This window comes from Nitrincola nitratireducens (genome assembly GCF_000585235.1).
Taxonomy (GTDB): domain Bacteria; phylum Pseudomonadota; class Gammaproteobacteria; order Pseudomonadales; family Balneatricaceae; genus Nitrincola; species Nitrincola alkalisediminis.
Genome location: NZ_AONB01000013.1, coordinates 1 through 57,671 on the forward strand (window position 1 = coordinate 1; position 57,671 = coordinate 57,671).

Consider the following 57,671-nt stretch of genomic DNA (forward strand, 5'->3'; position numbering starts at 1 on the left):
TTTTGTGTATGTAGGCCTTTCATCCTTTGTTATTTTAAGACACTTATCGCGAACATAACATGCACTCTCAATATCCGCGTAAACCCTTTGTAGCCCGAGGTTCAAACGTTATTCGTTGTGATGACTGCAAGTTGCCGGCTGTTGCCTGTATGTGCTCAGATACGCTTACAAGCCAGGCTAGCTGTGATTTCTGGCTATTGATGCATCATGATGAATTTTACAAGCCAACCAACACTGGGCGTTTGATTCAGAGAACCTTTTCATCGACACAATGCTCTCGTTGGTCTCGCTTAGAGCCGACTGAAGATCTGATCTCAGCGCTTGCAGATCCTGAGGTCTCTCCTTGTATCGTCTTTCCTGAGGCTCCGGATTACGCAGACAGAATGATAAAGGATCTATCTGAGCTTCCAAACCGCCCACTCTTTATTATTCCAGATGGAACGTGGAGACAAGCACGACGTATCTTCAGACACAGTCGCTACTTAGATACACTGCCAGTCATTGAGCCGACGATAGCGTTTGATAGTCGCTATTCGTTGCGTTCTTCAGGGGAAGAGAATCATGTTTGCACTGCAGAAGTTGCAGCTGCCTTACTGTTTCAGATAGGGGATGCTGAGGCAGGAAATACGTTGTTGCAGAACTTTGAGACGTTTAATCAACGTTACTATGCATCTAAGGGACGAAATTTGAACGTGAAGGAGGATGCCAGCAAGCGATAAGCGAGCCGGCATATTTTCTTTTAGTGTGTTTCCGGTGCAGCTTCTTGCTGAGCGGCTTTCTGTTGCAATTGCTGTGCATACAGAGCATCGAAGTTTACAGGTGCGAGCATCAATGGCGGGAAACTAGCACGCGTCATCATGCTGTCAACCGCTTCTCTGGCATAAGGAAACAGAATATTTGGACAGAAAGCACCAAGAGTGTGCCCCAACTCTGCTTCGCCCAGCCCGCTGATTAAGAAAATGCCAGCTTGTTGTAATTCAACTAACAGTGCCGTTTTGCCATCATTAGAAATGGTTACAGTCAGTGTTAACACGACTTCGTAATGCGTTTCATCAAGTGCATTGGTTCTAGTGTTCAAATCCAATTTGACATCGGGTTGCCACGTTTTTGTGAAAACCTGTGGGCCAGCAGGTGTTTCAAGAGAGACATCCTTGAGAAACACACGTTGGAGGGCAAATTGAGGTTTTGCTGCATTTTCTGACATTCGAAAAATCCTGTTCAGTAATGGGTCGGTTTTATTTTAGAAGTGGGTCGAGTTTATTATCTAGATCTAACTCATACAAGTCGTCACATCCGCCCACATGCAAATCATCAATGAATATTTGCGGTACGGTTTGACGGCCACTGCGTGCAATCATTTCGCGTTTGAGCTCAGGTGATGACCCGACATCAATTTCGGTAAACTCAACATTTTTTTGCTTCAAAAGATACTTGGCTCTGACACAAAATGGACAAATACGGGTTGTATAGATCGTTACGTTAGCCATGGATTATTTCTTCACGATAGGTAAGTGTTGAGCTTTCCATTCTGTGATACCGCCACTCATCCTTGAAATATTTGTAAATCCGGCACTCTTTAGCTTTTTACCGGCACTGCCAGCGGCTTGGCCTAGATTGCAGACGACAATAATCGGGCTTTCTTTAGCGGAGTCCAGTTCTGAAAGACGTCGTTCCATGTCAGCAAAGGGGATGTTTTTAGAACCCGCAATGTGGCCTGTATCCCACTCTTTCTTTGGACGAATATCAACAACAATAGCGGACTCTTTATTGATCATCCGTGTTGCTTCAGCTGGAGTCACTGATCGACCCGATTTGTTTTTTTCAGTCCAAAGTAAAACAGCCAGTGTAATTAGCCAAGCTAGGACAAGAAAATAGTGGTTTGATATAAATTCAAAGAGTTGTTCCATCATGGGTTCCGTTCAGCGCATTTATAAATTCTTAAGTGAGCAAGTATACAATGTAGGAGGCGCTCGGATAAGACTTATACTCGTTCAGCGTTAGCTATAATTGTATTTTGTCAGTAAAATGGCGGATATTATTAACCCTCCAATACAGATGACAGACAATGAGTGAAACAAGAGCAACCAAAGCACTGATCATTCTCGATGGGTTCGGGATTGAATCAACTCCTTCTTCAGCAATTGAAGCCGCAAATACACCCACTTGGGATGCGCTGTTAGCATCAAATCCAAACTCTCGTATATCAACATCGGGACTTGCCGTTGGATTGCCTGAAGGGCAAATGGGCAACTCAGAGGTTGGTCATATGAATATTGGAGCCGGTCGTGTTGTATATCAAAACTTCACTCGTATCTCGAAAGCAATTGCTGATGGCGAGTTTGAGCAGAATGAAGTGTTGGTGAGCGCAATTGAACGTGCGCTAGAAAAGGATTCAGCCGTACATATTACAGGTCTCCTGTCGCCAGGCGGTGTCCATAGCCATGAAGAACATATGTTTGCTCTGATTGAATTGGCTGTAAAAAAAGGCGTGAAAAACGTATTTCTACACGCAATACTTGATGGTCGTGATATGCCCCCGCGTTCAGCAGAGCCTTCGATTGCTGCCGCTGAGGCAACCTTTGCCCGTTTGGGAACGGGTGCTGTTGCGACGGTTGTTGGACGTTATTATGCGATGGATCGTGATAACCGTTGGGATCGTGTTCAACAAGCCTACGATGCAATGACAGTAGGGACGGCACCGTATTTTGCGCAATCCCCACAACAAGCCCTGGCTGAAGCCTATGCTCGCGATGAAAATGATGAGTTTGTACAGGCGACAGTGATCACCGATATGGCCGGCCATCCTAAAGGCCTTATTCAAGATGGTGATGTCGTGATTTGCGCTAATTTCCGTCCAGATAGATCGCGAGAGATTACACGAGCATTTGTTGAAAAAGACTTTGATGGTTTTGTGCGTTCGTCTGCGCCAGCACTGAGTGATTACGTGATGCTGACGGAATATGCGGCTAGCATTGACGCGAGTTGTGCATTCCCTCCGACAGCGCTCTCAAACGATTTAGGTGAATTCTTATCTAAGCGTGGTAAAACGCAGCTGCGTATTTCTGAAACTGAAAAGTATGCGCATGTCACCTTTTTCTTTAACGGTGGTCAAGAGGCAGTTTATCCGGGAGAGGACCGAATTTTAATCCCTTCACCGCAGGTGGCGACATATGATTTACAGCCAGAAATGAGCGCATTTGAGGTCACAGATCGTTTAGTTGAAGCGATACTTGCCCGTAAGTACGACTTAATTGTTTGTAACTTTGCCAATGGTGATATGGTCGGACATACCGGCAAGTTTGATGCTGCGGTAAAAGCCGTTGAAGCGATCGATCTATGCATCAAACGCGTTATTGACGCAATGCGACAAGTCGATGGTGAAACATTGATTACTGCAGATCATGGTAATGTCGAAATGATGCAGGACCCTGAAAGTGGTCAAGCGCATACATCTCATACACTCTGGCCTGTTGCGTTAATATACGATGGCCCGAGAGCTCAACAGGTGTCGTTGAGTGATGGTGCGCTTTGTGATTTAGCCCCTACGTTATTGAACCTAATGGATATTGAGCCACCTGCCGAAATGACAGGTCGTTCTTTAGTAACCTTTCACTGATTGATATTTGGGTTGTGAAAAACAAACTCTATCTATGGACTTGCTTAGGGCTGCTGTTGTGCAGCCCTTTGTCAATGGCACAAGACCCACAAGCTACGGCAGCACAGATTGAGCGTTTAAAGCGCGAAATACATCAGCTCCAGTCCAGTATTTCACAAAGAAGCACTCGCCAAAGAAGTGAGCAGCAAGCGCTTGCAAATGCTGAACGCGAAATAGGTCGGGTAGCGGCTGATATACGTAAAACAGATCAAGAACTGGCTGAGTTAAACCAAAATATGGCAGGGCTTCAGTCACAGCGTCAAAGCTTAGAGCGTCAGCTGACAGAGCGAAGGGAGCTTATACAAACACTGTTGCGAGAGCAGTATCGACAGGGGCGTCAGCCAAAGTTTCAGTTGTTATTGCAACAGCAGAATCCCGATCAGTTAGAGAGAATGCTTAAGTATTTTGATCGGGTGAATCGGGAGTTAAGTGAGCAACTGCGAGTGTATCAGGACCAGCTCAACCGTTTAACGGATACTCGACAAAGTATTGGAGCAACCGAGGCAAGTATTCTGGAGCGAAGAGAGCGCTTACAAGCAGAGCAGTCACGTCTTTCAGCGGCTAGAGCTGAACGTGAGAAGCAGATTAAAGAGCTGGCAGAGCAGCAGCAGCGAGAGCAACGACAGCTGGCACAAAAACAACAGGATCAAGAGCAGTTACAGCAAGTACTTGCACAGATTCAGCGTTCACTTGAGTTATCAAATTTAACACGTGACAACCAAACGTTTGCGTCGTTAAGAGGCAAGTTGCCTTGGCCGATTCAAGGCGCTGTTTCTCGACGTTTTGGTGCCCAGCACAGTGGGGTGGCATTTGAGGGGCTTTTGGTGCGTGCTTCACAGGGGGCTGATGTTAAAGCCGTTCATCATGGTCGAGTGGTGTTTTCGGATTGGCTCAGAGGCTATGGCTTAGTCTTGATTTTGGATCATGGTTCGGGCTATATGAGTTTATATGGTCATAATCAGACTCTGCTGAAAGAACCTGGCGATTGGGTGAGTGCAGGTCAAGTTGTTGCGACGGCTGGAAACAGCGGAGGGCATGAAGAGGTCGGCCTGTACTTTGCTATACGTCATAACGGACGTCCCGTTGACCCTTCTGTTTGGTTAACTAAGCCTTAAATTTTAATGTTCCGAATTTTGTTAGGATTGGATGATTATGAACCGTTACCCTAATATCAAGAAGCCGATTATATCGATCTTACTGTCTGCGTGTTTAGTTATGCCTGCTTGGGCGTTGGCTGAAACAGAAGATGGTTTACCCATTGATGAAATTCGATTGTTTGCCGAAGTGTTTGATCGGATCAAGTCGGCGTATGTAGAGCCTGTGTCGGATCAAAAGCTTCTTGAAGATGCAATACGAGGGATGTTGACGGGACTTGATCCTCATTCAGCGTATATGGACCCTAAAGCCTTTCAAAGTATGCAAGTTCAAACCAGTGGCCAGTTTGGTGGTTTAGGGATTGAGGTTGGGTTGCAGGATGGCTTTATTCGCGTGGTTGCGCCCATCGATGATACCCCAGCACAACGAGCCGGTATTCGAGCAGGTGATTTAATTACGAAAATCGACGATGAAGCGATTCAAGGGATCAGTCTGAATGATGCCGTTGATAAAATGCGTGGAAAAGTGGGTACGGCTGTTGTTCTGACGTTGGTGAGAGACGGGGTGGAAAAACCCTTTGAGGTCAGACTGGTTAGAGAGAACATCAGTGTGACCAGTGTTCGTCATCGCTTGCTTGAAACGCATTATGGGTATATTCGGATCAGTCAGTTCCAGAGTAATACAGCAAATCAATTGCGAAACTCCGTGGAAGCATTGCAAGCCTTGAGTGAGCTGAAAGGGTTGGTGTTGGATTTGCGTAATAACCCAGGTGGCGTTCTACAGGCCGCCATACAAGTCAGTGATGCGTTCTTATCGGATGGCCTTATTGTCTACACCGAAGGGCGATTGCCAAACTCAGAAATGCGCTTTAATGCAAGTGAATCGACACTCTTGCCGGATGTGCCAGTCGTGGTGTTAATTAACTCAGGTTCGGCGTCGGCGTCTGAAATTGTGGCTGGTGCGCTTCAAGATCATGGTCGAGCCGTGATCATGGGAACCGATAGTTTTGGTAAAGGCTCTGTTCAAACCATTCTACCCGTAGGGTCGGATCGTGCCGTGAAGTTGACGACAGCTCGTTACTTCACACCCGAGGGACGATCCATTCAAGCCGAGGGGATTCGCCCGGATATTCAAGTTGAGGAAGCCCGAATCACCGCTATTGAAACCGCCCCTGTGTTGCGTGAGCGTGATTTAAGCGGTCATTTAGAAGGGAGCTCAACTGGCCAGCGCGAATCATCTGTGACAAGAGACTCGGAAGAGCGTGATTTCCAGCTATATGAGGCGCTTAATTTATTAAAAGGCTTGAGCATTATGAAGGCGACTAGGGCTGATACGTGCGTAATTTGTCAAAACGTTTGACCTCGCTCTTTTTGTGTTTTTGGTGTTCATGGGGGAGTTCAGCGCCGAGTCCTGTTGAGGTGCCCCCTAGAATCGTGATAGTGATCGATGATATTGGTCAAAGCTTAGAGTACGGTCGAGCCGCTATTGAGCTGCCTGGCCCGCTTACCTTTGCGTTTTTGCCATACACACCGCATGCAACGGTCTTATCCCAACTTGCCGAAGCAACAGGGAAGGACGTTATTCTACACGCACCAATGGCGAATATAGCGGGCATTCCGATTGGTAAGGGTGGGTTATATCCACATCAGAGTGAGTCAGAGCTAAAAAATGAACTTAAAAAAAGCTTGGACTCTCTGCCATTGGTATTGGGATTGAATAACCACATGGGCAGCCTTCTCACCCAAAATGAGCAGTCAATGCGTTGGGTGATGGAGGTTGCGGCTGAGCGTGACCTGTTTTTCTTAGACAGTCGGACAACACCGAACAGTGTTGCATTCAGAATGGCGCAGAAACAAGGTATACCGTCTTTAACGCGTGATATTTTTCTGGACCATGAAATCACCTATGAGTTTGTTGATCAACAGTTCTCGAAGGCGATAGAGCTGGCGCAGGAGAAGGGACATGCGATCATCATTGGACACCCCTATCCGGTAACGATTGACTATTTGGCGACGGCCTTACCACGTTTAGATGAGCTAGGTATTCAATTGGTTGCCGCATCGGCTTTTTTACAGCAGCAGAGTGATATAAAGGCTTTGCAAGAGTGGTCATCCGATGTATCTCTGCAAACCGAGGCAGAGCCTGCGCAGGCTCTATCCAGTACCGTCACTCATTAAAGTGTTACCGGTGCGGTTGCTTGACGCTTGAATAGGCTTTCGGCAAGCTTAGGCCATTGTTCGGGCCAATGCTCTGTGGGTCTGCGCTTAAACTCACTGCGAACAAACTGCCGAATTCGACCTTCAGCAACACTCATTAAAAGATTGGCGCAGGCTGTTGGTGGAATAAGTGTTCGAATACCATCAGTCAGTTCCGCTTCTCGCATAAGCTGTTTAAGCTGTGTTTCCATCCGCTCGAAGAGTTGATTCACCTGAACGCGCAAACGTTCGGTTTCCCCCGAAAGGGCATCTCCGCCTAAAATTCTGGCCATTCCTGGGTTTTTCTCAACAAATGCGAGTAGAAGTGTGAGAATTTGCTCACACTGGCGCACGCGTGTTGCACTTGATTGGGTAATGAGTCTAATCCTTGAAAAAAGGGTTTCCTCAATAAAGCCAATTAAGCCCTCAAACATGCGAGCTTTGCTTGGGAAGTGGCGATACAGCGCTGCTTCTGAAACGCCAACCTCCCGAGCTAAGGCCGCAGTGGTAATTCGCTGACCTGGGTTAACTTCTAACATTTGGGCAAGTGCTTGAAGTATTTGCTCTCGCCGTGAGTGTTTATTCTGTTCTCTGTCAGCCATTTTCCTGCCTTAAGGCCTACGTTAGTGACCAAAAATTAAAGAGTCTTGTTGGTAATGAGCGTACCAACACCTTCATTGGTGAAGATTTCAAGCATGCAGGCATGCTCAACACGCCCATCTATAATATGGGCGGAGTTAACGCCACATTTTACAGCGCTAAGGGCACAATCAATTTTCGGTAACATGCCGCCATAAATGGTGCCATCTTCAATTAAGGCGTCGACTTGTGCGGTGGATAATCCCGTGAGCACTTTGCCTTCTTTATCCAATAAGCCCGCAATATTGGTTAATAGAATCAATTTTTCTGCCCGCAAAACCTCTGCAACCTTGCCTGCTACCAAGTCTGCATTGATATTGTACGCATGCCCATCTTCACCGACACCAATCGGCGCAATGACTGGGATAAAGTCAGAGTTCACGAGCATGTCGAGTACCTTTACGTTGACTTTTTCCACCTCACCTACATGGCCAATATCAATAATTTCGGGGGCTTCCATCTCGGGTGTCTTATGCTTAACGACTAGCTTTCGTGCTCTCAAGAGCTCACCGTCTTTACCGGTCAGACCGATGGCTTTTCCACCTGCACTGTTGATGAGGCCAACAATTTCTTTATTAACCATGCCACCGAGTACCATTTCGACGACGTCCATGGTTTTTGTATCGGTTACGCGCATACCATTGATGAAGTGCGACTCAATCTTAAGTTGATCGAGAAGATTACCAATTTGTGGACCGCCGCCATGCACAACAATTGGGTTGATGCCGATCAGCTTCATCATGACGATATCGCGAGCAAAGCTGGCTTTGAGTTTTTCATCGGTCATTGCGTTGCCACCGTATTTGATGACCAACGTCTTCCCGACAAAGCGTTGAATGTAAGGCATTGCTTCGCTCAGTATTTGAGAGGTGGCAATGGCTTGCTGGCGAGTTAAAGGCATAGTCTTAGTCCTTAATACGAAAAATTATTCTTGAGGAATCGTCAGGCATTTATCAATTTGATGCAATCGAATTTGGAAGTCATCGCGAATTTTTTTTAACGCTTCAAATGAAGAGGCCTCAAAGCGCAGGACAAGGGTTGGCGTGGTGTTTGAGGCTCTGACGAGCCCCCACCCTTCGTCAAAATCGACGCGTAGTCCATCAATTCGAGAAACCTGTCCTCTTTCAAAAGGCATCATCGCGAGCTGTTCAATAAGATCGAACTTAGACGCGTCCGATACGGCGATTGTCAGCTCTGGTGTACTAATGTCTTCCGGAAAATGCATGAAACACTCCTCACAGGTGAGAGGCTGTGCGGCCAGTAGCTCAATGAAGCGAGCGGCACTGTATAAACCATCATCGAAACCATACCACCGCTCTTTGAAGAAAAAATGACCGCTCATTTCACCTGCAAGCAAGGCTCCTGTTTCTTTTAGTTTTCGTTTCATGAGCGAGTGCCCGGTTTTCCAAAGCGTTGCTGTTCCGCCTTGTGCCTGAATGAGTGCAGGCAGACGTCGTGAGCATTTAACATCGTACAGAATTTCGGCGTTAGGATGACGCTGTAAAAGATCAGTGGCAAAAAAACGCATAATTCGATCTGGATAGAGAATTTGTCCCGCATTCGAGACAATAAACATTCGGTCGGCATCGCCATCAAAGGCAATGCCAAGGTCTGCTTGATGCACCTTAACCCAATGAATCAGATCGATAAGGTTTTTGGCTTTGCTGGGGTCCGGATGGTGATTGGGGAAATGACCGTCAACCTCACAATACAAGGGGATGACGCAGCAGCCTAATTGCTCGAACAGGGTGGGTGCAATCCGCCCTGCAATACCATTGCCGGAGTCAATGACGACTTTTAAAGGGCGCTGTAGCTTGATATCCGAGACAATCCTCGACAGATAGTCTGGACAAGCATCGGCTACCTGGAAGTTACCTTGTCCTTCTGGATAGGATTGTCGTTCGATCAATTGGCGGAGTTGCTGAATGTCATCTTCACTTAAGCTGCGGCCGTCCAATACCATTTTGAAGCCATTGTACTGAGCTGGATTATGACTGCCAGTAATCATTACACCGCATTGATCCGGTGAGTGCTCGGTTGCAAAATAGAGAACAGGCGTGGGCACAAATCCTACATCAATGACATCGCAGCCGGATGCGAGCAGTCCGTCAATAAAAATGTCTTTTAGGTGAGGGCCGGATAGGCGTCCATCTGCCGCGACAATAACTTGTTGTTTATTGAGGCCTTTGACTTGCTGTGCAAAGGCCCGCCCTAGGTGCCAGACAACCTCATCTGATAAGTCGTCAGGCACAACCCCTCGAATATCATAGGCTCGAAAAATATGCGAGTTTAACGTGGGTTTAGGATAGTTTGCCTGTTCCATGCTGAACCTTTAGTGACGGCCAGAAGAGCCAAAACCACCGTCGCCTCGGTCTGAGTCCGAAAACTCACTCACCACCTCAAACTCCGCTTGCACCACCGGAACTAAGACCAGTTGCGCAATACGCTCGCCAGGCGCGATAACAAACGTTGTTTGACCTCTGTTCCAGCAGGATACAAAGAGCTGCCCTTGATAATCTGAATCGATAAGGCCAACTAGATTGCCTAATACGATGCCATGCTTATGTCCGAGTCCAGAGCGAGGCAAGACCATGGCGCAGAGGTTTGGATCTTCAATATGGATGGCAAGACCTGTTGGAATCAATTCGGTTTGCCCAGGCTCGAGTGTGAGGGCTTGATTCAAGCAGGCTCTTAAATCTAAACCTGCGGAGCCCGCCGTCGCATAACTGGGTAAAGGAAAGTCGGTGCCGATTCTGGGGTCGAGCAATTTTACTTGAAGCTTTTTCATTGGAGTCATCATCGTGTTGTAGGTAAGTGTGGGGCAATCTGTTCGATTAATTGACGTGCTAATTGGCGTTTTGATGTTTGAGGTAGGGATATTTCATCGGTAGATGTGATTAACGTGACTTGGTTCTCATCACTATTAAAACCGATGCCAGCAATGGACACGTCGTTCGCAATAATCATATCTAACTGTTTACGAAGACGTTTTTCACGTGCGTAACTTAAGACATCATTGGTTTCAGCAGCAAACCCTATGGTAAACGGTTTGTTGGGCAGGGCGGCAATGGTGGCAATAATATCTGGATTTTTGACGAGTCTAATGTCCATTGACGCTTCTTTGCCCTTTTTGAGTTTGTTCGTCGATACGCTCTCTGGGCGATAGTCTGCAACGGCGGCCGCTCCGATAAACACATCACAGTTTTCAACGGAATGTAGGGCAGCGTCTAACATATCTTGCGCGGATTCCACCATAATGCGTTTTACATGTGCAGGTGCGCTTAGATTAACTGGGCCACTGATTAAGGTAACCTCTGCACCTGCATCCGCTGCCGCTTCGGCTAAGGCGTATCCCATTTTGCCTGAGCTGTGGTTGGAGATGAATCGAACGGGGTCGATCGCTTCTCGTGTCGGGCCAGCGGTAATAACAACACGTTGACCATTAAGAACATCGTAATCAAATTGGTTGGCGATTGCCTGTAACAGAGCCTCAGGCTCTAACATTCGTCCCATCCTGTGTCTCCGCAGGCTTGTTCGCCAGATGCAGGTCCAAAGAACTGGATGCCTCTTGCTTGGAGGGCTTGAACGTTCAGTTGAGTTTGATGATCGCGCCACATGGCTTGATTCATGGCGGGGGCTAAGCATAAAGGTGCATCTGAGGCTAAGCACAGGGTGGTGAGAAGATCATTTCCCATGCCTGCGGCAACACGTGCCATAAAATCGGCTGTTGCAGGGGCGACCAAAATTAAATCAGCCCAACGCGCCAGCTCGATGTGGCCCATGCCCGCTTCTGCTTCAGGGTCAAGTAGTTGTAGGTGAACAGGGTTCCCGGATAAGGCCTGCAAGGTCAAAGGCGTAATGAACTCTGCGGCTGCAGGTGTCATGACAACCCTGACATCAGCTCCTGCTTTTTTAAGCATCCGAGTGAGCTCTGCGCTTTTGTATGCCGCAATTCCCCCTGTGATTCCGAGTAATATCTGTCGATTGGTGAGTCTTAGCATGGCTTAGCGATCCGAGTTCCCATGTGTTCCAGAAGTTTGATAAGATAACATTTCACTTTGCATTTGCGTAGACTCGTTCAAGCGGGAAGCTTGATAAATCCAAACCAGGGAAGTTAATCATGTCTATACGTCATTGGCCTGTTGCAGAAAGGCCTAGAGAGAAACTTTTATCGCAAGGCGTTAGCAGCCTATCTGACGCTGAGTTATTGGCCATTTTTTTACGAACGGGAATTGCGGGTAAATCAGCGGTTGATCTTGCCCGAGAGCTGCTTCATCGTTTCGGTGGCCTGCGTGCCTTGATGGAAAGCCGTGAGTCTGACTTCTGTCAGGCACAAGGTTTAGGGCCCGCAAAGTATGTCCAGCTGCAGGCGGTTATGGAAATGTCGAGACGACATTTAGAGTCTACTTTAATGAGAGACTCGGCGCTTGAAAGCCCACAGGTGGTTCGGCGTTACCTTTCGGCCAAGCTAAGGCATGAGCCTCGCGAAATCTTTGCATGCCTACTGCTTGATAATCGCCACAGAGTCATTCGCTATGAGGCTCTGTTTTTTGGAACGATTAACGCTGCATCCGTGTATCCGAGAGAAGTGGTAAAACTCGCATTAGCGTACAATGCGGCAGCCGTGATTCTCAGTCATAATCATCCGTCGGGGGTTGCGGAACCTTCTCAAGCGGATCGGCATATCACCGATCGCCTTGTCGAAGCCTTAGCAGTCGTTGATATTCGCGTTTTAGATCATATGGTTATCGGTGATAGTGAGGTGGTGTCGTTTGCCGAGCGAGGGTGGATTTAATTCTGTTGGTGAAAAAATCATCAATTAACTGGTAAATAAAGGATAAAGCGGTATAATATGCGCCCTTCTATCCCATAATGGTACGGTATTTTGTCCGGGTCAGTGGACGCTCCGCCTGAGAGAGTCATTTTGTCGCTCTCAATAAACATCGGATAGGGTCAATTAACGTATGTATCAGGATTAATACAATGTCTCGAGTTTGTATGGTTACGGGTAAAAGCCCGATGACCGGAAACAATGTTTCACACTCTAACCGTAAAACGCGTCGTCGTTTTTTGCCTAACTTGCATTGGCACCGTTTTTGGGTTGAGAGCGAAAACCGCTTTGTACGTCTACGTGTATCGTCTAAAGGTATGCGTATCATTGATAAAAAGGGTATCGATTCAGTGTTGGCTGAATTGCGTACTCGTGGCGAAAAGGTTTAAGGAGCTAGACGATGGCAGCAAAAGGTGCTCGTGAGAAGATCCGCCTGGTTTCCTCAGCCGGAACAGGACACTTCTACACTACTGACAAAAACAAGCGTAACACGCCAGACAAGTTCGAATTTAAAAAATACGATCCTGTTGTGCGTAAGCATGTAATCTATAAAGAAGCTAAAATTAAGTAATTCTTAATCCGCTTCGAAAAGCCCGGGCTTGGTTATACTGAGTTCGGGCTTTATTTTTTGTTTGATGCCTTGATAGGCTAAGGCCCCTTGGCCCACTTCTGTTACACTCTTGTTCGTATCTGTGTTGATCGGTATTGTGATTCCACACCGTATTTTTATATAGTCCTAAAACCTCGCTTAGTTAAGACAGTCATCATGCCTGAATTACCAGAAGTAGAAACCACCCGACGTGGAATAGAACCACACATTCTTCACCATTCGGTTGAGAAGGTCGTGATTCGTCAGCCTAAGCTGCGTTGGCCTGTGCCGGATAACTTGGCAAATTTGATTGAGCACCAATTAATTGAGGGTGTTTTTAGGCGCGGCAAGTACCTCCTCATTGATGTTGGCCAAGGGGTGATACTAATTCATCTGGGTATGTCGGGCAGTTTACGGATTGTTGAGCAAGGTACTCCCGTCGCTAAACATGATCATGCGGATTTTTGCTTGAGTTCAGGGCGCTTGATGCGTTTTACTGATCCTCGGCGCTTTGGTGCGATACTTTGGCAAGCAAAAAATGAGATGCATCCTTTGCTGGCGCGTTTAGGGCCAGAGCCCTTAACCGAAGCATTTAATGCTCAGTCTTTATTTTTGAAGTGTCAGGGACGAACTCAGGCCATCAAAACCTTCTTGATGGATTCACAGGTTGTTGTAGGTGTGGGGAATATCTATGCCAATGAAGCTCTGTTTGCCGCCAACATTGACCCGCAAAAAGCAGCAGGTTTACTCTCAATACAGGAAATCGAGCGTTTGACCCAAGAGGTTAAGCGGATACTGACGTATGCAGTGGAACGTGGCGGGACAACTCTGCGCGATTTTGTGGGAGGGGATGGTAAGCCTGGGTATTTCCAACAAGAGTTGTATGTCTATGGTCGTAAGGGATTGCCTTGTAAAGTCTGTAAGAATATCTTGGTAGAGGTCCGTATGGGGCAGCGCAGCACGGTGTTTTGTAAGGTTTGCCAGCACTAATCATGAATCTGAAGAGGTCTAAAACGTGAATATAGCATTTAACTGGTTGTCGATGACATCGGATACCGTTAATGAGGACCCTGTTCAGCGAGCAAAACTCCGACAAAAACTGGGTCTGGAGCCCTACTTGGCACGCCGAGAAGTACTTCGCTTTGTCAATGATGAAATACACGCAGAGCTGTATGTGTATGATGAAGCGGCACCAGTGATTTTGTTTCTACCAGGAATAGGCACCTATTCTGAGCTCTACGCTGAGTGTTTGTCTAACCTGTCCGATACTGGGTTTAACGTCATTGGCATTGATTTGCGAGGCCATGGTTATTCAAAAGGTGCACGCGGTGACTATCGAGTTGATCAGGTTGTTCGGGATCTGGTGCAGATCGTGGATGCTTTGTCAGAGCGCTTTCAAGGCCCGATTGGTGTTTATGGCTACTCAATTGGTGGGTTGCTTGCAGTCGCTTTAGCTGAGCAAGATACGCGTATTCAGTCTGTCTTGTGTGGCACCTTACTCGTGACTGAAATTGCGCCTGACGTATTGCATCAGTTTGGCTGGGCGTGGACATGGGGTACTTCTTTGTTTTTTCCCGCAGCGCGCTTGCCCTTAAAATCGTTTATTGATTACGATCAGTTGTTATCTGGGCATCCAGCCGGTCGAGAAATCAATAATGATCCTAGAATAGTGTTTGACTATCCCATCGGAACCTTGGCAAGCTTGTTTACGCATGCAAGTGGAGTGGCTAAAAAAGTCTATCCATTTAAGTCCGCTATTATTCATGGTGAGCATGATGAGGTGCTGCCTTATGAATACTCAGAGCAAGTGGTAAAAACTCTGCGTCACCCATTTGAACTCATCAAGGTGCCAGGAGAGGGACATATGATTCCTTGGGACAATCCCAAGCAGTTATCACAGGTTGTATCTGACTGGTTCAAACGTAGCTTTTGATGGAATCAGCAGTGATTACCATCAGGCATCGTTCTGTAATAGGCGGTGTTAATCAAAGCTGGGACAAGGCGTAGCGGCTGTGTGCTGGACATAAAAGTGCATGGCAACCTAAAAGCAAAAGGGGCATGCTATCCTTAACATGCCCCTCTTTTAAATTGGCTTTCCTAATCCTTGCGAACCCAAACATCGCTGCTCTGCTTTCTGCATCCGTGGTCGCTGTGCTTGCCATCCTTTAATTCATTCCATGAACAGGAGATCCACAAGAGCTATTATGCCTACTGAAAAATTTTAGGATATAGGAGTTTTTCCTAAAATGTCTTAAAACTTCAAAAAAGTGAAAAACTATCCTTATCAAACAGGTGCCAGTCATTCTTGAACAGGCTAAGCTAGTTATCTTATAGAGTCTGTTTTTAGGAAAAGATGTGGATGGCATCTTTTTGTCATCATACTGTCATACAGCCTAGTTTCAATAGTCAATATGAGGAGCCCAACGTGGGATTTAACAACAGTCAGCGCTACTACCCAGAAACGCGTATGCGTCGGATGCGAGCCGATGATTTTTCCAGACGTTTAATGCGAGAAAATCTGTTGACACCGAATGATCTGATTTATCCCGCTTTTGTGATTGAAGGTAGCGGAGAGCGGGAGAGTATTCATTCGATGCCAGGCGTAGAGCGCTTGAGCATTGATCTAATTGTAAAGAAAGCGCAAGAGTTGGTGAGCTTAGGGATTCCGGCGATTGCACTGTTTCCTGTGACTCCCTTGACGGCTAAGTCAGAGCTAGCGGAGGAGTCATTCAATCCAGATGGTTTGGCTCAACGTGCAGTGAAAGCCATTAAAGATGCGTGCCCTGATTTAGGTGTGATCACGGATGTGGCGCTTGATCCGTTTACGACACATGGCCAAGATGGAATCATCGATGATACGGGCTATGTTTTAAATGACAGAACCATCGAAACACTGGTCGCTCAAGCTGTGTCCCATGCACAGGCTGGAGCTGATGTGGTTGCACCCAGTGATATGATGGATGGTCGCATTGGTTATATTCGTGCGGCGCTTGAGGAGCATGGGCTTGTCAATACTCGCATCATGGCGTATTCAGCGAAGTATGCGAGTGCGTACTATGGCCCATTCAGAGATGCGGTAGGTTCTGCGGGAAATTTGGGCAAGGGGAATAAGTACAGTTATCAGATGGACCCGGCTAACAGTGATGAAGCATTGCATGAAGTCGCACTGGACCTAGCGGAGGGAGCTGACATGGTGATGGTTAAGCCGGGAATGCCTTACCTTGATATCGTAAGACGAGTGAAAGACGAACTGAAAGCACCGACCTTTGTGTATCAGGTCAGTGGCGAATATGCGATGCATATGGCGGCTTTTCAACAAGGATGGCTAGATGAACGTAGTGTGATGCTGGAATCCCTGCTAGCGTTCAAGCGTGCTGGGGCCGATGGTATTTTAAGTTATTTTGCTGTGCGTGCTGCACAAGAGTTAAATTAAGGAAATTGCAAATGAGTGAAGAGGTCGTTATAGAACAACTAGAAGCTGAAGCGCTCGCGGCGGCAGCCTTGCTTGAAAGTCGTGAAATTTTGCCGACGATAGACCCTATCGAGAAGGTGCCCGTCGATCTAAAAGCCTCGGAGTTGTATATCAACAGGGAACTCAGTCATTTGCAGTTTAACGTGCGCGTTTTGGAACAGGCACTTGACGAGCGTTATCCCTTGCTGGAACGGCTGATGTTTCTGCTGATTTTTTCAAGTAACCTCGACGAATTCTTCGAAATTCGAGTGGCTGAGCAGCTTCGCCAACTCAAGTACGGTCGTGAAGATGTCGGTCCTGATGCAATGCACCCTCAAAAAGTGCTGGAGAAAATTCGCGAAATTTGCGAAGTGAATGTGGATCGCCAGTACAAAATTCTCAATGAAATTATGTTTCCCGCACTTGATGCACAGGGCATTCGCTTTGTACGCAGAGGCGCTTGGACCACGGATCAAAAGCGTTGGGTGAAAGCCTTTTTTGAAGAAAAAATCGTTCCTGTGATCAGTCCAATCGGGTTAGATCCATCACACCCTTTTCCAAGGCTGGTGAACAAAAGCTTGAACTTTATCGTTCAATTGGAAGGAAAAGATGCCTTTGGTCGTGAAACCGGTCTTGCCATTATTCCAGCGCCAAGGTCTTTACCGCGACTGATTCGTTTACCGGATGAGCTGTGTGAAGGCGGTGATAACCTCATCTTCCTATCATCAATTATCCATGAGTTTGCGGATGAGCTCTTCCCTGGCATGCGTGTGAAAGGCTGTTACCAATTCAGAATCACTCGAAATGCAGATTTAAGTTTCGATGTCGAAGAGGTGGAGGATTTGGCACGCACCTTAAGAGGGGAGCTTCATTCACGAAAATACGGTGATGCCGTGAGACTTGAAGTTGATCAACGCACCCCAGAGGAGTTGATCAGTTTCTTAATTGCAGAGTTTCATTTGAACGATAGCCAAGTGTATCGTGTGAATGGTCCCGTTAACTTAAACCGTTTGATGGCGGTGAGAGACCTGGTGGACCATCCTAATTTACGTTGGAAACCCTTTACGCCGGGATTACCAGGTAAATTGAAAACCAGTAAAGATATTTTCGGTATCTTGCGTAAAAATGATCAGTTGCTAATGCACCCCTTTCAGTCCTTCACACCGGTAATCGATTTGCTGAGGCAAGCGGCTAAAGATCCCGATGTGATCGCGATCAAACAAACCTTGTATCGGACAGGGGTTAAGTCTGACATCGTTAACTCGCTGGTTGAAGCGGCGCGAAATGGCAAGGAGGTTACGGTCGTCATTGAGTTGCGCGCACGCTTTGATGAAGAAAGTAACTTGCAGCTGGCCAGTCGTTTACAAGAAGCTGGCTGCTTGGTTGTGTACGGTGTGGTTGGATATAAAACACACGCCAAAATGATGCTGATTATTCGCCGTGAGGGCAATAACTTAGTGCGCTACTGTCACTTAGGGACAGGGAACTATCACTCAGGTACGGCTCGCCTTTACACCGATTATAGCTATTTGACCTGTGACAAGGACGTAGGGGAAGATGTGCATAAAGTCTTCCAGCAGTTGACAGGTATGGGCAAGATCCAAAAGCTGAAGAAATTATTTAATGCGCCCTTCACACTGCATGCGAGAATGATCGAGCTGATGCAGAATGAAATACGCAATGTCCAAGCTGGAAAAGTTGGCCGGATTGTTATAAAAGTGAATGGCTTAACTGAGCCGCGCTTGATCCGAGGGTTGTATGAAGCGTCTCAAGCGGGTGTGCAAATTGATCTGATCATTCGTGGAATGTGTCGACTGCGCCCTGAGTTGCCTGAAATCTCAGAGAACATTCGTGTGCATTCGATCATCGGTCGTTTCTTAGAGCATACCCGTGTTTACTATTTTGAAAACGCAGGTGACCCGCTGGTGTATTGCAGCAGTGCCGACTGGATGGAGCGCAACATGCTTAATCGTGTCGAAACAGGCTTCCAAATTATGGGTAAGCACGCTGAGCGTATCAAGAAAGAGCTAGACTATTACCTGAAAGATAACTGCCAAAGCTGGGAGTTGCATTCAGATGGAAGCTACTCGTTATTGCAACCAGCCGAAGGAGAAGAGCGCTTTAGTGCTCAGCAAGCGCTTTTAGAAGAGCTCGCAACACTCTAGATTCAGCCTTCCAAAGCGCATTCATGAACAGCGACGTATAATAGTCGCTGTTTTTGTCTGGATGCAGATCAATAGCTGGTTTATATTACTAGGCTAGAGATAACACGATATAAGGAATGGGCATGACACTGACAGAGCTTCGTTACATTGTTACATTGGCTCAAGAACAACATTTTGGTCATGCTGCTGAGCGTTGCTTTGTTTCACAGCCGACGTTATCCATAGCAGTTAAAAAACTTGAAGACGAGTTAGGCGTAGCCCTGTTTGAGCGCAGCAAAAGTGCGGTGCGCGTGACGCCAGTGGGTGAAAAGGTGATACGTCAGGCACAAGTGGTTTTAGAGCAGGCAGAAGCGATTCGTGACTTAGCCAAAGAAGGTAAAGACCAGTTAGCCAGCCCCTTGCGTGTTGGCGCTATTTTTACGATAGGCCCGTACTTATTTCCTCATTTGATACCGCAGATGCAAGAGCTTGCGCCGCAAATGCCTTTGTATATCGAAGAGAACATGACCGAGACGTTACGCGGTAAAATACGCAATGGCGACTTAGATGCCATTATTATTGCTCTGCCTTTTAACGAAGCCGATGTTCTCACACGACCGCTGTATGAAGAACCTTTTATGATGGTGTTGCCAAAAGAGCATCCCCTCAGCTCAAAAAAAGAAGTTGACCCCTCAATTATAGGTGAGCTGAGAATGCTGCTTTTGGGCGAAGGTCACTGCTTTCGAGATCAAGTGCTAGAGGCATGCCCCACACTGAACCAATCCTTTCATAATCAACATACGGTGACTGAGGGTAGCTCCTTAGAGACGATTCGCATGATGGTGGCGTCGGGGTTAGGCTGCAGTGTGTTGCCTCAATCGGCGATTGAGGGGCACCCCTCTAGCCATTTGGTGGCGGTGAGGCCTTTCTCTAAACCCAGCCCTATGCGAACGGTGGCTGTCGCTTGGCGAGCCAGTTTTCCGCGCCCGCAAGCGATAGAAGCACTTATGCAAGCGATCAGCCGTTGCCCACTTAAACCCATTCAATTAAAAGACTGATGCAGCAAGAATCCCCCATTCGAGATTTGAAGGGCGTTGGTGCGGCGTTAGAGCTTAAGTTACAGCGTTTAGGCATTACAACGATTCAAGGCTTAGTGCTCCACTTACCGATACGCTATCAAGATCGAACGCGTGTCCGTGCCTTAGCCGAGGTTGGCCCGGGTGATGAGTGTGTCATTCAAGGCGACATTCAAAGCACGGACATTGTGCAAGGTCGAAGACGCGCGCTCGTCTGCCGACTTAGAGATGAAACGGGGGGGATCACTCTGCGTTTTTTCCATTTTGCGGCTGCTCAAATTAAAATCCTGTCCCCCGGGAAGCGCCTTCGTTGTTTTGGTGAGGTTCGCCCGGGGCCCTCAGGGCTGGAAATGATTCACCCTGAGTACCGATTAATCACTCAGGACGAGAGAGAGGTTACGGAAGATACACTCACGCCAGTCTATCCGTTAACAGAAGGGTTGCCTCAAGGGCGTTTGAGAACCTTGATTCACCAAGCCCTTGAGCAGCTCAAGATCCGTGGCTTAAACGACTTGTTACCGCTTGAGGTCAAACAGCATTGGCGTTTGCCGGACCTTCTTGAGGCATTACTTTATTTGCATCAGCCTCCACCCTCAGCCAATCTTGCCTTACTTGAAACTGGACGTCATCCAGCGCAGCGGCGTTTGGCGTTAGAAGAGCTCTTGGCGCATCATTTGTCGTTGCTGAAAGTTCGACAGCAGGTGCAACAGCAACGTGCGCAGCCTCTACCCAGTATGGGTGAGTTGGAAGCGCGTTTTCTGCAAAATCTACCGTTTGCTTTGACGTCGGCACAGACTAGGGTGAGTGACGAGGTCTCTGTAGACTTGTCACGGTCTACGCCGATGCTGCGCCTAGTGCAGGGAGATGTGGGATCGGGAAAAACCATGATTGCGGCTTTAGCTGCGTTGAAAGCGATAGGACAGGGTTACCAAGCCGCAGTGATGGCGCCAACAGAAATCTTAGCTGAACAGCACTTTTCGAACTTTAAAGTCTGGTTTGAGCCGTTGGGGATTACCGTGGCATGGTTGGCTGGCAAGGTGAAAGGCAAGCAGCGCTTAGAGCAGCTGCAACGGATCGCATCAGGAGACGCCGCCTTGGTTGTAGGCACTCATGCGTTGTTTCAAGAAGGTGTCACCTTTGCAAATTTAGTGTTGATCGTGATTGATGAGCAGCATCGCTTTGGGGTTCATCAACGGCTCAGCTTACGTGAAAAAGGGCGTGATGGGCGTATAGCCCCGCATCAGCTCATCATGACCGCAACGCCAATTCCACGTACCTTAACCATGACGGCCTATGCCGATTTGGATTGCTCAATTATTGATGAGTTACCGCCAGGGCGGACACCCGTTAACACCCTTGTCATTTCTGATACGAGGCGAGATGAAGTGGTTGAGCGGGTGCGTGCCGCCTGCTCTCAGGGCCGTCAGGCCTATTGGGTCTGTACATTAATTGAAGAGTCCGATGTGTTGGAGTCGCAAGCGGCAGAAATGGCTGCACAGTATTTAACCGAATCCTTGCCGGAGTTGCGTATCGGTTTGATTCATGGACGCATGAAGGCGACTGAAAAAGCCAAGATTATGTCGGCTTTTAAAGCAGCAGAGCTGGATTTATTGGTGGCGACGACGGTGATTGAGGTGGGAGTCGATGTCCCGAATGCCAGTTTAATGATTATTGAAAACCCTGAGCGTTTGGGGTTGGCACAGTTGCACCAACTGAGAGGCAGGGTGGGGCGAGGCAGCGTCGAGAGTTACTGTGTGCTAATGTACCACGCGCCTTTATCCCAACAGGGTCGAGAGCGTTTACGGGTCATGAAAGAAACCACCGATGGGTTCAAAATTGCCGAAAAGGATTTGGAATTGCGTGGCCCTGGCGAAGTCTTAGGTACTCGTCAAACGGGGTTAATGCAACTTCGGATCGCAGACTTACAACGTGATGCCGATCTTCTTCCGGATGTAAAACAGATCGCGCAAGCCGTATTGACGCATGAAGGACTCAGCGATGCCATTATTCAACGCTGGATGGGCAGCAGTGAAGCCTACGCTCAGGTATAATGCGAACCTCAATGATCTAAAGAGTAGAAAACACATGCAGCCTACCGATATTCAGTTGGACATCATCACTCGGCAATTGGGGCGTCAGCCTAGAGGAATAGCAGCGATTGCGCATCAAACCGAGGCAGGGGTTCCGGTTGTCTTACAAATGCGCTCTTTGGTTCAGGGCAAACCCTTTCCTACGCTGTTTTGGCTGTGCAGCAAGATTTGGACAAAGAGTTGGCGCGCATTGAAAGTACGGGTTGGATAAAGCAAATGGAGCAGGAGTTGCAAGAAAATCCTCTATTGCTAGACACATACCGCCAGCAGCAACAAGCGTATGTTAATTTGCGATGGGAGTTGATGGATCCGGATGACCGTCGTTTGATTGAAGCCCAAGGCTTTGGCGACTTATTTAACACGCTTGGAATTGGTGGGATTGCCCAGTGGGATAAAGTTCGCTGCTTGCACATGCAGTATGCACATCATTTAGTGGCAGAGAATTTGATTGGGCAAAGACTGGATCAGGAATTTGCGTTAAATGAGCGCAGGCTGAACTTCTGAACACTTGAAGCCACCGCGTTAAGCGGTAGCTTCATAGCAAAGCAATTTATTCTTTACCAGTGAGTAACTTGTACTTGATCATCAGCATGTCTTCTGTTTCAACATGCTCAGGATCCTTAGGAATACAGTCGACCGGGCAAACCTCGACACACTGGGGTGTATCGTAATGTCCAACACACTCTGTGCATTTGTTCGGGTCGATTTCATAAATCTCTTCACCCGGATAAATGGCCTCATTCGGACATTCGGGCTCGCATACATCACAGTTGATGCATTCGTCGGTGATCATCAATGCCATGACGGCTACCTCATTGACTTCGTTATACGTTAGGTTGACTCAAATACTGAATAAGTGACGCTGATACCTTAGGGTGCACAAACTGGCTGACATCTCCCCCCAGTGACGCGATCTCCCGAATCAAGGTTGAGGAGATATAGGTCAGATGTTCTGCTGGCGTGAGAAACAGGCTTTCGATATCCGGGCTTAACTTACGATTCATATTCGCGAGTTGAAACTCATATTCAAAATCCGAGACCGCTCGCAATCCCCTCAGGATAATATTTGCTTGTTGTTGACTCAGAAGGTCAGCCAATAAGCAATTAAATCCCACGACTTTCACATTCGGCACATGCCGTAATGACTCCTCTGCCAACTCGACTCTCAAGCTAAGTGGCAATAGAGGGCGTTTCTTAGGGCTTTCAGCAACAGCAACCACTACTATATCAAAAAGCTTAGATGCCCGCTCGACCAAATCGGTGTGTCCGTTGGTGATTGGATCAAATGTACCAGGGTAAACGGCCGTATTCATAATATCCCCAAGCGTATCAGCAGTGTACTTGCGCGGATCTTAGCCCAATCAGGAGGCGTGTACAAATACAAAAAGAGTATGGTTTGAGTCTATAAAGTAATAAAAAAATAATTCTTAACCCTTATAGTTATATAAATTTTACGTGTATTAGCATTTTTATGAAAGTCTTTCCTCCGTGGCTGGGCGATCATTATTGCTTGACGCTCGTTTGATCGTATAGAGTAGTCCTTCAGGATGAAGAATGATCAAACCATACGAAATCTAAGGAGCGATATGCCTCGTCGAACAAAAGAAGAATCAGAACAAACGCGATCAGCTTTATTGACTAAGGCGCTAGAGCTATACGCGGATCGGGGGATTGAACATGTGTCATTAAAGGAAATAGCCGCTCAGGCGGGCGTGACGCATGGCGCTATTTATTGGCATTTCAAAAACAGAGATGATCTTTTATTCCAGATCTATCATCAAATCGAGCTGCCCTTTGAGATTCAATATATTGAACAAAGGCAAGCGGCTAAACAAAACCCCTTGCAGGCATTACAGGATTATTTAATGGGGGTTATCCATCTAGTGACCACCTCGATTTCTTTGCAGCAAGGCTATCGTTTATTTTTCAGACTACCCGCATCCCCGGCTTTGGCGTCAATGGCAGAAAGGATTATGGAAGACCGAGAGATGGTAACGAGTCATTTACGCTACTTTTTAAAGCAAGCCAAAAAGCATAAATTACTTGAAAAAAAGTTATCCGTTATTTTGAGTGCCCAGAGTTTAAGTTTGGTCTTGTTTGGGCTGCTGGATCAGAGTCTCACTGAATCCGATCCAAAACAGTATAAAGCCCAAGCACAAAACCTGATTCATATCGTCATGCAGGGTATATCAGCCGAAAAAGACTAAGTGCCTGACAAACGCTTACTCTGCGTCTTCGTTTGAATAGATGTAAAGACGATAGGCGACCTGACCGGCGACTTTTTCTCGATGAAGTTGCCAAGACAGGGTGGCGATGTCTGGCACCCACTCACTCTCTGCTTCAACATAGACTAGGGCACCTGTATTGAGCAGGTTTTTACTTTCGAGTAACTGTAACATTGGCTTGATTAAGCCTTTGCGAAAAGGCGGATCAAGAAATACCAAGTCGTAACGAGCTTCTTGATCCTTCAAGCGGGACTCTAGCCACTGCAGGGCATCTTGGTGTAAGACCGCTGCGTTTTGAGCTTTGAGCAACTGCAAATTCTGTTTGATTTGCTGCACAACAATTGATGATTGGTCGACAAAGGTGACCGATGCGGCCCCTCTGGAAAGTGCTTCGAAGCCTAGGGCACCGCTACCGCAACAAAGGTCAAGGCAATTCGCGCCCGCAATTGAGGGTTGTAACCAGTTGAATAAGGTTTCACGAACGCGGTCTGGTGTTGGGCGTAAACCTTCGACTGGAATAAACGGGACTTTACGGCCTCGCCAAACACCAGCAATGATACGTAAGTTGGAAGTGTCGCTTGGGATCGTATCACGAGAGCGAGCAGCACGGTTTCGGCGAGTCATAGTGTATCCTAGGGCAAAATATCAGTAGGGATGCAAGCTTAAATTCAGTAAATGATCGTTGCTTAGGTTGTCTAGCATCCAGTTATGTAAGGTGTTGAGATCGGTCTGTTGTATCGTGCTCAACGCTAATTGATAGGCATCAGGAGGCCAATTAAAGCGAGTCATCAAGTCTAACCAAGCCAGCATGCCCAGCTCTGCAGATGTTTGTTGTTCAAGCGTTGCGGTTAAGTTGGCCTTAGCTGTATCAAGCATGCTGGTGACTAACGGCATGAGCGTGTTGATATCAACCTGGGCAAAGTTGTTGAGCGCATTGGCGCTCTGTGCAGATTGATACATGATCAAATAGCCCATCGATTCCGAGGGTTGCCAGAGTAAACGAAACTCCCCAGCTTGCGAATGAATCCACTCTTGCAGATACAACGCAGCCAAGCGACTTGCAACCCAATCCTCCACTCGGTGAGAAGGTGCCAGAGGCCAAGCTTTTAAATGAAAAAACTCGGATTGATAACCCTCTAACCTAAGATCAGCCGCCGCTGGGCGTTCGAGGGTGTTGGCTTGTTTTGGCACAACAGCATCGGATACTCGATTGCCGTGAAGGTTGCCACTCAAATGATAGCGTCCCTCTGCATGTGCGAAGGTGTCTTGATAGAGTTCAGAGACACTCCTCCAAGAAGACGGTTGGGCGGACAGCCACACCGCCGCAGCGGATAATAATCTGGACTCGGCGCCCTGTAGCGTTAGACGTGCTTGCGCTAGGGCTCTCGTTTGTAAGTGCTGCCAGTCTGTTTCTGGAGGTTGGGTTAATAATAACCAGAACTCTGATAAAGACTGTGTTTCAGGGAGGCTTTCAAATTCTAATTGGATGACGAGGTGTGTCTGGAAACGCTCTAAGTACACTTCTGCCTTTTGTTTTTGTAACCAGACTTGGAGATCCTGCTGAAGGATGCGTTGACCCAGTGCATCAATCAGCGCATTTTGCTGAGCAAGAGCGGTCTCGCTGAGCGCCAAAGAGGTTGGAAGCGGAAGACGAACTCGCACTCTATCTGTTGTTAAAGGCAGTACATAATGAGGTGGGTTGGCGTGAAAAACGACTCGATCCAGTGGCTTGGGCTTTTCTCTCCCCGTTGCACTTAATAAGACAATTGCGATGGCAACAAACCACATGAGCCAGTATAAGTAGCGTCGATTAAAAATAGGCTTATATTCAGATGAACTCATAGTGTTTTGTCGGTTTGTCGAGTGAATGGTTGTGGTAAGATATCGCAATTAGAGACTTTTTATCCACTATGGCCAGCATAAGGCCTCAATCGCGGACTCAAGAACGTTATGGAATCATTCTACACTTGGATGCTGAATAATGGCATAAACCTTCATTGTTACCCTATATTCTGGGCGGTTTGGTTTTAGCAATTGCTGTGTATGTGTATCTTAAAAAAGATCGCTCTGAACGTATAGAAGAGCCGGCAGAAGAGCCGACAGAAGTGCTCACTGAAGAAAAGCCGACCGAAAAGCCCGCAGAAGCACCTACGCCAGCGCCTGAGAGTGCCCCAAGTGATATCAACGCGACTGTAGCAATTGAAGAGCCTAAACTGGCTGAAGAGCCCCCTGCTTCAGTAATCACTGAAACAATATCCTCTGTTGATGAGGTACCCGCTAAGCCGCAAGAGGCCATTCTACCTGAGCCTGCACCCTCCGTTGTGATCGATACACCGACTGAAACTCACACAGAGGTTAAAGCGGACGCTGAGCCTGAAGCTCAAAGGCTTCATGAGTCCGACGTTGAACCCGATGTTGAGTTAACCGTTGAGCCAGAAGTCGAGTCTATTCCTAACGATCCCGTGGTGGCTGAGCCAGAGCCCGAATTAGAGTCTGAGGATGAGCACCTTAAACCTGATGTTGAAGTAGAGATTAATCAAGTTGAGTCTGAACAAAAGACGGTTCTTGACACCGATGTAACGCTAGAGGTGCATGATGTTGTAGAGCCAGAGCCAGAGCCAGAGCCAGAGCCAGAGCCAGAGCCAGAGCCAGAAGAAGCGCCGGAGCAACGGAAAAAACGTTTATTTGATCGTATTCGCAGTGGCTTAAGCCGCACAAAAGAGAATCTGACCTCACAAATCAGTGAGCTCTTTGGCAGCAGCAAGGAAATTGATGACGATTTATTAGAAGAGCTCGAAACGCTTCTACTCACGGCCGATGTCGGGATGGATGCGACCACGGCGCTGATGGCACGTTTAACCGAAAAGGTCGCACGTAAGCAGCTTAAGGATCCTGACGCCTTGAAAGTGGCGTTAAAAGCTGAACTCATTGAGCTCTTGAGCCATGTTGAGCAAGGTTTAGTTTTGCCCGCTGCAGATAAACCCCAAGTGATTTTAGTTGTGGGCGTCAATGGAGTCGGTAAAACAACAACCATCGGCAAGCTTGCCAAGCGTTTTCAAGCGGAAGGGAAATCGGTTATGTTGGCGGCAGGCGATACCTTCCGTGCGGCGGCGGTCGAGCAGTTACAGGTTTGGGGTGAGCGCAATGCAGTCCCCGTTGTGGCGCAACATACGGGTGCTGATTCAGCCTCAGTAATTTTTGATGCACTACAGTCTGCTACGGCGAAAGGTATTGATGTGTTGATCGCCGACACGGCCGGTCGATTGCAAAATAAAGAAAACCTGATGAATGAGTTGGCCAAAGTGGTCCGAGTCATGAAGAAAATTGACCCTGAAGCACCGCATGAAGTAATGCTGGTGTTGGATGCTGGAACCGGACAGAATGCGATCAGCCAAGCCAAGCAGTTCCAAGAGGCAGTGGGTGTAACAGGCATTACACTGACCAAACTGGATGGCACGGCTAAGGGTGGAATTATCTTTGCAGTTGCAAAACAATTTGGTTTGCCGATTCGCTTTATTGGTGTAGGTGAGCAAATTGATGACCTTCGGCCCTTTGCCGCAGATGAATTTGTTGCTGCATTGTTTGACTGAGGCAGGGTATGGCGGCCATTCAATTTCTTAATGTCGGTAAGCGCTATTCGGAAGGGCATGACGCACTGATTGGTGTCGATTTTACGCTGGCATCGGGTGAAATGGCTTTTTTAACGGGCCACTCCGGTGCGGGTAAAAGCACCTTGCTTAAGCTGATCATGCTGATGGAGCGGGCAAGTCGAGGTCATGTCTTGGTGGGGGATGAGGACTTAGGAGAGCTGCCTAGGCGTCTAGTGTCTTGGCATCGACGCAGAATCGGTGTGGTATTGCAAAACCATCAGCTCTTATTCGACCGCTCTGTCTTTGCCAATGTTGTGATGCCTCTGGAAATCGCCGGTTACGCTCCCGAAGACGCGGCCCGGCGTGTTCGGGCCGCGTTGGATAAAGTCGGGTTGCTCAATCGAGAAAAACACAATCCGATCACCCTATCGAGCGGTGAACAACAGCGTGTGGGTATTGCACGAGCCATCGTGCATAAACGCAAGTGCTCTTGGCCGATGAACCAACAGGAAACCTAGACCCCGAATTGTCTGAAGGTGTGATGCGTTTATTTGAGCAGTTCAATCGGATAGGGACAACGGTTTTAATTGCAAGCCACGACCTGTCCCTGATTCATCGTATGCGTAAGCGAACCTTGGTGCTTAAAAATGGGAGGCTCATCTCCGGTGTCTAAACATGATATGAATCAAGGTCGCACAGCACCTCGTCGAGGAGCTCAACGCCATCACATCAGTTTTAAGGCTAAAAGCATGGTTGGTTGCGCCACAATCGCGTTGTCGCGTTGGATGCCTTGCGCCGCATGTTTCTGACGCCTGTTGCCACACTGATGACCTTGGCTGTATTGGCCGTGTCCTTGGCGTTGCCTGGCTTTCTCATGACGGCTGTTAATAATATCCAGCAGTTTAGTCAAGGCTTTGACGCCAACCCTCGCATCGCGCTCTATCTCAAAACCTCGGTGTCTGATGCTCGAGCAGAACAGTTTAGTTTAGAGCTGATGCTCAATCCGGCGTTGTCCGGTGTGGAGCTGATTGATCGAGAAAAAGGCTTACAGGAGTTCTCATCCTACTCGGAGTTTGCCAATCTGTTGTCTCTGTTTGACAGCAATCCTTTACCCGCTGTCGTCTTGGCCTTGCCGCTGGATCACAGTCCGCACATGCTGCAGGCTTTACAAAGTGAATTGCTGGCCTTGCCCGAGGTTGAAGAAGCACAATTGGATTTAGAGTGGATCCAACGTCTCAATGCCTATGTTGTCCTAGCCCAGCGTTTTAGCTGGGTATTAAGTGCTTTATTAGGCTTGGCTGTATTGCTGGTTGTGGGGAATACGCTGCGCATGCTGTTAGAAAACCGACGAGATGAAATTTTGGTTGCCAAGTTGGTGGGTGCAACAGATGCATGGGTAAGGCGTCCATTTTTATACTCTGGATTCTGGTATGGTCTAATGGGTTCCATCTTGGCAATTTTTATGGTCAGTTTTGCCATCCATTTGATTGACCAGCCCGTAACTGAGCTGATGAGTTTGTATGCCAGTCGTTTTGAGCTCGAAGGACTCGGATTCAAAGGCGGACTCACTCTGATGGCGGTGGGCTCTACCCTAGGTCTTTTAGGTGGTTTTTTATCCACCGGCCATCATTTGCGTGAAATAGAACCAGATGATCGTTAGGCACTTGCAATTTTACTCGACAGCCGCTATTTTTTAGCTCGCTAAGTCAGGCTCAGAATGGAACTTTTAGTGCCAGATCCTGTCTTAGTGGGAGTTAATCATTGAGTGATAAAAGAGGTTACTTATACATGGGCACAAGCTTACGAGTTGTTGAACATCTATCTCCAGGTGGCAACGTTAATGCTTATGTTCAAACCGTTAGTACTATTCCTATTCTGAATGCAGATGAGGAAAGGGAACTCGCTGAGCGTTTACATTATCAGAATGATCTGGAAGCCGCTCGCCAGTTGGTATTATCTCACTTAAGATTTGTTGTGCATATTGCCAAATCCTATTCTGGTTATGGATTGCCACTAAGCGATTTGATTCAAGAAGGAAACGTCGGTTTGATGAAGGCGGTAAAACGCTTTGATCCAACGGTGGGCGTTCGTCTGGTTTCCTTTGCTGTGCACTGGATCAAAGCTGAAATGCATGAGTTCATTTTACGCAACTGGCGCATTGTTAAAGTCGCGACGACCAAAGCTCAACGTAAACTTTTCTTCAACTTACGTTCGCAGAAAAAAGGTCTAGGCTGGATGACAAATGATGAAGTCAATGCCGTTGCCGCCGATCTTGGCGTGGATTCTGCTGTCGTGAGACAAATGGAAGGCCGGATGGCATCCTCAGATACCGCCTTTGATGCACCCGTCGGTGAGGATGATGAATCGGTGAATAGCTGGTCACCGGCACAATACCTCGAAGATGAGTCGGCTGATCCTGCACTTCAATTAGAAGAAACAAACTGGGAAGAGTCTTCGCAGCAACAGCTCATGTCTGCGATGGAATCCTTGGATCAGAGAAGTCGGGACATCTTGGCACAGCGTTGGTTGGTCGATGACAAGGCGACATTGCATGACTTGGCAGCGAAGTACAATGTATCGGCTGAACGTATTCGCCAGCTCGAAAAAAATGCAATGAAAAAGCTGCGTGATGCGATGGTGCTTGTAGCCTAAAACCTTACGCAAAACCGTCTAGGTTATCATTCAGAGCCGCTTTACAGCGGCTCGTTGGTATTTAAATGTCAACATCAAAAATTTTCAGTTTGGCTGCCGCCGTGTCGGGCTTTTTAGCGGTTGCTTTAGGCGCCTTTGGTGCGCATGCCCTTAAGGCACAATTAGAGCCATCGATGATGTCCGTTTATCAAACATCGGTTCAGTATCATTTCTGGCACACCTTAGCCTTATTGGGTGTCGGTTTATATCATCAAGCGCGTCCAACTCGTTTGAGTGCTTGGAGTGGTGCTTTAATCCTGCTGGGTATGCTGTTGTTTAGCGGCAGTCTTTACTTGATGGCCATCCTCGATGTCCGTGCATTGGGTATGATCACTCCCATAGGGGGCGTTACATTGTTGGCGGGTTGGTTGACCTTGGCTCTCGCAGTTTGGCGCTCGTGATTCTGGTCGTCCTTCGTCTCAGTCAGTATAATACCCAGCATTAACCTGTCTGTTTAACTCGCATTAAACAGCTTAACCGACGATAGGCCTATGACTGATCAGCGCACAGACACACCTGAATCTCCAGAAAACACACCCGTATCCAAACCCTTGCGCAGCATTCGCAGCTTTGTTGTTCGCGCTGGACGCATGACCGAAGGTCAAGAGCGAGGGTTAAAAGATAACTGGCCAGCCTATGGATTAGAGTTGGCCGATGGAATGCTGAACTTTGAGCAGGTATATGGCCGAGAGGCGCCTGTTGTCTTGGAAATAGGCTTTGGCATGGGGGATTCTCTCCTCGAAATGGCGCGTCAAATGCCAGAGAAAAACTTTTTGGGAATCGAAGTTCATCCACCCGGGGTCGGGCGTTTGCTTGGTAGGCTGAATGAAGAGAAAATAACCAACGTACGTGTTTACTGTGATGATGCCATCGAAGTGTTAGCGCAGTGCATTCCAGATCAAAGTCTCTCTGCACTCCAGTTGTTCTTCCCAGATCCATGGCCTAAAAAGCGCCATCATAAGCGACGGATTGTTCAATCTGAGTTTGTACAAAGTCTGCGTTCTAAATTGGTGTTAGGTGGCCATTTCCACATGGCAACCGATTGGCAGCCTTATGCGGAACATATGATGGAGGTGATGAGTCAGGCAGAAGGATATGAAAATGCCGCAGGTGAGGGAGGTTATTCACCTAAGCCCGACTGGCGCCCTGTAACCAAGTTCCAGCGCCGAGGTGAGCGTTTAGGCCATGGTGTTTGGGATCTTATCTTTAACCGTATCGCTTAAGCCAAATGATTAAAGCCATCAAACCCTCTGTCGATCGATTTGATGGCGTTTAACATCTATAAGGCTTAGCAGTTAGGTCCTGCATTACGTCCCATTTTGCGCCCTTCACCTTTAGCTTTGAAGTGTCCGCTACGTCCTTCGCCTCGCATGCCCTGCATTTGTTCTAACTGTTCAGGCGTCAATATTTGACTGAGTTGCTCTTGATGTTGTTGTCTGAGCGTTTCACGCGTACGTTGGTGCTCGCTGTGCATGGCTTTCATTTGCTCAGCTTGCTCGTCTGATAAGCTGAGTCGTGTTTTGAGTCGCTCAAGGCGCTCGTCTTGGCGAGCCTCGCGTTGAATGCTTTGTAAGTCTTTAAAGGCTTGTACTTGCTCTTCTGTCAAATTGAGTTGCTGTTGAAGCGTTTCAATTGAAGCCTGTCCACGCCCGAAACTAGGATTGGCGACAGCGGCAACAGACATAGCACCTGCCATCAATAGCACTAAACTTACAGATATGATTTTCGTATTCATGATGTGTCTCCTTTGTTTTGATGTGTTCATTATGGACAATCATTCTGCAAAGTAGGGTGAGGACAGCGTAAAGTTTGGTAAAGCTTGTTTTATAAATATCAGGACCTTTTATGATGTGCTGAAAAGGAGAAACGAATGACTGACGAACGCTTACTGCTGATTGATGATGATGTTGCACTCTGTGAATTGCTCAGTGACTATTTAAAGCATGAAGGGTATCGAGTTGATGCGGTTTACTCCGTTGATCAAGCCCTGCAGCGTTTAAATGAAGGACCAGCCTACGACCTACTCATTCTAGATGTGATGATGCCGGGGCGCACGGGATTGGAGTTGTTGCAAGAGTTGCGGCCACGTGTTTTAACGCCAGTGATCATGCTGACCGGGCGTGGGCAAGAAATTGATAAAATTCTGGGTCTTGAGATGGGGGCCGATGATTACATGGCAAAACCCTGTAATCCACGTGAATTGCTGGCACGCATACGTGCTGTGTTGCGACGAAGTCAGTATGCGTCTGCTCATCAATCCCAACCGGAAGTTGTTATTTCCTTGCATGGTATCGAGTTAGATGCAGGGCGTCGGTGTGTCTTAGTTCAAGGTGAACCGATAGAGTTGACCAGTGCCGAATTTAACGTGTTGTATGAGTTAATGAAGCAAGCAGGCGTTGTATTATCAAAAGAGTTATTGACCGAAAAAGTCCTGCATCGAAAACTAACGGCCTATGATCGCGCACTGGATGTTCATGTGAGCCGTGTTCGGCAAAAGCTGGCACTGAGCTTAGGCAGCGATGTCGAATTGATAAAGACCGTTCGTGGGCATGGGTATTTGTTTGTTAAGGATTAGAGCATGAGGTGGTATCAGCATCTTTTTTGGAGGATATTTGCCGCGACTTGGTTGGTTAGTACCTTGCTGATGGGTGGTTTAACCTATCGTTTGTTGACCCTTAGTGAAGAGCGCCATTGGCAAGACATGCTGCATACGCGTGCCACATCTGAAGCGCAATTTTTCATTGAACGTTATGAGGATGGACTTTTATTTCTCAATGATACCCGCCATAAACGCGGCCGTCCTTCTCGGATATCTGTCCAGGTAACTGATTTAACAAACAATAAAGAACTGATCTCTTTCCGACGCCACTTGCCACCAGAGGCTATTCTGAGTTTTACAATGGATGCTGATTCGGGGAAGCGCTATTTAGTTGAGATCCCAATTCCTCAGGAGCGATTCTATTTAGTACGGATGTTACGTTTTACACTGTCTATACAAATGATCTCTGTCATGTTGGTGGCGGGGCTAATCGCATTGTTGTTAAGCGTTTGGATTGTACGCCCGATTAATCAGTTACGGCAGCATGCTCGAAATTTATACGATCAGCAGAATTTAAGCAGCCGTGCAAAGGGGCGCTTAAGCCGGCGCACAGATGAAATAGGTGAGTTGGCAAGAGAGTTTAACCGGATGGCTGATTATGTTGAAAATACGCTTACGGATCGAGAGCGCTTGCTGCAGGATGTCTCTCATGAGCTGAGGGCTCCTTTAGCCCGCTTGCAAATGGCGGTAGGGTTGGTTGAGCAGTCGCTTGGAGAGGAGCACAAATCCTTAGTGCGTATTAATAAAGAGTGTGATTACATGAGCCGCTTAATTGACGAAATTTTGTCATTTTCTCGAATCGGCTGTGAAACACTCTACGAGCCCCCCTATGCACTATCTGTGCTATTGGAGCAGCTTTTACAAGATGTTCAGCCATTAAAGAAAGCGCATCGACTGTTAATCACGACTCCCTCTGATACGATGATGTGTAACTATCGAAATGAATTGCTGTTACGTATGCTCAGTAATGCTTTGGTGAATGCACTGAAATACACGCCACCTGATGGCGAAATTGAATTGAAGATTGAGCTGGAGGGGGAGCGATTGCATTTCAAAGTGCTCGATAACGGTCCAGGTGTCTCTGAGGAGCTATTAGAGACCTTAATGGAGCCTTTTGTGAGAGGAAAAACATCAGGGGTATCCGACGGATATGGATTGGGTTTGAGTATTATAAAAAGAGGTGCCGAGTGCTTTGGTGGTGAACTGAAGATAGCGAATCGAGTAGAAGGCGGGTTTTCTTTAGATATAGCTCTGCCATTTGATCCCATCAACAAGGTCTGTTGATAAAAAAGGTATAAGTTAGGGATTTCATGGGGGTTGTGTTAATTTTTTATATTTAATTCAATTGGTTACTTGTATGTCTGGGGTGGCTTTATTCTGTGGATAAGTCTGATGCAGACGCACTGCATCAGACCCAGTCTAGATTAAAGGGCATCTGGACCTGTTTCACCGGTACGAATACGAACCACCTGTTCTAAGGGGGTCACAAAGATCTTACCATCGCCAATTTTGCCAGTATTGGCCGTTTTAGTGATGGCTTCAATCACTTGCTCAATCATCGCATCATCAATAGCGACTTCTATTTTGACCTTGGGTAGGAAGTCAACAACGTATTCAGCACCTCTGTACAGTTCAGTATGACCTTTCTGACGGCCAAACCCTTTGACTTCAGTCACCGTGACGCCTGAATTCCAATATCAGAAAGTGCCTCTCGTACATCGTCTAATTTGAAGGGTTTGATTACGGCTGTAATCAGTTTCATTCTATTCTCCTATAAATCCGGCCTGTGAGTTGGAAGCAGTGTCATAGCAATACCAAGGCAGTATTGAGATCAGTATACCTTGAATCCTTGTGCTAAGCATTGCTGAATCGAGCACAAAGCACAAGTACAAATGAAGTCCGCTCTTTGTTGATGCGCAGGCAATAAAAAAGGAGCTACGATGAGCTCCTTTTTATCTAAGGTGTTAATTACTTGCGAGTGGTTGCGAATTCTGGATAGGCTTCCATTCCGCACTCAGCAATATCGACGCCTTCGTATTCTTCTTCTTCAGATACACGGATACCCATGACTGCTTTCAGAATTACCCAGACGATCAAGCTAGCAATGAAGACCCAAGCGAAGATCGAGACCATACCTAGAATCTGAGCACCAAAGGTAGCATCTTCATTGCTAAGTGGGACAGCTAGAAGACCCCAGATACCCACGACACCGTGAACAGAGATGGCACCGACTGGATCATCAATTTTCAGTTTGTCTAAGGTGATGATTGAGAAGACCACGATGAGACCACCGACGGCACCAATTAAGGCAGCGCCTGGAGCGGATGGTGCTAGAGGCTCAGCTGTGATGGCAACCAGGCCAGCCAGCGCACCGTTAAGCGCCATGGTCAGATCTGCTTTTTTGAACCACAGGCGAGCAAAGATCAGAGCTGCAATCACACCACCAGCAGCGGCTGCGTTGGTGTTGACGAACACTTGAGCGACGTTGTTGGCTGAATCAACATCCGACATTTTCAACTCAGAGCCGCCGTTGAAGCCGAACCAGCCCAACCAGAGTATGAAAGTACCGAGCGTTGCCAATGGCATATTGGCCCCAGGAATCGCATTGATTTGACCGTCTTTACCGTATTTGCCCTTACGTGCACCCAGTACTAGCACACCTGCTAATGCGGCGGCTGCACCTGCCATGTGGACGATACCTGAGCCTGCAAAGTCAGAGAAGCCTGCTTCACTCAAGAAGCCACCGCCCCAGGTCCAGTAGCCACTGACTGGTAGATGAAGCCTGTCATGACGACGGCGAATGCCAAGAAAGCCCAAAGCTTCATACGCTCAGCAACAGCACCGGATACGATTGACATACAGGTGGCAACGAAAACCACTTGGAAGAAGTAGTCAGAGCGAGCTGAGTAGTAAGGTGCATCTTCATCACCTGACAGTACATCCGCGACACTGTTTTCATCGCCAATTAAACCGCCAAGGCTTGGGAATATGCCGCCTGCATCTGAGCTGTACATGATGTAGTAACCGCATATCAGATACATGGTGCAGGCAATGGCGTAAAGTGCGACGTTTTTAGTCAGGATTTCTGTGGTGTTCTTGGCACGGACCAAGCCAGCTTCGAGCATGGCAAAGCCAGCGGCCATCCACATTACCAAAGCACCACAAATTAGGAAATAAAACGTATCTATAGCATAGGCAAGGTGTCTAACCTCGTCCGCGGTGGCGAGAATCATCTCTTCCATCGTTTAGCCCTCCATCAGGCGAAAAGTGAAAAATCGTATTAGAGTGCGTCGTGGCCGGATTCACCGGTACGAATGCGAATAACTTGCTCTAACGGAGTGACAAAAATCTTGCCATCACCAATCTTTCCAGTTTGAGCGGCTTTACTGATTGCTTCGACCACTTGGTCAACGACATCATCGGCAATCGCTGCATCAATTCTGACTTTAGGCAAAAAATCGACAACATATTCTGCCCCACGGTATAGTTCGGTGTGTCCTTTCTGACGCCCAAATCCTTTGACTTCAGTTACGGTAATCCCCTGAATGCCAATATCGGATAGCGCTTCCCTTACATCATCAAGCTTAAAAGGTTTAATGATCGCTGAAACCAGTTTCATAAGAATGTCTCCCCTGGATACAAAATGTTCAAACTCATACTCGTGTGTCCCCCCTGTGCACAGAGATGGGTTCGCTTGCCAATACAATAGCGAAACCTGTGCCAATAATTTATTGTTGATTTTTTTCAATGCTTTAGGTGTCTTCAGTGCTCAGTAGGTGCTGGAATTAAAGCATCATAAATGTTCAGTCGTATGATTTAGGTGCACTCAAATCGTGCACGCACTTAAATGGTGCAATCCTGCGTATGCTTATTGAGATCACGGGAAAGAGCTGTCTTTAGATGCAGGCTGACGTCAGTTGAGGTAAGCTAGGCTGATTTACTCATGGGTCATCTAGTTTAGTCGGTCGTCGGCCAATCATTGGAGCAATGTCATGATTCATCAAAAACTGGCGGAAGGGTTCTCCGAACAACTGAGCCAATTCTTGAACGGTGCGAAAGAGTTACCGGGTCAAAAAGAGCTGCAACAGCAAATGAATACTCTGCTACAGGGGACGTTTAATCGGCTCGATCTTGTCACTCGAGATGAGTTTGAGGCGCAGAAAGCCGTTTTGCTTCGAACGCGTGAAAAGCTCGAAGCCCTGGAAGAAAAGGTTGCTCAATTGGAAATGCGTTTGGATATCGCCAGCCAAGTGACGCAAACTGGGTCAACCACTACAGAAAGCTAGGTTTTTTGCTCATTAACCAAGGAAGGTTTTTATGTCATTAGCGGTTCTATTTAGCCGTGCTCAAGTGGGCATTGAGTCGCCCCAAGTCGTTGTTGAGGTTCATCTCTCCGGTGGACTTCCCTCCCTATCCATTGTTGGATTGCCCGAAACCGCCGTTAAAGAAAGTAAGGAGCGTGTACGCAGTGCGCTTTTAACGGCAGGCTTTGAGTTTCCTCAGCGTCGAATTACCATAAATTTAGCCCCTGCAGACTTGCCAAAAGAGGGCGGTCGTTATGACTTAGCGATTGCAATTGGCATTTTGCAAGCATCGGGTCAGTTAAAGTGTAAATCGCTCGATCAATATGAAATGATTGCTGAACTCTCCTTATCGGGTGAGGTGCGTGCTATACGGGGTGCTCTGCCGGCATCCGTCGCCTGTGGGAAAGCAAAACGAAGTCTCATCCTACCCGATGCCTGTGCACAGGAAGCGCGCTTGATTGGGGATACCTGTGTCTTACCGGCAACTCATTTGTTGCAGGTGTTTGCACACTTACAGGGCAAACAACCAATAGAACCTTATGTTCCCTTGCCAGTTAACCTTGGCGTGACGACGGCCCCAGATATGGCTGAGGTCAAAGGTCAGTTACAAGCACGTCGTGCTTTAGAAGTTGCTGCAGCCGGTGAGCATAATATTCTATTCACAGGGCCTCCTGGCAGTGGGAAAAGCTTATTAGCATCCTGTTTGCCGGGTATTCTGCCCGAATTGACGATGGATGAGCGCTTAGAAGTGGCCGCGATTCATTCCATCGCGGGACATCAGGTTGATGCGGCATGTGCAGGTATTCGTCCGTTTCGCAATCCGCATCATACCGCATCCGCTGTTGCCTTAGTCGGTGGTGGCTCTCATCCGCGGCCGGGTGAAATTTCGTTAGCCAATAAAGGCATTTTGTTTTTAGATGAGTTACCTGAGTTTCCCCGTCGCGTGCTGGATGTGCTGCGAGAACCCATCGAAACAGGCTCGATCATGATCTCGCGTGCCACGCGACAGGTTTGTTTTCCTGCATCGTTCCAGTTGGTGGCTGCCATGAATCCCTGTACCTGTGGTTATGCGAAAGATGGAACGGATCGTTGTAGCTGCTCACCTGATCAAGTACGGCGTTATCAAGGACGCGTATCAGGCCCCTTGCTTGATCGTATCGATATACAACTTTGGGTGTCGGCCTTGTCACCGGACACTTTGTTGAATCGCCAGTGTCCAGCTGAATCGAGTCTTGACGTGCGCAAGCGAGTCGTTGCCGCCAGAGAGAAGCAGTTGAGTCGTCAGGGCTTTAGCAACCGTCATCTGAATGGCCGCTTGCTGGATCAGCATTGTTTGTTGACAGACGATGGCCAAGGACTTCTGACCGCGGCAATGAAAAACTTCTCATTGTCCGCTCGGGGTTGCCATCGAGTCTTACGCGTTGCAAGAACTTTGGCCGATCTAGCAGGTGACGAGCAAGTGCAAACAATGCACCTGCTCGAGGCTTTGGCGTTTAGAGGGCAGTTGCAGCCGATTGCTGATTAAGCAATTGAATAAACGCGGCAGGTGTAACGGGCGGGCTGTAATAAAAACCTTGTCCGAGAAGGCAGTCATGCTCGACTAAGAAAGCACGCTGCTGTTCATTCTCGACACCTTCAGCGATGATGTTTTTGTTCAGATTTTTACCCAATCGGATGAGGGTTCGGACAATTTCTTCGTCGTCGGCCTGCTGGCCAATGCCTGCGATAAAAGAACGGTCAATTTTCAGCGTTGAGATGGGCAGTTTTTGCAGCATTGAAAAGGAAGAGTAGCCCGTTCCAAAATCATCCAGTGAGAACTCAATGCCCAAATCGGAAATAGCCTTCATACACTGAATGACGTGTGCTTCATCGGTGTATAAGGCCGTTTCGGTAAGCTCAAATTCTAACATTTGTGGTTGGCTAGGGTAGAGTGTGATCAAACGCTCAAGGGAGCTGACCAAATAGTCATCCTGAAACTGTCGAAAGGACAAGTTGACGCTGACATGTCCCTCTAATCCGGTTTGTTGAAATGTCCGGATATCCTTGCCTGCTTGTTCCACAATCCAATACCCTAGGGGTACGATAAGGCCTGATCGCTCACAGAGCTGAATAAAGTGATCGGGTAAAATAAGTCCCAGAAGAGGGTGTTGCCAACGAATTAACGCTTCAGCGCCAATTATTTTGCCGCTTTTAAGGCAGACACGAGGCTGGTAATACAAGCAAAACTCTTCTTTTTGCAAGGCTCGCCAAAGCTCAGGTTCGAGTGCGGCGGTGGTGCGCGAGTGTCGATCTAGATAGTCATCGTAAATGGCAAAACTATGTCCATGGGTGTGCTTCGCACGCGTTCTGGCTAGGTTGGCGTAATTGATTAGCTGATCAACATCTTGATGATGCTGGGGGGCTAACACGATGCCTAGACTGCAAAATAGAGACACCTCGTGTGACCCGATTTGATAGGCGGGCGCCAGGGTTTCTAAGAGGTGATCAATCAGATGTCGAACATCCTGTCGTCGAGTTTGTTTAGGCTCAAAGTGGACAATAAAGCAGAACTCATCACTGCCCATGCGTGAGACAAATGATGCGGGTGCAAAGTGCAGTAATCGTTGGGCTAAGGCCTTCACCAACGCATCTCCCATGGCTTGCCCATATTGATGATTCAGCGTCGAAAATCGATCAATATCTAAGCTCACGAGTGCAAAGGGTGACGATAACTCCAGTAGTGTCTTTTGTAGGGATTTATAAAGAAAGGCTCGATTTCCAACCCCTGTAAGTGGGTCGTATCCATCAAATGGATAGGTAGGTTCTGGTGTCGGATCATCCATTGGCACAATTAAGTAACGTGTCGCCCCATGTTGTTTTGATTGACAAATGGCATCAATGGATGGAACGCGTGAAACAGACCCTATTTCAGATAAAAGTCGACAAAGCCTTTCGGTGATCTGGCTATTTTCGTTATTATCAACCAGAATCAGTTGGAATTCAGGAATAACTCGGTTATCCCTCTCAACAACTGGTGACATACAGTTACACCCTCGGTTATGCCTGCAGTCCTATTGCAGCCATACTCTGAAAACAACAGAGTCCATGTCATACTAGCGACTTAGATCAAATCAGAGGTTTGAGATTACCATGCTTAAGGCTCAACTCAAACAATTGTTTCGTACAAGTTAATGTGAAAAGTAGATGAATAGGCTAAACCCGCGACAAAAAGAAGCCGTGTTGTACATTGATGGACCCATGTTGGTGTTGGCCGGTGCTGGATCGGGTAAAACCAGTGTGATTACACGAAAAATAGCCTATCTCATCAATGAATGTGGCATTGAAGCCCGTCATATTGCAGCGGTTACCTTCACAAATAAAGCCGCACGTGAAATGAAAGAACGTGCCATGACCTTGCTGCAAAAAGGAGAGGGGCGTGGGTTGACCGTGTCTACGTTTCATAACCTGGGTTTAAATATTATTCGCAAAGAATACAAAGCCTTGGGGTATAAGCCCGGTTTCTCGATTTTTGATGATCAGGATACCAAATCCTTGTTAAAGGATTTGCTGTTGCATCAAGATGAGGATGCTGATCAGGTGGCCGATGTACAGCATAGGATTTCGGCTTGGAAAAATGAGATGTTGGATCCGCAGCAAGCGCTTTCGACTGCTTTGGTACCCCATGAGATCTTAGCAGCACGTGCGTACGAGGCGTATCAGCGGCATTTACGGGCCTACAATGCCGTGGATTTTGATGATTTAATTTTGACCCCGGTGCGCTTATTTGAGCGTAATCCTGAGGTGTTGGAGCGATGGCAGCGTAAAATTCGTTATCTGTTGGTGGATGAGTACCAAGACACCAACCTATCGCAATATCGACTGGTTAAGCAGCTGGTGGCGGGTCGTGGTGCCTTAACGGTGGTTGGTGACGATGACCAATCCATTTACTCTTGGCGTGGTGCTCGCCCTGAAAACTTGGTGCAGCTACAACAAGACTTCCCCAGTTTACGGATTGTTAAGCTGGAGCAAAACTATCGCTCTACGGGACGGATCTTAAAAGTTGCCAATATTCTGATTAATCATAATCCGCACGTGTTCGAGAAAACCCTCTGGAGCGATAAAGAATATGGAGAGCCGATTCGGATTATTCACAATCGTAACGATGATGCAGAGTCCGAACGTATCGCAACGGAAATTTTAGATCGGCATTTACGCCAACGCATTCCGTTTAAAGACTTTGCCATTCTTTACCGCAGCAACCATCAATCACGGATTCTGGAGATGAAGCTGCAGAGTTTTCAAGTACCGTATAAATTGAGTGGGGGAACGTCTTTCTTCGCACGCGCAGAAATTAAAGATTTGATGGCGTATTTGCGATTGCTGATTAATCGGAACGATGACAATGCCTTTTTGCGCATCGTCAATTTACCGCGCCGGGAGATCGGGCCGACGACCCTTGAGCGTTTGGGTGAGTATGCCAGCTCAAGGCAAATCAGCTTGTTTGAAGCCTGCGAAGAAATGGGATTGCAACAAGCCTTGCCTGCTCAAGCCTGTGAGCGGTTGCGTCGCTTCAGTCATTGGATAGCGCAGTTATATGAGAAGTGTCAGTCAGGTGATCCCATTGATGCCATACGTCAGATGATTCTGGATATGGATTATGAGGACTGGATTCGACAGAACAGCTCAAGCGAAGGGGTTGCTGAAAAGCGCATGCAAAACGTCTGGTTCTTGGTCGAATCATTAAAGAATACACTTGAGCGTTTGCAAGAAGAGGATCCCGATGCGGGGATCAATGATGCGGTGTCTCGTTTGATTCTGCTCGATCTATTGGATCGCCAAGAGGAAGAGGACGATTCAGATCGTGTGCAATTATTGACCTTGCATGCATCAAAAGGGCTAGAGTTTCCTCATGTGTTTTTAATGGGGATGGAGGAGGAGCTGTTACCGCATCGCAATAGTATTGAGTCTGATACCATAGAGGAAGAGCGGCGCCTTGCGTATGTGGGCATTACGCGAGCTCAAAAAACTCTGACACTCACCCTGGCTAAAAAGAGACGCCAGTATGGCGAATGGCAAGAATGTGCGCCAAGTCGTTTTATCGATGAGCTGCCGGCAGATGATTTAGAGTCAGAAGGACTGGGCGAGGTTTCTCCATCACAGAACTTAGCTCGAGGCCGTGCCACTATTTCAAGTTTGAAGAATCTATTTGACGATCTTTAGGAAAGATGTGTGAATAGCTGTCGATACCCTATCTAAGGATTAGGGTATCGACAGGTGTAGTGCAGAGCGACTTAGTCGTTGTCTAACATGTACTGAATTGTGCTCTGGATTTCGTCGTCAGAGCAGTCATTACAGGTTCCTTTAGGCGGCATGGCATTGATACCGTTAATCGCGTTTGCCATCAGTCCGTCCATTCCGTGATCGTTCAGTCGAGCGGTCATCGCGCCATCTCCGAACTTAGGTGCGCCCAAGATACCACTGCCGTGGCAAGCTGCGCAGGAGCGGTTGTAAATATCAGCACCAGAGCGACCCGCTGACGAAGACGCTGCCACAGCAGCCGCTGCCGGCGTACCGCATGTATCGTCTCCCTGGACACAGATTTGACCATGCGGCTTGATACGCTCGATGATGGCATCACGGTCTGCCGCTGCGTTAACAGCAGTGGCAAGAACCACGCCTAAACCAAGGGTGCACAGTGCAGAAGCAGCTTTTGCAACAAATTTGTTCACGTTGTAGACCTCATCACTCTTTTTAATAGTTTGCGTAGATGCCTATTGCTGTTCAGCCCTAAGAACAAAATCCATAGAGAGCAGAGCGTAGACAATACCGCTTATAAAATCAGTGGCTGATTATACCTGCAAATATCCCTTACGGAAATGCTGTGAAAATAGTTCTTAAGGCGTAAGACTTGGCAAGCTTAGATAGAATGCGTATTATTAGCGCCTCTTGGGTTATCTCTTCTTATGCGCCCGTAGCTCAGCTGGATAGAGTAGCAGGTTCCGATCCTGTTGGTCGGGGGTTCGAATCCCTCCGGGCGCGCCATAAGTGTTTGTTTTCTAAAAATCCTTGTTTTTTCTGGTTAATTTCGGAAGCTGCTACGCTATCCAGCTGAGCCACGGGCGCGGGTTGAAGAGCTGTCAGAAGACGCAAAACCGCAGTTGGTCACAATCTGGTCACAGTGGAGGGTGGATTAGGGCCGGAGGAGTGGTTCGTTGTTTGAATCCTTTGTGGCGATAGTCTGGATTTCTCAAATTATTGAGTTTGTTTGGTATCTTTCTCTGGTATTGCCCTTGCAAATCTTGAACGATCCTAGATACGAATTGTTCAAGCTCTTTGGCCTTTAACTTTTTCTTTTTACTCTGAAAAATCTCTTAGGTGGGCTAAAATTTTTGATGATAGGTAAAAGTACTTATATTAGTATATCAGTGCCTACTAAAACGCTACAGAGTACACCCCTTGCTATTTGATTTTACAGGATCGCTCATATCCAAGATGAGTTCTTCTTCAATACCTTCATAGCTAGACTGAACGCGAAACTAGGATGGCTTGTTTGACTTTAACCCATTCACATTCATGGAATCAAAGAGATGGATAAAAAATTCGTTGTAACAAAGCAGCTAAGCAAGTTTTTTCTCTTACTCACAGTGTTTTTAATTATCTTAACTTCTTTTCAAGCCTATGCTTCCAGTGAGCGCTATCAGATAGTTGAAGGTGGTAGTATTGTTCGTGATTTAGTGACAGGTTTGGAGTGGCAGCGTTGTAGTGTAGGACAGACATGGAATGGCAGTACATGTGTTGGTGCAGCATTATATTATAATTGGAGTGCTTCCTTGAATATGTCGGCTCTGGGAGGCTTCCATTTGCCCGACATAGATCAACTGGCAACGCTACTTTATTGCGTGCAGAGCGATCGATATGGATGGGAGGATGGTTACTCGCCATGTGGTGGTTTTGATGATCAAGTGCCTTCTATAAATAATCAATATTTCCCTAACACACCTAGGGATTGGTATTGGTCTGCATCATCTGGTTATAGCTCTGGTGTAATGGGTGTTCACTTTGGGCTGGGAGGTGTGTTCAATGGACTTACTTCCTCTGGTCACGTTCGTTTGGTTCGTGTCGCACAAGATGATTCACGTTATCAAATAATTGCAGGCGGTAGTGTTATTCGTGACTTGGTTACTAATCTAGAGTGGCAGCGTTGTAGTGTAGGGCAGACGTGGAATGGCAGTACATGTATCGGAGCACCAAGTGCTTTTAACTGGTATGAAGCGATGAATATTGAGACGTCAGATGGATTTGCTTTACCTGATCAGAATCAGTTGAGAAGTATTGTGTATTGCTCAAATACAAATAAATATGATTCTAATGGTAATCAACAAATGTGTGGACAATTAGGACAGTTTAATTCGCCTACAATTAATAATAATATTTTCCCTAATACACCAGCCAATAGTAGTGGTATATACTGGACATCATCAGAGTCATTTTCAAATAATCAAATATCAAATGTTTTATCATTTACGACTGGTGGTACATTGGTTAGTGAAAAGATAAATCCTTTCTCAGTTCGTCTAGTTCGTATGAGTCAAGAGAATATTCGATATGAGGTGATTGAAGATGGAAGTATTGTTAAAGACTTAGTAACAGGTTTAGAGTGGCAGAGATGTTCTTTAGGACAGAAATGGAATGGCAGAACTTGTATTGGTGGTCCAAAAAAACATTACTGGCAGGATGTGTTATCTTTTGAACCAACTGATGATTTTGTTTTGCCAGATATAGATCAATTAGCAACAATTGTCTATTTTTCAGATACTAGTGAATATGGTGCAAATTACGATACTTTAGACTGCATGATAGCTTTGAAAGTCGTACCTTTGGTTTACCACCTATAAATAAATATGCATTCCCAAACACATATTCTGGGCTTTATGCATCGTCGACTACTTTGCTGTTTCACAAGGAACGTGACGTTATGGTAGTTGACTTTAATTATGGTTGTGTAGAAAATCAACCGACAAATCACGGCACAACGTTTATTTTACGTTTGGTCCGCGTAGGTCAATCACTTGTTACAGCTAATGTAAATTTTGGTGGAGAGATAAACCATAATTCACTATCTTTGCTGAATGGACAAGTCGCTGAGTTCACTTTAACACCTAACGAAGGTTATAAAATCAACCCTAGGGTAAAAGGTAGTTGCTCACAAGGCCAGTGGATTAATGAAAATACTTATCAAACAGGAACGATTGTTAGTAATTGTACTATAGAGTTTGGTTTCAATGAGATTAAAAGAAATGCTAGAAAAGGATTGCCAGTTTGGCTTCTAGTGCAATGAACATAAAGTTTTCTTTATAGCTTTTTAGAAAAGCAAGGCTGTTGCCAGATGATTGACCGTAACAGCCTTGTTACTGTTTTGTGGTTTTAAAATCAAATTTCGAGCCGAAGGGAGTCACCCCTGGCTTTGTGTGGAGCCGCGTGCAGGTAGTGTTCAAAACTCTGTGTGCAAGGTGTTTTGGAGACTGAGGGGTACAGACCCCCGATTACCGCTACCCGTTCTAAATGCGAGGAGGTAGTATTTCGCTATACTCTCTGTTTGTACCGTCAAATGGAATCATCAATCGTTTTGTATAATGTTTAGTCGCATGTTCAATGGATAAACCACTTATTGTCATCGTTGCCGCTCCCAGTCCCACCGTTATACCCGTGCCCTCAAGCTCGACACCTTTCCCACCTATCATCTTCAAGTTGCGTAGCGTTGGTGATTCTATTTTTTTCGAATCGACGCTAACTCCAACCTCTGCTCCAGCGCACTCGAAGTGTTGAAATCCTATGAAATACTCCGCATATGTAGTAATTCTACCAACTTCCAGTGAGCCTTTTCTGAGTCTTAAATAGGCATTACCTGATTTCATATCAAGGTGTTCTACGATGATTTTACTCGGGGGGTCAATAACTAATTTAAACGCTACCTTTTTAGGCCCAGAGCGTATAGTGATTTCGTTTCCCTCAACGGTCATGTCCCATGCAGCTGGGTGACCAGACCACATGTTTTTTTCAATACGAAATAGCTCATCGCCTTTGTTGTCCGAAAATACACCAGTGATAGTTGGAAAAAATGCCCCATCTTCTGGTGGCTCAATAGCCAAGGCTGACTTTCCATCAATTTCAATTAAGGCTTTTGCACCATGGAATATGCTTGAACCGAGAACCACTGTTAGTTGCTGAGTATCAAGCACAAAGTCGTCAAATGGTCTTTTTGCAGAGGCATCTCGCTGAATATTTTCGTATGCATTTCTGACACTAAGTTTAGATACCTGCCCTTTTGTCACTTTGTCATGACATCGACCACACAGCAGACAAATGTTGACAGCTGTGTGCTCCTTGGCGTCATTAAATTCTGGAGAAATATGTTCATACTGGTAAATGGCAGATCGACATAGAACACAACCAAATTTTGAGCGGACACGCACATCTCGGGCTATTTGGGCAGGGATATAGCGAGAAAGTCCATGTTTGTTTGTTGTGCTCAAGTTTAGCTCCAAGTGACGTTAACCGTCCGTTTTATGAGGTATTTAATACTACAATATATTTGATTCTCTTAAACGATAGACTACAACAAAAGCCTAATCTAATGACCTACTTGACCATATCAGAAGGTTTGCATGTTTCCTAGATAAATTAGAGATAAGGTGCTTATGTCTTGGTTGATCATGGGAGGCAGTCGTTTAGTGGTTTTTTATGATTAAGGACTTTCAAATACTGCTAGAACAACAGATAAATAAACCGTTGGTCACCCAGGCTAAAATTCTAAGGGGAACCCAGTAACCGCGCTGGTTCCCATCTGTTCTATCAGCGCCAGCAACCCTCAAAAATCCACTCTGGTCACAATCTGATCACACTGGTCATAAATTTCACCCGACACCGTGTGACCGGTCTCCTAGAATCACATCATCTTAACAACTTGATTATGATTTGTCGGAGCATTCAATGGCAACAGTCCGTAAGTTACGCAGCAAGTGGCAGGCACAAGTTCGAGTCAAAGGACATAAACCACAAGCCAAATCCTTCACCCTGAAATCCAGCGTGGTGTGTTTGTGGATACAGTTGTGGCTGAGCGTATGGCTGTTAGAGACGCGATAGAGCGTTATCTGTGTTGGTATCAAGCTATTCCGAAAGATATTATGGCCGTTAAAACCAGAGCTCAGCCATTAGATTACGGGCTATGGGGAAGGCATAGGGCTTGCGATTCATGACAAAGTTGCTGATAGGTATTGATTGGGGTAATTGTGCCATAATTCCCATGTGGAGTAGTGATCTGAACCACATTTGTGAACTCCACAAATTTCTCGAAAGATTGAATGAAAACTTAGCGATAGATTGCACGAACCTAGCGGAAATCTTACTGAAATCTTTACTTCGTCCCTGATCTTCCTTATTAAGCTAATCCGTTATTGACTGAACTGAGACGACTTTTTACCGCTTATACCCGCGTAGTGTGAACGGATTAGGCTATATCGGCATCTGCATTGCCTGTCGTGGTAAAGGTACCGAGGAAGCCACCGCGCTTGCGCTTAAAATCCAGAAATCCCATCAGAATCGGTACGCCTGCACCATGGGCAATATGATAGAAACCGGTCTTCCAGTTGTCGACCTTACTGCGTGTTCCCTCTGGAGGAACAAGCAGAAACATCTGCTCGCTGGCGTTCATCTCGTCGATAGAAGCCTGCACCATATTATTGGCTTTCGAGCGATCGACAGGCAATCCCCCCATCCACATCATCAGATGTCGGAAGGGTGGTTTGAAGATGCTGTCTTTGCCCATCCAGTAAATTGGTGCTTTGATCACGAACGCAACCATCAAGGTAAAAGGTAAGTCCCAGTTGCTGGTGTGCGGTGCGGCAATCATCACGCACTTTTTCAGATCAGCAGGAATTTCACCTTCAACTTTCCAGCCAGCAAGACGCAGCGTAATAACAGAAATGGCACGTAAAAGGTGCCGAACAACAGGCGTGTCGAACATTGTACGGTGCATAATAATCCTATTGGCAATGATTCTTAGCAGGTTAATGTCCTTCCCTGGCAGCCGCTTCGCATCATACGCATGTTTGTGACGTGGATAAAGCAGTCGGTTGACCATGATTCTTTTGACGAGACTAGAGTGGTCGGACATGGTTTGTCTTACGAATATCCTCGACTCCCTCTGAAACCTCTCTTCTTTTAAGGTGTTGTCTTTATCGAGAAGTGCCGTCTGCATCCTTGAGTTCTGCTAATGCAAGGGTGAGATGCTCACACAGAAATTGCCAGACTTCATTGACCGCACGACTTCGTGCTTGTTTACCTAAACACACTAAGTGAATAGGAGCTGCATCGGTGTGTTGCCATTGCACTAATACAGGGACGAGTTTTTCCGCTGCGCGCTCAGGCAGGATTAAAGTTGGGTCGACCCGAATGACCCCCAAGCCCATACACGCCAATTCGACTAAGGTGCGGGCATCGTCAGTCGCGATAGAGGGCGAGATCTGCAGCGTTTGGATCTCGCCATTCGGGCTGCGAAAGTGCCAGTGATCCATGGCCAGTTTTTGATGCCGAAAAATTAGGCATTGATGAGAGGCCAAGTCATCGGGCACCTCAAGCTTGGGTGCATGCTTAAGATAATCCGGGCTGGCGAAGCACGCCCATGATTTGGTGCCGACACGGCGCGCAACTAATGATGAATCAGGTAATTCTCCAACTCGAAGCGCGATATCAACCCCAAGTTCAATCAGGTTAATGACTCGATCATCAAGATTGATTTCTGGCACGATCTCAGGGAAACGCTGCTTTAAGCGAGGCAGTAAAGGCAATAAATAACGTTGACCTAGGATGGTTGAGCTGCTTATTCTCACAGGTCCACTGGGTTTAGCGTGCGCTTGCTCGGTTAGCTTGACGGTATTGCTAAGCAGCTCAGTTAGTGAGTCGGTGATGGCGAGCAACTCTTTGCCTGATTCAGTTAAATTTAGCTGACGAGTACTGCGTTGTAATAATCTAAGCCCAAGCTGATTTTCAAGCTGGGCAATTCTCTTGCTGACAGAGGAACGGGGGAGTTGCAGGGCATCTGCGGTTGCTTGAAAGCTGCCTAACTGAGTGACGCGACGAAATATATACAAATTAGGCAATTGCAGATGCAATGTGCTGGTATCGATATTCATATACATTCCTATATGGAAACAGTGAGTTTCTTTTTTCGTGCCTTATTGGAACCTATTTTGCGAGGTATGCTTTTCTTCGTCAACACTAAATACTCAGGAAAGCACGCATGCAAACTACGACTCAAGCCAAAACGATATTAATCACAGGTGCCACCGCTGGTATAGGCTTGGCTGCCGCTCAATCTTTATTACACCAGGGTGCTCGATTAGTCATCACAGGGCGTGACCAAGAGCGTTTAAATCACGTTGTTACGATGCTGGGTGGGAATGTCATTCCAATGCTGTGTGACAGCGCCAATATTGAACACATCCAGCAAATGGCTAGTCAGCTACAACAAGACAATATCAAGCTTGATGGTTTGATTTTAAATGCGGGGGTGTTTTACCCTGCACCTTTTGAACAAATGACAGTCGATAATTTTAACACCACCATGGCTATTAATTTTAGCGGTCCAGTGTTCACCCTGCAGTCCTTGCTACCCTGTTTAAACAACCCGAGTAGCGTGGTGTTTATTTCAACTGTCGCAGTGCAAAAGGCATTTTCCGCCGCTGGTGTTTACAGCGCTAGTAAAGCTGCGTTCGAAGGATTTGCAAGGGTGTTAAATCTGGAGCTCGCCGTGCGGAATATCCGTATTAATTCGATTCGTCCAGGTGTCACTGCAACTGAAATTCAATCAAAAGCAGGAATGGATGATGCCACAATTAGTGACTTTTTTGAGTCATTAAGCAGTACGCCCGTAGGCAGAGTGTTAACGCCATCGGATATCATTCCTGCCATTAACTATCTAGTTTCGGATGCCAGTATGGGTCTACGAAATGCTTACATAGATATTGATGGTGGATTTGGGCTTTAATGGAAGCATTAGATGGGGTGCTCTGAAGTAAATAGGTCTCTATTTGAGCAGATGCCATCTCTTGATAATGAAGAGGCGATGCGATACTCAGGTATTTAGGTTTTTCAACCGACATACAAAATAATCACCCATCAAACCGCGCCCTGAACCATCATTTTAGGAAAAACTCCTATATACACTCCAAGCCGAATCACAGAAAATAGCTTCAAGACAGAGCGCAAAGGATTGCGGCAAGCTCACAGGATGTGAGCCTCTGTCCTTTCATGGATGGTTAAGGCTGCAAGGACGCAGCTGCACGGATGCAGTTCCTACTTTATCTACGCTCCCCCCAGCCCGCATTATCTTACGGCTCTAGCAAATACGCCACAGTTCTGAGCCGAACCTTGCAGTTTCTTTTTCTTGCCTGTGCTAAGCATTTTCCTCTGCTCTTCTAGACGACTAAAGGCTCTAAGGTGATATAATCACATAAAGCTTCAAGGTATTTGATGGCAACTTGTGCGCTTGGCAAGCTGTTTATTGCAGACGTTAAACGTCTTAACAAAAAACATAATAAGGAACAGTAGATGACACACTTGGGTACGTTATACATCCTTTCAGCCCCATCTGGTGCTGGTAAGACAAGCTTGGTTCGTGCTTTATTGGCAGAGGATCAGCAGGTCCGAGTGTCTGTCTCTCATACAACGCGTGCCATGCGTGTTGGCGAAGTCGAGGGGCAAGATTATAACTTTGTCTCGCATGATGAATTTAATGCCATGATCGAGGCTGGGCAGTTCCTTGAGTTTGCGGATGTCTTTGGAAATAAATACGGAACCTCTCAGGCTTGGGTTGTCGATCAGCTTAAGCAGGGTGTTGATGTTATTCTTGAGATCGATTGGCAAGGGGCAGCACAGGTTCGCCATTTAATGCCAGAAGCAGTGTGTATCTTTATTTTACCTCCGAGTCGAGACACGCTTCTGCAGCGGTTGAATGCACGTGGGCAAGATTCTGAAGACGTCATCGCAGGGCGAATGGCTGAAGCGGTCAGCGAGATGAGTCACTACCCAGAGTTTGATTACTTAATCGTGAATGATGATTTTTCGACGGCACTACGCGACCTACACAGCATCTTTGTTGCTCAGCGCTTAAAGCAATCATATCAGCAGGTGCGTTACGCCTCCCTATTGACAGATCTCTTGTCATAGTAGGCTTCATTGCTTATACTAATACGTTCGATAAAACTGTTTAATTTTTCTGAGGTTGTTATGGCCCGAGTTACTGTAGAAGATTGTCTTGATAACCTAGAAAACCGTTTTGAGTTGGTGATGGTGGCGTCAAAGCGCGCTCGTCAGTTGGCAACAGGCGGTAAAGACCCCAAGGTCGATTGGGAAAACGACAAGCCAACAGTTGTCGCGCTACGTGAAATTAGCGCAGGTCTGATTGATAGAAGTATTTTAGATAATCTAAACGACCACTAAGATACATTTCCCTCTTTTACTCATCCTATTTATGCGGCATCATCATCCATTCAGACAAATGCTTCGTACCTTTTTTGTCTGTTAATGGGAGCGTGAATGCCGAATATCGATGACTTATCTCAGCGCCTGACGGATTATCTGGACACAGATCAGATCAAACAGGTCAGGCGCGCCTATTTCTATGCTGAACAAGCGCATGATGGACAGCGTCGCAAGAGTGGGGAACCTTACGTTACCCATCCGCTAGCGGTTGCGTCGATTTTGGCGGGCATGCATATGGATCATCAAAGTTTGATGTCCGCGATGTTGCATGATGTCATCGAAGACACCGAGATTTCCTATGAAGGGATTTCTGAACAGTTCGGAGGTGCCGTTGCTGACATCGTCGATGGTGTGTCCAAGCTCACGCATTTGGAAGTTGAAACACGAGCCGAAGCTCAGGCCGAAAATTTCCAAAAAATGGTCTTGGCAATGGCGGAAGATATTCGCGTGATTATCGTGAAGCTGGCAGACCGCTTGCACAACATGCGTACCTTAGGTGCGATGCCGCCTGTTAAGCAAAGGCGAATCGCTCGGGAAACCTTAGACATCTATTCGCCCGTTGCCGCCCGTCTAGGAATGCGAGATGTGCAAGTTGAATTAGAAGACCTCGCCTTCCAAGCCTATCATCCCATGCGTTCGCGCCATATTCGTCGCGCTGTGGTCAAGGCGAGAGGGCAGCGAAAGGACATCATCTCCCAAGTCGAAAAGGCCATTCAAGCGCGTCTGCAGCTCGAAGGGCTAAAAGGCACAGTCTCTGGCCGTGAAAAGCACCTCTATAGTATTTATCGTAAGATGAAGACACAGCGAAAAACCTTTGTCGACATTATGGACGTGTTTGCCTTTAGGATTGTGACCGACACAGTTGATGATTGTTATCGGATACTTGGAGCGGTGCATAACCTATACAAGCCAGTGCCGGGACGTTTTAAAGACTATATTGCCATTCCCAAGGCGAATGGCTACCAGTCTTTGCACACAGACCTCTTCGGTGCGCGAGACATCACGATTGAAGTTCAGATTCGAACCCGCGAGATGGATGCTGTTGCCAGTCAAGGCATCGCAGAACACAGTCACTATAAAATGTATGGGGATTCGGCGAGTGCTGTGGGTTCCTATAACCGTGCCCGCAAATGGGTTCAAGGCCTGCTGGAAATGCAGCAAAGGGCTGGCGACTCAATGGAGTTTATTGACCACGTCAAAAAGGATTTATTTCCAGATGAGGTCTACGTGTTTACGCCTAAGGGGCGTATATTAGAATTGCCGAGAGGGGCGACTCCAGTTGATTTCGCTTATGCAGTGCATACAGATATCGGTAATTCCTGTGTGTCCTGTCGCATCAATCGCCGTTTAGCGCCTTTATCCCAGACCCTTGAAAGTGGACAAACAGTTGAAATTGTCACCACGCCTCGAGCGCAGCCAAATATGGCTTGGCTGAATTTCGTGGTAACAGGAAAAGCGCGTGCCAGTATTCGTCATTTCTTAAAAAATCAACAGCGCCATGAATCTGTTGAACTTGGGCGACGTTTGTTGAATCAATTTTTGAGTAATTATGGCTCGAATGTTGACAAAATTGACCCGCAAAAGTTGGATGAACTGCTGCGAGAGGCTCAGTTAAATTCGCTGCAAGATTTATTTGAAGAGATTGGTATGGGTCATCGTATGGCCTATGTAGTGGCACGTCGTTTAAGGCCTGACGTTCAATCCGATGAAAATGCAGAGATTCAGCCAGACCCCAAATCGCGCCCGATTGCGATTAAAGGAGCCGAAGGCATGGTATTGCAATATGCAAAATGTTGCCAGCCCATACCGGGGGATAATATTGTTGGCCATATTAGTACGGGTAAAGGCTTGGTCGTACATCGGACTGATTGTGGTAATATCGGTGCGCTTCGTGATGATCCCGAAAAATGCATTTACTTAGAATGGTCGCAAACAACCAATGAAGAATACGCAGTGACGCTTGTGCTTGAAGTTGAATCACAACGCGGCATCATTGCAAATCTGGCATCGGCGGTTTCAGCAGCGGATGCGAATATTTTAAAAATAGACAGTGGCGAAAAAGAGGGGCAGATGTGCAGCGTGCAGTTGGTTTTGGCTGTGACGAATCGTGTACATTTGGCAAGGATTATACGCAATCTGCGTCGTTTACGTTCGGTATTCCGCATTACACGGCCTTAGTTGGGTGGTGGGATTGGACGCTGCGATGAGTGAGTGTGTAGAAACAAACATTGATGTGGGGTATTAAATTGTCTGTTGGTGTGTCTTTATTACCAAAAATTGAGCCGCAGGTGTTACGTTTAGCCCTGCTACACGATAAGCAGGGTAAGGTATTAGTGATTTTACCTGCCAGTGCGCTGCTCAATTTAGCATCTGTCTGGCGCGTGACAGGGCGACTGCTTCAGCCCGTGAGTGGCAGTGATTCAATTCGTTTCTTCAGTCAAGGCAATTTACTCACTGAACGAGCGCAAAAAAAACTGCTTTCCCTCAGCCTTATGGTCGATATCAGAGCCTATGATTTGCCCGAAGTCGAGTTTTGGGAACCTTACACAGGGCTTCGATTCACCCCTAAAGCCTCTTGGTATTCCAAGCCTGACTTTCAGGGTGATTTGAGCGTATCGAGTGAGTCTATTATGGCTCAGGTACCCGCTGTGAGTGATGTCGAAGCAATTTCACTCGCATTGGAGCGCTTTTCGGCGCTACGTGTTAAGCAGCGTTTGGATGAAACGCTTGCATTGCCTAGCTTTGGCCCCACAACGCAGAAACTTGTTAATTTGCGCAGTGATCCGAGTGCCAGTGTGCAGGCTCTGATCAATATAGTCAGACTCGATGCCTCCTTATCTGCTCAGGTGATGAGCTGGGCAACCTCAGCCTATTATGCCGCTCCTGGTAAAGTGGATTCGCTTGAGGATGCTGTGATTCGTGTATTGGGCTTCGATCTGGTCGTGAACTTAGCTTTAGGCGTTGCCATGGGCAAAGTGTTGCATATTCCCGATACAGGCGTGAGAGGTGCAACGCCCTTTTGGTTGGAGTCGATTTCTGTTGCGGCGTTTGCTGAACAGCTCTCTTTACGAATGCCCGTCAATCAGCGACCTAAGCCCGGCTTAGTGTATTTATCAGGCTTGTTGCATAACTTTGGTTATCTATTGTTGGCGCATTTGTTTCCGGCCCAATTTTCGACCTTGACGCGTTACATCGAAGCCAATCCTCACTTATCCATCCATTTAATTGAGAAGCAACTATTAAAGCTGACGCGAGAGCAGCTTGCGGCTTGGCTATTTGAAAGCTGGAAGTTACCCGCTGAAGTTTGTCATGCGATACGCTTTCAAAATGAAGACGATTCAAATGCCTATACGCAGCTATTACAAATCTCAATTCAGCTGCTCAGACAACAGCACCTATGTGACGGTCCCATTGACGAGCATATCGATGAAAGTGTTTTGTCCCAATTGGGTCTTACGCTTGCAATCACGCAAGAGGCAATGACTGAGTTTCAAGATCATTATATACACCTTGAAGCACTCTCTAAGCAGTTTATAGCGGAACAGGATTGATGCTACTGCACTCAGCCCATTTGGCTGAGTGCGGCTTCTTTCTCTTCATATTCCTCTAAGCGCTCCATCCAGTTTTCTTCGGTTTCGCTGAGCTCTTTTTGCAGCTGTCGTTGGCTTTCTAAATGCTGAGTAAGTTCGGCCTTGCGGGATGCACTGTATAAATCAGTATCGCTGAGTTTTTCTTCGAGTTCTTTTAGTTTCAGTTCAAGTGTGGCAATTTTGCGTTCATCGTGTTCGATGAGTTGCTTTAAGGGGCGCAGGGCCGCTCTCTGCTCGGCTTGCTGGCGTTTCAGTTCTTTGCGCTCAGCCGCCGTCAATGAGCGGTTGCTTGATGCATCCGTTTCATCGGGTTTGCTCTCTTCACTTTTATCTTGACGTCGACGCTGGGTGAGCCAGGTTTGGTAATCGTCTAGATCTCCCTTGAATTCAGATACTTGTCCATCGGCCACCAGTAAGAAACGATCAACGGTATTGCGCAATAAGTGCCGATCATGTGAAACCAGAATCAATGAGCCTTCAAAGGATTGCAAAGCGAGGGTGAGGGCATAGCAGACTTCAAGATCCAAGTGGTTGGTCGGCTCATCCATGAGGAGAAGATTTGGCTTTTGCCATGCAATTAACGACAAGGCCACTCGTGCTTTTTCTCCGCCTGAAAAGCGCTTAATTTCCGTTAATGCATCATCACCAACGAAACCAAAGCTTCCTAGAAAATTACGTATTTCTTGATCTGTGGCTTGAGGGCTTAGGCGTTGCAGGTGAAGAAAGGGGGATGCGTCGAGGTCTAAGGCTTCGAGTTGGTGTTGTGCGAAGTAGCCGATTTTTAAATGCTCCCCAGTCGATTTTTCGCCCGACATGAGGGATAAATCACCGACGAGGGTTTTAATAAAGGTCGACTTGCCCGCCCCATTGGGGCCAAGCAGTCCGATGCGCTCACCTGGGGTGAGTGATAACGATACCTTCTGTAGCACAGTGGATGCGGCGTAACCCAGATTGGCTTCGTATAGGGTTAAGAGTGGCGAAGATATTTTATCGCTGCATTGAAAACTGAAGCTAAAGGGGCTGTCGATATGTGCAGGGGCAATTTGCTCCATGCGCTCAAGTTCTTTAAGACGGCTTTGCGCTTGCTTCGCTTTACTGGCTTTAGCGCGAAAGCGTCGAACAAAGCTCTCAATCTGCTCTATACGCTCTTGTTGTTTTTCAAACGCAGCTTGTTGCTGTGATAAGCGTTCCGCTAAGGCGCGCTCAAAAGCCGTGTAGTTGCCTTTATAAAGGGTCAATTTTTTGGCCGACATGTGCACAATATGACTGACAACATTGTCCAGAAAGTCTCGGTCATGTGAGATCAATAAGAGTGTGCCTGGGTAGCTTTTCAGCCATTGTTCCAACCAAAGTGTGGCATCTAAGTCCAAGTGGTTGGTTGGCTCATCAAGTAATAAGAGATCTGAGCGGCACATCAAGCGCGAGCAAGGTTGAGACGAATGCGCCAGCCACCAGAGAATGAAGCGACAGAGCGATTGGCATCAGTGGGCTTAAATCCCAGTCCTGATAGTAACTGATGGGCACGTGCCTCGGCACGATAGCCGTCAATACTTTCGAGTTCGGCATGCAATTCGCCGATGCGCTGAGCGGATTCGTGATGACTTTCGGCCTGCTGCAGTTCAGTTTGAAGTTCACGAAGGCGCAGGTCACCGTCTAAAAGGTAATCGATGGCGCTCTGATCTGACCCAACCACCTCCTGAGCCATATGAGACAGAGTCAGGTGACTGGGCATCAATAAGTCGCCCGCATCCGCGTGCAGTTTTCCCAGCAAGAGTTGGAAGAGCGTTGACTTGCCCACACCGTTGCTGCCAATAATACCGACTTTCCAGCCGCTATGAAGTGTCAAGTTGGCTTCGTCTAGTAAGAGCTGAACACCACGTTGTATGCTAAGGTTCTGTAACTGAATCATTGTGCGGATTTACCCTGATATGATCTATAACAATCCCTTATGGGACTATGCGTTGAAGCTTTATCGTCAAGCGGGAGTTGAAGATATCTGTTTGTCTCTTCAGGCACAAGGTGTACAGATCAACCTGTGCTTTTCGCGTGCTGGTTGGCCCACCAGCGCAAACCCTTTCCTAGCGCTTTAAATGAAAGGGTTCTTGCATGGCAAAAAGAGTTGTTGGGCCCATTGCGTGCGTTGCGCTATCACTTTCGACAAAGCGATTGGCGTCACGACTATCCTGAATGTTACCAGCACTTTAAGCAAGTGGAGTTAGAAGCAGAGCGTATTGATTTGTACCATTTGTGGCAATTGAGTCAGATGGACATGCAAACGCTAGCGGTAGATCTTGGTGTAGAACAAATCATGCAGGACAATATACACACCTATATCCAATCGCTAGAGATTGAGCCTGAGTCGATCAAGCAGTACACTGATGCTCTCG

Annotated in this window: 53 protein-coding genes, 1 tRNA gene and 6 pseudogenes (1 of these 60 running past the window's edge); 38 read left to right on the forward strand and 22 right to left on the reverse strand. The window is 47.0% G+C overall.

The window, feature by feature from the left end:
* Positions 1-59: 59 nt before the first annotated feature.
* Complete coding sequence (locus D791_RS11395; protein WP_051514459.1) at positions 60-719, forward strand: tRNA-uridine aminocarboxypropyltransferase; 660 nt, start codon at positions 60-62, stop codon at positions 717-719.
* A 20-nt stretch (positions 720-739) separates the two neighbouring features.
* On the opposite strand, the gene secB is transcribed toward D791_RS11395, so the two are convergent.
* The 3 genes from secB to D791_RS11410 are packed head-to-tail and all read right to left on the reverse strand — an operon-like array spanning position 740 to position 1,907.
* The gene (secB, locus tag D791_RS11400; protein WP_036511756.1) at positions 740-1,204 is read right to left on the reverse strand and encodes a protein-export chaperone SecB; all 465 of its coding nucleotides are present in this window, start codon (positions 1,202-1,204) and stop codon (positions 740-742) included.
* A gap of 31 nt (positions 1,205-1,235) precedes the next feature.
* Positions 1,236-1,487 carry a glutaredoxin 3 gene (grxC, locus tag D791_RS11405; protein ID WP_036511758.1) on the reverse strand — a complete coding sequence of 84 codons (252 nt, stop codon included), beginning with the start codon at positions 1,485-1,487 and terminating at the stop codon, positions 1,236-1,238.
* A gap of 3 nt (positions 1,488-1,490) precedes the next feature.
* On the reverse strand, positions 1,491-1,907 hold the full coding sequence (locus tag D791_RS11410) for a rhodanese-like domain-containing protein (protein ID WP_051514460.1): 417 nt from the start codon (positions 1,905-1,907) through the stop codon (positions 1,491-1,493).
* Positions 1,908-2,065: 158 nt separating this feature from the next.
* Between D791_RS11410 and gpmI the strand changes: the two genes are divergently transcribed.
* The 4 genes from gpmI (at position 2,066) to D791_RS11430 (ending at position 6,927) form a co-directional block, all read left to right on the forward strand.
* Positions 2,066-3,616, forward strand: a complete 1,551-nt coding sequence (gene gpmI / locus D791_RS11415) for a 2,3-bisphosphoglycerate-independent phosphoglycerate mutase (protein ID WP_036511762.1) — start codon at positions 2,066-2,068, stop codon at positions 3,614-3,616.
* Between the two features lie 14 nt (positions 3,617-3,630).
* The gene (locus D791_RS11420) at positions 3,631-4,770 is read left to right on the forward strand and encodes a murein hydrolase activator EnvC family protein (protein WP_036511764.1); all 1,140 of its coding nucleotides are present in this window, start codon (positions 3,631-3,633) and stop codon (positions 4,768-4,770) included.
* 37 nt (positions 4,771-4,807) lie between these two features.
* The gene (locus D791_RS11425; protein ID WP_237748620.1) at positions 4,808-6,109 is read left to right on the forward strand and encodes a S41 family peptidase; all 1,302 of its coding nucleotides are present in this window, start codon (positions 4,808-4,810) and stop codon (positions 6,107-6,109) included.
* A 74-nt stretch (positions 6,110-6,183) separates the two neighbouring features.
* Positions 6,184-6,927, forward strand: a complete 744-nt coding sequence (locus D791_RS11430) for a divergent polysaccharide deacetylase family protein (RefSeq protein ID WP_051514463.1) — start codon at positions 6,184-6,186, stop codon at positions 6,925-6,927.
* On the opposite strand, the gene slmA is transcribed toward D791_RS11430, so the two are convergent.
* The 5 genes and pseudogenes from slmA to coaBC form a co-directional block, all read right to left on the reverse strand.
* The gene (gene slmA, locus D791_RS11435; protein ID WP_036511766.1) at positions 6,924-7,547 is read right to left on the reverse strand and encodes a nucleoid occlusion factor SlmA; all 624 of its coding nucleotides are present in this window, start codon (positions 7,545-7,547) and stop codon (positions 6,924-6,926) included. The two genes, D791_RS11430 and slmA, sit on opposite strands and share 4 nt — an antisense overlap.
* Positions 7,548-7,582: 35 nt before the next feature.
* Positions 7,583-8,485, reverse strand: a complete 903-nt coding sequence (gene argB / locus D791_RS11440; RefSeq protein ID WP_036511767.1) for an acetylglutamate kinase — start codon at positions 8,483-8,485, stop codon at positions 7,583-7,585.
* 24 nt (positions 8,486-8,509) lie between these two features.
* Entirely contained in the window at positions 8,510-9,907 is a 1,398-nt protein-coding gene (locus D791_RS11445) for a phosphomannomutase/phosphoglucomutase (protein WP_036511768.1), read from the reverse strand.
* 9 nt (positions 9,908-9,916) lie between these two features.
* A complete protein-coding gene (gene dut, locus D791_RS11450) occupies positions 9,917-10,372 on the reverse strand; it encodes a dUTP diphosphatase (protein WP_036511769.1) in 456 nt (151 codons plus the stop codon).
* Between the two features lie 8 nt (positions 10,373-10,380).
* A pseudogene (coaBC, locus tag D791_RS11455) lies at positions 10,381-11,585 on the reverse strand (bifunctional phosphopantothenoylcysteine decarboxylase/phosphopantothenate--cysteine ligase CoaBC).
* Positions 11,586-11,704: 119 nt separating this feature from the next.
* Between coaBC and radC the strand changes: the two are divergent.
* The 11 genes from radC to D791_RS21780 all read left to right on the forward strand — a co-directional run bounded on the left by radC (position 11,705) and on the right by D791_RS21780 (position 22,269).
* The gene (gene radC / locus D791_RS11460) at positions 11,705-12,379 is read left to right on the forward strand and encodes a RadC family protein (RefSeq protein WP_036511771.1); all 675 of its coding nucleotides are present in this window, start codon (positions 11,705-11,707) and stop codon (positions 12,377-12,379) included.
* Positions 12,380-12,567: 188 nt separating this feature from the next.
* A complete protein-coding gene (rpmB, locus tag D791_RS11465; protein ID WP_036511773.1) occupies positions 12,568-12,804 on the forward strand; it encodes a 50S ribosomal protein L28 in 237 nt (78 codons plus the stop codon).
* Between the two features lie 11 nt (positions 12,805-12,815).
* Positions 12,816-12,986 carry a 50S ribosomal protein L33 gene (rpmG, locus tag D791_RS11470; RefSeq protein ID WP_036511775.1) on the forward strand — a complete coding sequence of 57 codons (171 nt, stop codon included), beginning with the start codon at positions 12,816-12,818 and terminating at the stop codon, positions 12,984-12,986.
* A gap of 195 nt (positions 12,987-13,181) precedes the next feature.
* Positions 13,182-13,994: a bifunctional DNA-formamidopyrimidine glycosylase/DNA-(apurinic or apyrimidinic site) lyase gene (gene mutM, locus D791_RS11475; protein ID WP_036511777.1), complete on the forward strand. Its 813-nt coding sequence runs from the start codon at positions 13,182-13,184 to the stop codon at positions 13,992-13,994.
* A gap of 25 nt (positions 13,995-14,019) precedes the next feature.
* Positions 14,020-14,937: an alpha/beta hydrolase gene (locus D791_RS11480; protein WP_237748621.1), complete on the forward strand. Its 918-nt coding sequence runs from the start codon at positions 14,020-14,022 to the stop codon at positions 14,935-14,937.
* 492 nt (positions 14,938-15,429) lie between these two features.
* A complete protein-coding gene (gene hemB / locus D791_RS11485) occupies positions 15,430-16,437 on the forward strand; it encodes a porphobilinogen synthase (protein WP_036511921.1) in 1,008 nt (335 codons plus the stop codon).
* Positions 16,438-16,448: 11 nt separating this feature from the next.
* Positions 16,449-18,620 (forward strand): polyphosphate kinase 1, encoded by a 2,172-nt coding sequence (ppk1, locus tag D791_RS11490; RefSeq protein ID WP_051514464.1) that lies wholly within the window; start codon positions 16,449-16,451, stop codon positions 18,618-18,620.
* A 122-nt stretch (positions 18,621-18,742) separates the two neighbouring features.
* Positions 18,743-19,657 (forward strand): hydrogen peroxide-inducible genes activator, encoded by a 915-nt coding sequence (locus D791_RS11495; protein WP_036511779.1) that lies wholly within the window; start codon positions 18,743-18,745, stop codon positions 19,655-19,657.
* Entirely contained in the window at positions 19,657-21,726 is a 2,070-nt protein-coding gene (recG, locus tag D791_RS11500; protein ID WP_036511781.1) for an ATP-dependent DNA helicase RecG, read from the forward strand. The genes D791_RS11495 and recG overlap by 1 nt, the downstream gene beginning before the upstream one ends.
* 34 nt (positions 21,727-21,760) lie before the next feature.
* Complete coding sequence (locus D791_RS21775) at positions 21,761-21,976, forward strand: DUF501 domain-containing protein (RefSeq protein WP_337588636.1); 216 nt, start codon at positions 21,761-21,763, stop codon at positions 21,974-21,976.
* Positions 21,946-22,269 carry a DUF501 domain-containing protein gene (locus tag D791_RS21780; RefSeq protein ID WP_337588637.1) on the forward strand — a complete coding sequence of 108 codons (324 nt, stop codon included), beginning with the start codon at positions 21,946-21,948 and terminating at the stop codon, positions 22,267-22,269. The genes D791_RS21775 and D791_RS21780 overlap by 31 nt, the downstream gene beginning before the upstream one ends.
* A gap of 46 nt (positions 22,270-22,315) precedes the next feature.
* Here D791_RS21780 and D791_RS11510 read toward each other — a convergent pair whose 3' ends face one another.
* Positions 22,316-22,567 carry a YfhL family 4Fe-4S dicluster ferredoxin gene (locus D791_RS11510; protein WP_036511783.1) on the reverse strand — a complete coding sequence of 84 codons (252 nt, stop codon included), beginning with the start codon at positions 22,565-22,567 and terminating at the stop codon, positions 22,316-22,318.
* A gap of 22 nt (positions 22,568-22,589) precedes the next feature.
* Positions 22,590-23,078, reverse strand: a complete 489-nt coding sequence (gene coaD / locus D791_RS11515; RefSeq protein ID WP_036511785.1) for a pantetheine-phosphate adenylyltransferase — start codon at positions 23,076-23,078, stop codon at positions 22,590-22,592.
* Between the two features lie 273 nt (positions 23,079-23,351).
* On the opposite strand from coaD, the gene D791_RS19020 reads away from it, so the two are divergent.
* Positions 23,352-23,972, forward strand: a complete 621-nt coding sequence (locus D791_RS19020; RefSeq protein WP_051514465.1) for a TetR family transcriptional regulator — start codon at positions 23,352-23,354, stop codon at positions 23,970-23,972.
* Between the two features lie 15 nt (positions 23,973-23,987).
* Here the strand turns inward: D791_RS19020 and rsmD are convergent, their stop codons facing one another.
* Complete coding sequence (gene rsmD, locus D791_RS11525) at positions 23,988-24,614, reverse strand: 16S rRNA (guanine(966)-N(2))-methyltransferase RsmD (RefSeq protein WP_036511787.1); 627 nt, start codon at positions 24,612-24,614, stop codon at positions 23,988-23,990.
* A gap of 21 nt (positions 24,615-24,635) precedes the next feature.
* Positions 24,636-25,832: a hypothetical protein gene (locus tag D791_RS11530; RefSeq protein ID WP_157682341.1), complete on the reverse strand. Its 1,197-nt coding sequence runs from the start codon at positions 25,830-25,832 to the stop codon at positions 24,636-24,638.
* Between the two features lie 155 nt (positions 25,833-25,987).
* Here D791_RS11530 and ftsY point away from each other — a divergent pair, with 155 nt between their 5' ends.
* The 6 genes and pseudogenes from ftsY to trmB all read left to right on the forward strand — a co-directional run bounded on the left by ftsY (position 25,988) and on the right by trmB (position 31,494).
* Positions 25,988-27,580, forward strand: coding sequence for a signal recognition particle-docking protein FtsY (ftsY, locus tag D791_RS11535; RefSeq protein WP_237748622.1), 1,593 nt, complete (start codon positions 25,988-25,990; stop codon positions 27,578-27,580).
* An 8-nt stretch (positions 27,581-27,588) separates the two neighbouring features.
* Positions 27,589-28,253 (forward strand): annotated as a pseudogene (locus tag D791_RS11540) (cell division ATP-binding protein FtsE).
* An 84-nt stretch (positions 28,254-28,337) separates the two neighbouring features.
* Positions 28,338-29,240 carry a permease-like cell division protein FtsX gene (gene ftsX, locus D791_RS11545; RefSeq protein WP_051514466.1) on the forward strand — a complete coding sequence of 301 codons (903 nt, stop codon included), beginning with the start codon at positions 28,338-28,340 and terminating at the stop codon, positions 29,238-29,240.
* 128 nt (positions 29,241-29,368) lie between these two features.
* Positions 29,369-30,232, forward strand: coding sequence for an RNA polymerase sigma factor RpoH (rpoH, locus tag D791_RS11550; protein WP_036511791.1), 864 nt, complete (start codon positions 29,369-29,371; stop codon positions 30,230-30,232).
* Between the two features lie 65 nt (positions 30,233-30,297).
* The gene (locus tag D791_RS11555; RefSeq protein WP_036511793.1) at positions 30,298-30,672 is read left to right on the forward strand and encodes a DUF423 domain-containing protein; all 375 of its coding nucleotides are present in this window, start codon (positions 30,298-30,300) and stop codon (positions 30,670-30,672) included.
* A 90-nt stretch (positions 30,673-30,762) separates the two neighbouring features.
* Positions 30,763-31,494 (forward strand): tRNA (guanosine(46)-N7)-methyltransferase TrmB, encoded by a 732-nt coding sequence (gene trmB, locus D791_RS11560; RefSeq protein ID WP_036511795.1) that lies wholly within the window; start codon positions 30,763-30,765, stop codon positions 31,492-31,494.
* Positions 31,495-31,559: 65 nt separating this feature from the next.
* On the opposite strand, the gene D791_RS11565 is transcribed toward trmB, so the two are convergent.
* Entirely contained in the window at positions 31,560-32,006 is a 447-nt protein-coding gene (locus tag D791_RS11565; protein WP_036511797.1) for a Spy/CpxP family protein refolding chaperone, read from the reverse strand.
* Between the two features lie 135 nt (positions 32,007-32,141).
* Between D791_RS11565 and D791_RS11570 the strand changes: the two genes are divergently transcribed.
* Complete coding sequence (locus D791_RS11570; protein WP_036511799.1) at positions 32,142-32,846, forward strand: response regulator transcription factor; 705 nt, start codon at positions 32,142-32,144, stop codon at positions 32,844-32,846.
* Between the two features lie 3 nt (positions 32,847-32,849).
* Complete coding sequence (locus D791_RS11575; protein WP_036511801.1) at positions 32,850-34,154, forward strand: sensor histidine kinase; 1,305 nt, start codon at positions 32,850-32,852, stop codon at positions 34,152-34,154.
* 140 nt (positions 34,155-34,294) lie between these two features.
* Here the strand turns inward: D791_RS11575 and glnK (D791_RS11580) are convergent.
* From glnK (D791_RS11580) to glnK (D791_RS11590), 3 genes and pseudogenes are all read right to left on the reverse strand, one after another.
* A pseudogene (gene glnK / locus D791_RS11580) lies at positions 34,295-34,632 on the reverse strand (P-II family nitrogen regulator).
* A gap of 206 nt (positions 34,633-34,838) precedes the next feature.
* A pseudogene (locus D791_RS11585) lies at positions 34,839-36,103 on the reverse strand (ammonium transporter).
* Between the two features lie 47 nt (positions 36,104-36,150).
* Positions 36,151-36,489 carry a P-II family nitrogen regulator gene (gene glnK / locus D791_RS11590; RefSeq protein WP_036511803.1) on the reverse strand — a complete coding sequence of 113 codons (339 nt, stop codon included), beginning with the start codon at positions 36,487-36,489 and terminating at the stop codon, positions 36,151-36,153.
* Between the two features lie 373 nt (positions 36,490-36,862).
* Here glnK (D791_RS11590) and D791_RS11595 point away from each other — a divergent pair, with 373 nt between their 5' ends.
* Positions 36,863-37,156, forward strand: coding sequence for an accessory factor UbiK family protein (locus D791_RS11595; protein ID WP_051514467.1), 294 nt, complete (start codon positions 36,863-36,865; stop codon positions 37,154-37,156).
* Positions 37,157-37,187: 31 nt separating this feature from the next.
* A complete protein-coding gene (locus D791_RS11600; protein WP_036511806.1) occupies positions 37,188-38,699 on the forward strand; it encodes a YifB family Mg chelatase-like AAA ATPase in 1,512 nt (503 codons plus the stop codon).
* Here the strand turns inward: D791_RS11600 and D791_RS11605 are convergent.
* Positions 38,668-40,194 (reverse strand): putative bifunctional diguanylate cyclase/phosphodiesterase, encoded by a 1,527-nt coding sequence (locus D791_RS11605; protein ID WP_051514468.1) that lies wholly within the window; start codon positions 40,192-40,194, stop codon positions 38,668-38,670. The genes D791_RS11600 and D791_RS11605 overlap by 32 nt on opposite strands.
* Before the next feature lie 163 nt (positions 40,195-40,357).
* Between D791_RS11605 and rep the strand changes: the two genes are divergently transcribed.
* Positions 40,358-42,373 (forward strand): DNA helicase Rep, encoded by a 2,016-nt coding sequence (gene rep, locus D791_RS11610; RefSeq protein ID WP_036511808.1) that lies wholly within the window; start codon positions 40,358-40,360, stop codon positions 42,371-42,373.
* A gap of 71 nt (positions 42,374-42,444) precedes the next feature.
* On the opposite strand, the gene D791_RS11615 is transcribed toward rep, so the two are convergent.
* On the reverse strand, positions 42,445-42,882 hold the full coding sequence (locus D791_RS11615) for a c-type cytochrome (protein WP_081763848.1): 438 nt from the start codon (positions 42,880-42,882) through the stop codon (positions 42,445-42,447).
* A 236-nt stretch (positions 42,883-43,118) separates the two neighbouring features.
* Here D791_RS11615 and D791_RS11620 point away from each other — a divergent pair.
* The 3 genes from D791_RS11620 (at position 43,119) to D791_RS11630 (ending at position 45,491) form a co-directional block, all read left to right on the forward strand.
* Positions 43,119-43,195: transfer RNA gene (locus D791_RS11620), tRNA-Arg, on the forward strand.
* Positions 43,196-43,740: 545 nt separating this feature from the next.
* Entirely contained in the window at positions 43,741-45,048 is a 1,308-nt protein-coding gene (locus tag D791_RS11625) for a DUF1566 domain-containing protein (RefSeq protein WP_036511812.1), read from the forward strand.
* A gap of 80 nt (positions 45,049-45,128) precedes the next feature.
* Positions 45,129-45,491 (forward strand): hypothetical protein, encoded by a 363-nt coding sequence (locus D791_RS11630; RefSeq protein ID WP_036511814.1) that lies wholly within the window; start codon positions 45,129-45,131, stop codon positions 45,489-45,491.
* Positions 45,492-45,711: 220 nt separating this feature from the next.
* On the opposite strand, the gene D791_RS19025 is transcribed toward D791_RS11630, so the two are convergent.
* On the reverse strand, positions 45,712-46,686 hold the full coding sequence (locus D791_RS19025) for a hypothetical protein (RefSeq protein WP_051514469.1): 975 nt from the start codon (positions 46,684-46,686) through the stop codon (positions 45,712-45,714).
* A gap of 457 nt (positions 46,687-47,143) precedes the next feature.
* Here D791_RS19025 and D791_RS20050 point away from each other — a divergent pair, with 457 nt between their 5' ends.
* On the forward strand, positions 47,144-47,296 hold the full coding sequence (locus D791_RS20050) for a hypothetical protein (RefSeq protein ID WP_157682342.1): 153 nt from the start codon (positions 47,144-47,146) through the stop codon (positions 47,294-47,296).
* Positions 47,297-47,660: 364 nt separating this feature from the next.
* Here the strand turns inward: D791_RS20050 and D791_RS11640 are convergent, their stop codons facing one another.
* On the reverse strand, positions 47,661-48,410 hold the full coding sequence (locus D791_RS11640; protein ID WP_202806865.1) for a lysophospholipid acyltransferase family protein: 750 nt from the start codon (positions 48,408-48,410) through the stop codon (positions 47,661-47,663).
* Complete coding sequence (locus D791_RS11645) at positions 48,388-49,344, reverse strand: LysR family transcriptional regulator (protein ID WP_036511816.1); 957 nt, start codon at positions 49,342-49,344, stop codon at positions 48,388-48,390. The genes D791_RS11640 and D791_RS11645 overlap by 23 nt, the downstream gene beginning before the upstream one ends.
* Before the next feature lie 107 nt (positions 49,345-49,451).
* Between D791_RS11645 and D791_RS11650 the strand changes: the two genes are divergently transcribed.
* The 5 genes from D791_RS11650 to D791_RS11670 all read left to right on the forward strand — a co-directional run bounded on the left by D791_RS11650 (position 49,452) and on the right by D791_RS11670 (position 55,245).
* A complete protein-coding gene (locus tag D791_RS11650; RefSeq protein WP_036511818.1) occupies positions 49,452-50,198 on the forward strand; it encodes an SDR family NAD(P)-dependent oxidoreductase in 747 nt (248 codons plus the stop codon).
* A gap of 563 nt (positions 50,199-50,761) precedes the next feature.
* Positions 50,762-51,379, forward strand: a complete 618-nt coding sequence (gmk, locus tag D791_RS11655; protein WP_036511820.1) for a guanylate kinase — start codon at positions 50,762-50,764, stop codon at positions 51,377-51,379.
* A 60-nt stretch (positions 51,380-51,439) separates the two neighbouring features.
* On the forward strand, positions 51,440-51,652 hold the full coding sequence (gene rpoZ, locus D791_RS11660) for a DNA-directed RNA polymerase subunit omega (RefSeq protein ID WP_036511822.1): 213 nt from the start codon (positions 51,440-51,442) through the stop codon (positions 51,650-51,652).
* Positions 51,653-51,748: 96 nt separating this feature from the next.
* A complete protein-coding gene (gene spoT, locus D791_RS11665) occupies positions 51,749-53,872 on the forward strand; it encodes a bifunctional GTP diphosphokinase/guanosine-3',5'-bis pyrophosphate 3'-pyrophosphohydrolase (RefSeq protein WP_036511824.1) in 2,124 nt (707 codons plus the stop codon).
* A 53-nt stretch (positions 53,873-53,925) separates the two neighbouring features.
* Positions 53,926-55,245: an HDOD domain-containing protein gene (locus D791_RS11670; protein WP_051514470.1), complete on the forward strand. Its 1,320-nt coding sequence runs from the start codon at positions 53,926-53,928 to the stop codon at positions 55,243-55,245.
* An 11-nt stretch (positions 55,246-55,256) separates the two neighbouring features.
* Here D791_RS11670 and D791_RS11675 read toward each other — a convergent pair.
* Positions 55,257-57,193 (reverse strand): annotated as a pseudogene (locus tag D791_RS11675) (ABC-F family ATP-binding cassette domain-containing protein).
* Between the two features lie 19 nt (positions 57,194-57,212).
* Here D791_RS11675 and D791_RS11680 point away from each other — a divergent pair.
* Positions 57,213-57,671: pseudogene (locus tag D791_RS11680) on the forward strand (TIGR02444 family protein); it runs 35 nt beyond the window's last position.

What these genes read in the sequence shown, in the direction of transcription:
- argB (WP_036511767.1), bottom strand. Translation starts at nt 8,485, where the DNA reads ATGCCTTTAACTCGCCAGCAAGCCATTGCCACCTCTCAAATACTGAGC.
- rpoH (WP_036511791.1), top strand. Translation starts at nt 29,369, where the DNA reads ATGGGCACAAGCTTACGAGTTGTTGAACATCTATCTCCAGGTGGCAAC.
- D791_RS11495 (WP_036511779.1), top strand. Translation starts at nt 18,743, where the DNA reads ATGACACTGACAGAGCTTCGTTACATTGTTACATTGGCTCAAGAACAA.
- D791_RS21775 (WP_337588636.1), top strand. Translation starts at nt 21,761, where the DNA reads ATGCAGCCTACCGATATTCAGTTGGACATCATCACTCGGCAATTGGGG.
- D791_RS11570 (WP_036511799.1), top strand. Translation starts at nt 32,142, where the DNA reads ATGACTGACGAACGCTTACTGCTGATTGATGATGATGTTGCACTCTGT.
- rpoZ (WP_036511822.1), top strand. Translation starts at nt 51,440, where the DNA reads ATGGCCCGAGTTACTGTAGAAGATTGTCTTGATAACCTAGAAAACCGT.
- D791_RS11395 (WP_051514459.1), top strand. Translation starts at nt 60, where the DNA reads ATGCACTCTCAATATCCGCGTAAACCCTTTGTAGCCCGAGGTTCAAAC.
- D791_RS11650 (WP_036511818.1), top strand. Translation starts at nt 49,452, where the DNA reads ATGCAAACTACGACTCAAGCCAAAACGATATTAATCACAGGTGCCACC.
- glnK (WP_036511803.1), bottom strand. Translation starts at nt 36,489, where the DNA reads ATGAAACTGGTTTCAGCGATCATTAAACCTTTTAAGCTTGATGATGTA.
- rpmG (WP_036511775.1), top strand. Translation starts at nt 12,816, where the DNA reads ATGGCAGCAAAAGGTGCTCGTGAGAAGATCCGCCTGGTTTCCTCAGCC.
- grxC (WP_036511758.1), bottom strand. Translation starts at nt 1,487, where the DNA reads ATGGCTAACGTAACGATCTATACAACCCGTATTTGTCCATTTTGTGTC.
- slmA (WP_036511766.1), bottom strand. Translation starts at nt 7,547, where the DNA reads ATGGCTGACAGAGAACAGAATAAACACTCACGGCGAGAGCAAATACTT.
- D791_RS11445 (WP_036511768.1), bottom strand. Translation starts at nt 9,907, where the DNA reads ATGGAACAGGCAAACTATCCTAAACCCACGTTAAACTCGCATATTTTT.
- gpmI (WP_036511762.1), top strand. Translation starts at nt 2,066, where the DNA reads ATGAGTGAAACAAGAGCAACCAAAGCACTGATCATTCTCGATGGGTTC.
- D791_RS19020 (WP_051514465.1), top strand. Translation starts at nt 23,352, where the DNA reads ATGCCTCGTCGAACAAAAGAAGAATCAGAACAAACGCGATCAGCTTTA.
- rsmD (WP_036511787.1), bottom strand. Translation starts at nt 24,614, where the DNA reads ATGACTCGCCGAAACCGTGCTGCTCGCTCTCGTGATACGATCCCAAGC.
- D791_RS11595 (WP_051514467.1), top strand. Translation starts at nt 36,863, where the DNA reads ATGATTCATCAAAAACTGGCGGAAGGGTTCTCCGAACAACTGAGCCAA.
- D791_RS11410 (WP_051514460.1), bottom strand. Translation starts at nt 1,907, where the DNA reads ATGGAACAACTCTTTGAATTTATATCAAACCACTATTTTCTTGTCCTA.
- D791_RS11510 (WP_036511783.1), bottom strand. Translation starts at nt 22,567, where the DNA reads ATGGCATTGATGATCACCGACGAATGCATCAACTGTGATGTATGCGAG.
- D791_RS11600 (WP_036511806.1), top strand. Translation starts at nt 37,188, where the DNA reads ATGTCATTAGCGGTTCTATTTAGCCGTGCTCAAGTGGGCATTGAGTCG.
- D791_RS20050 (WP_157682342.1), top strand. Translation starts at nt 47,144, where the DNA reads ATGGCAACAGTCCGTAAGTTACGCAGCAAGTGGCAGGCACAAGTTCGA.
- radC (WP_036511771.1), top strand. Translation starts at nt 11,705, where the DNA reads ATGTCTATACGTCATTGGCCTGTTGCAGAAAGGCCTAGAGAGAAACTT.
- spoT (WP_036511824.1), top strand. Translation starts at nt 51,749, where the DNA reads ATGCCGAATATCGATGACTTATCTCAGCGCCTGACGGATTATCTGGAC.
- recG (WP_036511781.1), top strand. Translation starts at nt 19,657, where the DNA reads ATGCAGCAAGAATCCCCCATTCGAGATTTGAAGGGCGTTGGTGCGGCG.
- D791_RS11530 (WP_157682341.1), bottom strand. Translation starts at nt 25,832, where the DNA reads ATGAGTTCATCTGAATATAAGCCTATTTTTAATCGACGCTACTTATAC.
- D791_RS11575 (WP_036511801.1), top strand. Translation starts at nt 32,850, where the DNA reads ATGAGGTGGTATCAGCATCTTTTTTGGAGGATATTTGCCGCGACTTGG.
- gmk (WP_036511820.1), top strand. Translation starts at nt 50,762, where the DNA reads ATGACACACTTGGGTACGTTATACATCCTTTCAGCCCCATCTGGTGCT.
- rep (WP_036511808.1), top strand. Translation starts at nt 40,358, where the DNA reads ATGAATAGGCTAAACCCGCGACAAAAAGAAGCCGTGTTGTACATTGAT.
- D791_RS11565 (WP_036511797.1), bottom strand. Translation starts at nt 32,006, where the DNA reads ATGAATACGAAAATCATATCTGTAAGTTTAGTGCTATTGATGGCAGGT.
- secB (WP_036511756.1), bottom strand. Translation starts at nt 1,204, where the DNA reads ATGTCAGAAAATGCAGCAAAACCTCAATTTGCCCTCCAACGTGTGTTT.
- D791_RS11425 (WP_237748620.1), top strand. Translation starts at nt 4,808, where the DNA reads ATGAACCGTTACCCTAATATCAAGAAGCCGATTATATCGATCTTACTG.
- D791_RS11640 (WP_202806865.1), bottom strand. Translation starts at nt 48,410, where the DNA reads ATGCAGACGGCACTTCTCGATAAAGACAACACCTTAAAAGAAGAGAGG.
- D791_RS11630 (WP_036511814.1), top strand. Translation starts at nt 45,129, where the DNA reads ATGGTAGTTGACTTTAATTATGGTTGTGTAGAAAATCAACCGACAAAT.
- trmB (WP_036511795.1), top strand. Translation starts at nt 30,763, where the DNA reads ATGACTGATCAGCGCACAGACACACCTGAATCTCCAGAAAACACACCC.
- mutM (WP_036511777.1), top strand. Translation starts at nt 13,182, where the DNA reads ATGCCTGAATTACCAGAAGTAGAAACCACCCGACGTGGAATAGAACCA.
- rpmB (WP_036511773.1), top strand. Translation starts at nt 12,568, where the DNA reads ATGTCTCGAGTTTGTATGGTTACGGGTAAAAGCCCGATGACCGGAAAC.
- D791_RS11605 (WP_051514468.1), bottom strand. Translation starts at nt 40,194, where the DNA reads ATGTCACCAGTTGTTGAGAGGGATAACCGAGTTATTCCTGAATTCCAA.
- D791_RS11645 (WP_036511816.1), bottom strand. Translation starts at nt 49,344, where the DNA reads ATGAATATCGATACCAGCACATTGCATCTGCAATTGCCTAATTTGTAT.
- D791_RS11670 (WP_051514470.1), top strand. Translation starts at nt 53,926, where the DNA reads ATGTGGGGTATTAAATTGTCTGTTGGTGTGTCTTTATTACCAAAAATT.
- D791_RS11555 (WP_036511793.1), top strand. Translation starts at nt 30,298, where the DNA reads ATGTCAACATCAAAAATTTTCAGTTTGGCTGCCGCCGTGTCGGGCTTT.
- coaD (WP_036511785.1), bottom strand. Translation starts at nt 23,078, where the DNA reads ATGAATACGGCCGTTTACCCTGGTACATTTGATCCAATCACCAACGGA.
- ppk1 (WP_051514464.1), top strand. Translation starts at nt 16,449, where the DNA reads ATGAGTGAAGAGGTCGTTATAGAACAACTAGAAGCTGAAGCGCTCGCG.
- D791_RS11625 (WP_036511812.1), top strand. Translation starts at nt 43,741, where the DNA reads ATGGATAAAAAATTCGTTGTAACAAAGCAGCTAAGCAAGTTTTTTCTC.
- dut (WP_036511769.1), bottom strand. Translation starts at nt 10,372, where the DNA reads ATGAAAAAGCTTCAAGTAAAATTGCTCGACCCCAGAATCGGCACCGAC.